We start from the raw sequence: 57,671 nt of genomic DNA, 5'->3' as shown, positions 1-57,671 counted from the left end.
CTCCTGCAGCATACGCTTCTCGTTTCGGAGAATTACCTCAGGAGCCTTAATCTCCATCAGACGCTTCAGACGGTTGTTACGGATGATGACACGACGATAGAGGTCGTTCAAGTCAGATGTAGCGAAACGTCCACCATCCAGTGGTACCAGAGGACGGAGCTCAGGAGGTGTAACAGGGATAATCTTCATAATCATCCACTCGGGGCGGTTGATGCCCTTCTCAACTGATGTACGGAAAGCCTCTACTACCTGCAGACGCTTCAGAGCCTCGTTCTTACGCTGAACTGAAGAGTCGCTGTTAGCACGGTCGCGCAGCTCGTACGACAGTGAGTCGAGGTCGATACGTGTCAGGAGGTCGTAGATAGCCTCGGCACCCATCTTAGCGATGAACTTGTTAGGATCGCTATCGTCGAGATACTCGTTATCGGGTGAAAGCTGATTCTCTACAATCTCTGAGTACTCATCCTCTGAGAGCAGGTCGAACTTGTTAGAACCCAGGGCATCGTTACCCTCGGCATCCTTACGGCCTGCCATTACACCTGGCTGGATAACCACGTAGCGCTCGTAGTAGATAACTGCATCGAGCTTCTTGGTGGGCAGACCCAGCAGGTAACCTATCTTATTAGGAAGACTACGGAAGTACCAGATGTGTGCTACGGGCACAACGAGCTCGATGTGACCAGAACGCTCACGACGGACCTTCTTCTCTGTTACCTCTACACCACAACGGTCGCAGACAATACCCTTATAACGGATGCGCTTGTACTTACCGCAGGCACACTCATAGTCCTTGGTAGGACCGAAGATGCGCTCGCAGAACAAACCATCGCGCTCAGGCTTATAGGTACGATAGTTGATGGTCTCTGGCTTGGTAACCTCACCGAAGCTGCTCTCCAGAATCTCTTCAGGAGAAGCAAGTCCGATGGTAATCTTCGTAAAATTATTCTTTATTTTTGAATCCTTCTTGAAAGCCATATATATTATCTTTCTCTTAATTCTTAACTCTTAATACTTAACTCACTTAGTCGAGGGTAATACTCAAACCAAGACCACGCAACTCGTGCAGCAGCACATTGAGAGACTCGGGGATACCTGGTGTAGGCATTGGCTCACCCTTAACGATAGCCTCGTAAGCCTTAGAGCGACCTACGGTATCATCCGACTTGATTGTCAGGATCTCCTGAAGAACATGGCTGGCGCCGAAGGCCTCAAGGGCCCAAACCTCCATCTCTCCGAATCGCTGACCACCGAACTGGGCCTTACCACCAAGAGGCTGCTGAGTAATCAAGCTGTACGGACCGATTGAACGGGCGTGCATCTTATCCTCAACCATGTGACCGAGCTTAAGGAAGTAGGTGATACCTACTGTAGCAGGCTGGTCGAAACGCTCACCGGTCTCACCATCATACAGGTGGGTAGAGCACAGGCGTGGCAGACCTGCCTTGTCAGTCCACTCAGCAAGGTCTTCGAGCTTAGCACCGTCGAAGATAGGTGTAGCGAACTTAACACCGAGCTTCTTACCGGCAGCACCGAGGATAGCCTCGAAAATCTGACCAAGGTTCATTCGAGAAGGCACACCCAGAGGGTTCAGTACCAGGTCGACTGGACGACCATCCTCGAGGAATGGCATATCCTCCTGACGTACGATCTTAGATACGATACCCTTGTTACCGTGACGTCCGGCCAGCTTATCACCTACGCCGATCTTACGCTTCTTAGCTACATATACCTTAGCCATCTGCAGGATGCCGTTTGGCAGCTCGTCACCGATAGTGATAGCGAACTTCTTACGCTTCATCTCAGCATCAAGCAGCTTATACTTCTTCATGAAGTTGATAATCAGCTTGGCAATCAGCTCGTTCTTATGCTCGTCTGTTGTCCAGTTGCTAATCTGTACATCGCCATACTCAAGGTTGCGCAGGGCTGTAGCAGTGAACTTGCTACCCTTGGTGATGATCTCGGCACCGGTGTAGTCCTTAACACCCTGTGAGGTCTTACCCTTAGTGAGCTCCATGAGCTTGTCGATCAGGATATCCTTCAGGTCCTCTACCTTTGCCTCGTACTCCTCGTCAATCTTAGCAAGCACGATCTTATCCTGCTGCTTAGACTTACGGTCCTTGATGGCACGCTGGAACATCTTCTTATCAATAATAACACCACTCAGTGATGGGTTAGCCTTGAGTGAAGAATCCTTCACATCACCAGCCTTGTCACCGAAGATGGCACGGAGCAGCTTCTCCTCAGGTGAAGGATCGCTCTCACCCTTAGGTGAAATCTTACCAATCAGGATATCGCCTGGCTCAACACGTGCACCAACACGGATTACACCGTTGTCGTCCAAATCCTTTGTGGCCTCCTCACTTACGTTAGGAATATCAGCTGTGAACTCCTCAACACCACGCTTGGTCTCACGTACATCAAGTGAGTACTCATCAACGTGTACAGAGGTAAGTACGTCGTCGCGAACAATGCGCTCGTTAAGCACGATAGCATCCTCATAGTTGTAACCCTTCCAAGGCATGTAAGCTACCAGCAGGTTACGGCCCAGAGCCAGCTCACCATCCTCGGTAGCGTAACCCTCAGTCAGGATATCACCGGCCTTTACGCGCTGTCCCTTCTCACAGATAGGACGCAGGTCGATGGTCATATTCTGGTTGGTACGACGGAACTTAGCGATACGGTACTCCTTCAGGGCGGGCTCGAAGCTTACGAACTCCTCGTCCTCGGTGCGATCGTACAGAATACGGATGGTTGTAGCATCCACGTATTCGATCACACCATCACCCTCGGCAGTAACCATGGTACGTGAATCCTCACATACCTGCTTCTCGATACCGGTACCTACGATAGGTGCCTCGTTGTGCAGCAGAGGTACGGCCTGGCGCATCATGTTAGATCCCATCAGCGCACGGTGAGCATCGTCGTGCTCCAGGAATGGGATAAGAGATGCAGCGATAGAGGCAATCTGCTGTGGCGATACATCCATCAGGTCAACGTCTGTAGGTGGAACTACAGGGAAGTCGGCATCCTGACGACACTTAACAACCGAGCGGATAAATGTACCATCGTCGTTCAGAGGTGCATTACCCTGACCGATGATGTGCTCAGCCTCCTCCTCAGCGGTGAGGTAAACGATACCATTGTCGCTCAGGTCGGCAACACCATTCTCTACCTTACGGTAAGGAGTCTGGATAAATCCGAGCTCGTTGATCTTAGCATATACACAGAGAGATGAGATCAGACCGATGTTTGGTCCCTCAGGGCTCTCGATAGGACACAGACGACCATAGTGTGTATAGTGTACGTCACGAACCTCAAATCCGGCGCGCTCACGGCTCAGACCACCAGGACCCAGGGCAGAGAGACGACGCTTGTGAGTAACCTCGGCCAGAGGGTTGGTCTGGTCCATGAACTGCGACAGAGGGTTGGTACCGAAGAACGAGTTGATAACGCTAGAGATAGTCTTGGCGTTGATCAGATCGGTTGGTGTGAACACCTCGTTATCGCGAACGTTCATGCGCTCACGGATGGTACGGCTCATACGAGCCAGACCTATAGAGAACTGATTAGCCAGCTGCTCGCCTACGGTACGTACGCGACGGTTCGACAGGTGGTCGATATCGTCGACAGTAGCCTTAGAGTTAACCAACTGAATCAGATACTTGATAATCTCGATAATATCTTCCTTGGTCAGAACGCGAACATCCATATCGGTGTTCAAACCAAGCTTCTTGTTGATACGGTAACGACCAACATCACCCAGATCGTAACGCTTGTCAGAGAAGAACAGGTTCTGGATAACCTCACGTGCGCTGGCATCATCGGCAGGATCGGCATTACGCAGCTGACGGTAGATGTAAAGCACAGCCTCCTTCTCAGAGTTAGATGGGTCTTTGGCCAGTGTGTTGAAGATGATGCTGTAATCCGAAGCAACAGATGCGTCCTTGTGCACCAGGATAGTCTGTGCGCCACTCTCAAGGATGTCCATCATGTTCTCCTCGGTAATCTCAGTCTCACGCTCCATAATCATCTGGTTACGCTCGATTGATACTACCTCACCAGTATCCTCATCAACGAAGTCCTCGTTCCAGCTCTTCAGTACGCGGGCAGCCAGCTTGCAGCCAATCACAGCCTTCAGGCTCTTCTTGTTAACCTTAACCTCCTCGGCCAGGTTGAAGATCTGCAGGATGTCCTTATCGGCCTCGAAACCGATAGCACGCAGCAGAGTTGTTACGGGCAACTTCTTCTTACGGTCGATGTATGCGTACATCACATTGTTGATGTCGGTAGCAAACTCGATCCATGAACCCTTGAATGGGATAACACGAGCCGAATACAGCAGGGTACCGTTAGCGTGTACGCTCTGGCCGAAGAATACGCCAGGTGAACGGTGCAACTGTGAAACGACTACGCGCTCGGCTCCATTGATAACGAATGTACCATTGGCGGTCATGTAAGGGATAGGACCCAGGAATACATCCTGAATCACAGTTCCGAAATCCTCATGATCCGGATCAGTACAATACAGTTTCAGCTTAGCCTTCAGGGGCACGCTATAAGTCAAACCACGCTCCAAGCACTCATCGATGCTGTAACGAGGTGGGTCGATATAGTAATCCAAGAACTCAAGAACGAAATTATTACGTGTATCGGTGATAGGGAAGTTCTCAGCGAACACCTTATACAAGCCGTCATTCTTGCGTTCCTCAGGCGGAGTATCCAACTGCAGGAAGTCTTTGAACGACTTTAATTGCACATCAAGGAAATCCGGGAATGGCATCGGATTTTTGACGCTGCCAAAGTTTACTCTGTTATCTATTATTTTTGAAGCCATAAATTATAATTTAAATAAAAAGGCTAGGAACCCCCGACTGGGGAGTCCCTAACCGATTGCTATTTGTATGTAACTGATTACTTCAGCTCAACCTCGGCACCAGCGGCCTCGATGGTCTTCTTCAGGTTCTCAGCCTCTTCCTTGCTCAGACCCTCCTTAACGGTAGCAGGAGCACCGTCTACGAGATCCTTAGCCTCTTTCAGACCAAGACCACAAGCCTCCTTAACGGCCTTTACAACCTGCAGCTTAGCAGCACCGGCTGACTTCAGAACTACGTCGAATGAAGTCTTCTCCTCAGCTGCATCAGCAGCACCAGCTGCAGCAGGACCAGCGGCAACAGCAACAGCTGCAGCGGCGGGCTCAATTCCATACTCGTCCTTCAGGACAGTTGCCAACTCATTAACTTCTTTTACAGTAAGGTTTACCAACTCTTCTGCAATAGCTTTAATATCTGCCATTTTATTTAAAATTTTAATTGTTTTTAATTTGAATGTTACTTATTTCGCTTATTTGTTACGCTCAGCGATAGCGTCAAGCAGACCGTGAACCTTGCCACCAGCGTTCAAGCCAGAAACAACATTCTTGATTGGAGACTGCAGCAGAGCTACAACCTCGGCGATCAGTTCGTTCTTGCTCTTGATTGCTACGAGCTCATCAAGCTTGTCAGCACCTACGAAGAAGCTCTCCTCAGCATATGCACCCTTCAGGGCAGGGATACCTTCCTTCTTGTACTCCTTGATCAGCTTAGCAGGAACGTTAGCTGTCTGTGCGAACATAACAGCTGTGTTACCCTTCAAGCACTCATAAAGTGGAGTGAAATCGATTTCTGAAGCCTCAAATGCCTTCTGGAGAAGAGTGTTCTTCACCACCAGCAACTTAATCTCATTCTTGAAGCACTTCTCACGGAGCTCTGATGTCTTAGCGGCATCGAGACCGGTCAGGTCAACAAGATAGAAATGAGGATATGCCTTCAGTTTCTCTCCAAGTTCTACAATGATAGTATCTTTTACTTCCTTTTTCATTTGTCTAATCTTTTAACGAGTTATTCAACTGATTTAGGATCTACCTTGATACCCATGCTCATAGTGCTTGAGAGGAAGATACTCTTAATGTATGTACCCTTAGCAGCGGCGGGCTTCAGCTTGATAATGGTAGAGATAAACTCCTTAGCATTCTCAAAGATCTGATCACCAGTGAAGTTGATCTTACCAATTGATGTGTGCACGATACCTGCCTTATCAACCTTAAAGTCAATCTTACCCTGCTTAACTTCCTTAACTGCCTTAGCAACATCCATAGTAACAGTACCACTCTTGGGGTTTGGCATCAGTCCGCGGGGACCGAGCACACGGCCCAAAGGACCGAGCTTACCCATGCAAGAAGGCATTGTGATGATAACATCAACATCTGTCCAACCACCCTTGATCTTCTCGATATACTCGTCAAGACCAACATAGTCGGCACCTGCTTCCTTAGCAGCAGCCTCCTGATCAGGAGTACAGAGAGCGAGCACACGTGTAACCTTACCAGTTCCGTTTGGCAGCGATACAACGCCACGAACCATCTGGTTAGCCTTACGTGGATCAACGCCCAAGCGTACATCGATATCAACTGAAGCGTCGAACTTAGTGGTGGTAATTTCCTTCACCAGTGCGGCGGCTTCCTTCAAAGAGTATGCTTTCCCTGCTTCAACCTTATCAGCGACCAACTTTTGATTTTTTGTCAGTTTACTCATTGTCTCTAATTGAAGTTATTAATTATTTACCAGGGAACTCCCCTTCTACAGTGATACCCATACTACGCGCTGTACCAGCGATCAGCTTCATAGCTGACTCAACGGTAAAGCAGTTCAAGTCCTTCAGCTTATCCTCAGCAATAACGCGAACCTGATCCCAAGTTACCTTGGCTACCTTCTTACGGTTTGGCTCAGCACTACCGCTCTTCAGCTTAGCAGCTTCCTTCAGCTGTACAGCTGCGGGAGGAGTCTTCAGCTCGAAAGAGAATGACTTGTCAGTGTAGTAGGTGATAACAACAGGAATAATCTTTCCTGCCTTATCCTGGGTTCTGGCGTTGAACTCTTTGCAGAATCCCATAATGTTAATTCCCTTAGAACCCAGTGCAGGTCCTACTGGAGGTGAGGGATTCGCAGCGCCACCTTTAATCTGTAATTTGATTAATCCAGCAACTTCTTTAGCCATTTCTGTTTGTTATTAATTGAATTTTGTTATATAAGCATCAGGAGTGGAAGCCTCCCTCTACCGATATAGAGAACAGGCGAACCGTAACATTCACCCTATTCCTTTTCTACCTGATTATATCCAAGCTCCAGAGGAGTCTTGCGACCGAAAATCTTAACCATAACTTTCAGCTTGTGTTTCTCGGCATTCACCTCTTCGATAATTCCGCTGAATCCGCTGAAAGGTCCATCTGTTACCTTAACTGCTTCATCCACAGCATAAGGTACACCAATCTCTTCACTCTTTATCTCCGTCTCCTCGGCAGTACCAAGGATTCTGTTAATATCACTCTGCTTTACAGGGGTTGGATTATCCAAACCGCCCAAGAAGCCTAACACATTAGGCATAAAGCGCAGTGTGTGAGCCATCTCACCCTGAAGGTTGGCCTCTACCAACACATAACCTGGCAAGAACAGCTTCTCCTTAACCACACGCTTACCATTACGCAGCTGAGCATATTTCTCGGTAGGCAGTAACACCTGACCAACGTTTGCTTGGAGGAAAGAGTCACGCTTCATCAAGGCCTCAAGGTATTCCTTTACCTTGGCCTCTTTACCGCTAACAGCGCGAAGTACGTACCATTTCATTCCTGACTGAGCCATCTCTCAAACAACGTTTATTAACCGGGATAAACCATACTCATTACCGACTTGAACACAAAGTCCATGGCCCATACTACCAAAGCAATAATAAGCGATGCTGAAAGCACCACTACTGCACTATGAGTCAACTCTTTGCGAGAAGGCCAAGTTGTCTTATGTGCCAACTCGTCGTAACAAGCTTTGCAATAATCGATAAACTTCTTAAACATATTATTTCTTATTTAGCACGGGAAGGAGGACTCGAACCCACGACCCTCGGTTTTGGAGACCGATGCTCTACCAACTGAGCTATTCCCGTAAGTAAGCCCCCGCCCATTAAAAACGGGGGCTTGGTTTTATCTAGTGCTTACTAGAATTTCTAGATTCCTAGAGCTTACTGAGGATTAGTCCTCGTAAACCTCTGTGATCTGACCAGAACCTACTGTGCGACCACCCTCACGGATAGCGAAGCGCAGACCTGGGTTCAGAGCTACAGCGTAGATAAGCTCAACAGTGATCTCTACGTTATCACCAGGCATTACCATCTCAACACCTGCGGGCAGTGAAATCTCACCTGTGCAGTCCATTGTGCGGAGATAGAACTGAGGACGATACTTGTTTCCGAATGGAGTGTGACGACCACCCTCTTCCTTCTTCAGAACGTAGATAGAAGCCTTGAACTTCTTGAATGGCTTGATCTGACCTGGGTGGCAGAGTACCATACCACGCTTGATCTCGTTCTTGTCGATACCGCGGAGCAGCAGACCTACGTTATCACCAGCCTGACCCTCATCAAGAATCTTGCGGAACATCTCAACGCCAGTTACAACTGACTTCTTGTCCTCACCAAGACCGAGCAGCTCAACCTCATCACCTACGTGGATAACACCAGTCTCGATACGACCAGTAGCAACTGTACCACGACCTGTGATTGAGAATACGTCCTCAACAGGCATCAAGAATGGCTTGTCAGTTGCACGAGGAGGCTCCTGGATCCATTCATCACAAGTGTTCATGAGCTCCATTACCTTCTCCTCCCACTTAGCAACACCGTTCAGTGCACCAAGGGCAGAACCGCGGATAATAGGAGTATCCTCTTCAAACTCATACTGCTCCAGAATCTCGCGGACCTCCATCTCAACGAGCTCCAGCATCTCCTCATCCTCAACCATATCGCACTTGTTCAGGAATACAACCAGACGGGGAACGTTCACCTGACGAGCGAGCAGAACGTGCTCACGAGTCTGAGGCATAGGACCGTCAGTAGCAGCTACAACGAGAATAGCACCGTCCATCTGAGCAGCACCAGTTACCATGTTCTTTACATAGTCAGCGTGTCCTGGGCAGTCAACGTGAGCGTAGTGACGCTTTGCAGTCTCATACTCAACGTGAGCGGTGTTAATAGTGATACCACGCTCCTTCTCCTCAGGAGCGTTATCAATCTGATCGAATGACTTAACCTCAGAGAGACCAGCCTTTGCCAGCACAGTTGTGATAGCAGCTGTCAGAGTTGTCTTACCGTGGTCAACGTGACCGATAGTACCGATGTTTACGTGCGGTTTGGTGCGCACAAAATTCTCTTTTGCCATTTTACTTGTTATTAATTCTGTTAATTATTACGAATTTTCAGTTTCCTCCTTCTAATCGCAAGAGAGCTGTAACTGAGAGTTGAACTCAGGACCTCTTCCTTACCAAGGAAGTGCTCTACCACTGAGCTATTACAGCATGTTCTTGGAGCGGAAAACGGGGCTCAAACCCGCGACCCCCAGCTTGGAAGGCTAGTGCTCTATCAACTGAGCTATTTCCGCAAACATCTCTTGTAGTGGGTGCTGATGGATTCGAACCACCGAAGTCGAAAGACAGCAGATTTACAGTCTGCCCCATTTGGCCACTCTGGAAAACACCCATGTCATTTTCGCTTATTAAGCGAGGGACGACCTTCCCTTTTGTTCTTTCGAACCAAGCGGATTGGCTTTCACCTATCCTCCTCCTTCCTTCTTGAGCCTCTTGTCGGATTCGAACCAACGACCCCGAGATTACAAATCACGTGCTCTGGCCAACTGAGCTAAAGAGGCTTTTCTAAGCAGCCGTTCTCTGTTTCAGATTTACGACCTGTCGGAAAACGGCTGCAAAGTTACGACTTATTTTTGAATTACCAAAACTTTTTCGAGTTTTTTTTATCTATTTCTCAATTTTTCCTTGAATTTCGTCAATTGAGCCCTCATAGAATCCACGCAAAGGTCAATTCCTTCCTCAAAAGTGTCACATGTCTTGTCTACGAAGAGAGTGGTTCCTGGAACGAAAACCTCAAGACTTGCTTCCTTATTTTGAGCCGTGGCTGGCTTGACTACTTTAAGTTGCACCTCTACTTTCTGTATATCCTCAAACGATTTTTCTAACTTGGCGACCTTCTTTTCGATGAACGCCTCTAACTTCTCGGTAGCGTCGAAGTGAATCGACTTAATCTTAATCTCCATAGTTACCTCCTATTTTAAAATAGTTATTAATAAAAAAGGTTCAGGCTCTTGGATGAGCCTCTTTGTAAATTCGCTTCAGCTGCTCAAACGTGGTGTGGGTATAAATCTCGGTTGTGCTCACACTGGCGTGCCCTAACAAGCTCTTGATTGTTTCCAACCCTGCACCGTTGTTCAGCATGGCAGTGGCAAAGGTGTGCCTAAGCACGTGTGGCGAACGTTTTTTCAGCGAGGTAACCATCGAAAGATACTTCTTTACGATCTGATAAACCTGACTGTCGGATATCCGTTGCCCTTTGTCACTCAGAAAAAGCGCGTCGCCGGTTTCGCCGAATTGTTCGTTGCGAGCAGTCTGATACTGCTTGAGCGCCTCGGCCAGCTCAGCCCCAAAGGGCACGATACGCTGCTTGTTTCTTTTACCCGTTACTTTCAGTTGTGCCGCTTCAAAGTCTACATCCTTGTCGTTCAGACTTACAAGTTCCGCACGTCGTAAACCGGCCTCATAGAATAGTAATAATATGGTACGCGCACGTACATTATTAAATGAACTATTCCACTCTGTGCCGTCTATCAGGCGGTCCATTTCTCCTTCGCGAAGGAACTGCGGCAGTGGTTTTGATTTCTTTGGACCTATCACAGCATGTGCCGGATCGGCCTTAACCAGTTGTCTCTTTAGGGCAAAGCGGTAAAAGGAACGCAATGCACTCAACTTTTTATTAATAGTCGACGCAGAGTTTCCTTTATCCATCAGACTCTCCATCCAGTCACGGATCAGATCGGTATCTACCGAACTTATAGAGAGCTCTTTATCCCTAAAAGTCACATACGACTCAAAATCCCTAAGACTTTCCTCGTATGTCTGCACTGTTAGCGGAGATGTATTCCGCTCGTAGCGCAGGTAGTCCAGAAACTGGTTAATCATCATAAAATCGCAACCTTTAGTATTTGGGTACGAATTTACGGAAATTTCTCGAAACTACCAAATTTTCGGGGAACTTTTTTATTCCTCGTTAGCGCGAAGCTGCTGAACATATACAGCGTGCTCCATCTTAAGGCGCTTCAGTACAGATGGCTTGTCAAACTGCTGACGACGACGCAGCTCCTTTACAACACCTGTCTTCTCGAACTTTCTCTTGAACTTCTTGAGAGCCTTCTCAATGTTCTCGCCTTCCTTTACTGGTACAATAATCATTTGTTTTGCTTTTAATTATTTATGTTAAACTTAATGCTTTCGGGCCCAGTGCCTCGCAAAGCGGGTGCAAAGTTACTGATTTTTTACAAAACAACCAAGTTTTTACACGATTTTTATCAAATAAAACGTAATTTCTTGCGTTTTCGTACCCTCCTGATAGTCAAAAACATATATTTTAAGAGTTCATCAACTATTTGATAGGCGCACAAGCGTTTTTAAGCCAAGCGGTCTCTTCGGCATCGAGATGAGGAGCAAGCGTATCGTAAACATGCTGGTGATATTGGTTGAGCCAAGCGATTTCTTCGTCTAACATCATCTCCTTTACAATCGGCGTGGTGTCGATGGGGCATAGGGTGAGACTCTCGAACTGCAGGAACTGACCGAACTGGGTTTCCTTATAAGGAGTAATCAAGAGGGTATTCTCTACGCGAACGCCGAACTTACCCTCGAGATAGATGCCTGGCTCGTCGGTAATGGTCATACCAGCTACAAGGGGTGCTGGTTTCCACTCCATACGGAACTGGTGAGGACCCTCGTGTACATTCAAATAGGTGCCCACACCATGACCTGTGCCATGCAGATAGTTCAATCCCTCGCGCCACATCGCCTCTCGGGCCAGAATATCTATCTGGGTACCAGTGGCTCCACTGGGGAACTTACATAATTCTATCTGGATATGACCCTTAAGCACCAGTGTATAGATTCGCTTCTGCTCCTCGGTGAGCGGACCAAGGGCGATGGTACGGGTGATGTCGGTAGTACCATCAAGATACTGCGCACCACTATCCAACAGCAGGAAGCCTTCGGGCTTCAAGGGGATATCGGTATCAGGCGTAGCCTCGTAATGCACAATGGCTCCATGTGCCTGATAGCCAGCGATGGTATCGAACGAGATATCACGATAGAGCGGTTGTTCGGCACGGAGCGAGGTGAGCTTCTGGTCAATAGATATCTCCGTCTGTCCTCCAGCCTCAACGGCAGGTTTCAACCAGCACAAGAATTTTGCCATCGCAATTCCGTCTTTCAGCATCGCAGATCTAAAACCTGCAATCTCTGTAGGATTCTTGACAGTTTTCATGCGCTTGACGGGTGATTCCACCTCAACAATCTCACGAGTAACCTGCTTGTAAAGCGTATAGTTTACCTCATTGGGATCGAGCAGGATGTTATACTCGAAATACGCCTTCAAGCCTTTGGCCACATCCTCGTAAGGTGCCACCCCTACCCCTTCGGCTTTAAGATAAGCCTCAACCTCGGGGGTAAGCTTCACCTTATTTATATATAAGGTAACAGCTTTGGATGAAATAAGCAGATAAGCGACAAACACGGGATTGCAATGCACATCAGTGCCTCGCAGATTCAGCGTCCAGGCAATATCATCGAGAGCCGACATCAGCATACCATCGGCATGTTTTTCGCGCAAGGCCTTGCGGATACGGGCAATCTTTTCACGACAGCTCTCACCTGCATACTGCAATGGAAAAATCTCCACAGCATGCTCAGGGATAGCAGGGCGATCGGTCCAGATCTGTGCCAACGGATCGAGATTAGTACGCAGCGTGATGCCACCCTGCTGACGCAGATCGGCTATCAGCTCCTTCACAGCATTCACCGACGAGCACCAGCCGTCGAGTGCCACTTCGGCCCCAGCTGCACACTCCTTGCCTATCCACTCAGCGATGGTAGGCGTTCCGGGCATCTTCAGTTTCATCAGCTGGAACTCGGTGCCACGCAACTGCTCCTCGGCAGCAATAAAATAGCGCGAGTCGGTCCACAAGGCTGCCGAAGTCATCGTCACCACAGCCGTACCAGCCGAGCCGTTAAAACCACTGATAAACTCGCGCCCTTTCCAATGATCGGGCACGTATTCGCCCTGATGAGGATCGGTACTTGGAAAGATAAACGCAGCGAGATGTTCACGTTTCATCACCTCGCGAAGAGCTTCAATTCGTTGATTTACTGTCATCATCATCGTGTTTTGTAATTTCGAGATTACAAAGGTACAAAATAACTAGCAGAAAATCACATGATTAACACAGATTAATAATAAAAAAACGCTTTATATGAGTCTTTTTTCGTAACTTTGCAGCACTTTAAAAATAACAATAATAAAAATACAATTATGGCTTTTTTAACTAACGAGAAATTGGTGATTGTTGGTGCCGGTGGTATGATTGGCTCTAACATGGTACAGAGTGTGTTGATGCTGGGCTTGACTCCCAACATTTGTTTGTATGATATCTATGAGCCAGGTGTTCATGGTGTATATGATGAGATGTGCCACTGCGCTTTCCCAGGTGCAAACATTTCTTACACTGTAGATCCTAAGGAGGCTTTCACTGGTGCTAAGTACATCATCTCTTCAGGTGGTGCTCCACGTAAGGAGGGTATGACCCGTGAGGACCTGCTGAAGGGCAACTGCCAGATCGCAGCCGACTTCGGTGAGAACATCAAGAAGTACTGCCCAGACGTTAAGCACGTGGTAGTTATCTTCAACCCAGCTGACGTAACAGCTCTTACAGCTCTGATTCACTCAGGTTTGAAGCCCAACCAGCTGACATCACTGGCCGCTCTCGACTCTACCCGTCTGCAGCAGCAGCTGGCTCAGGAGTTCGGCGTACAGCAGGACAAGGTTACTAACGCTTACACTTACGGTGGTCACGGTGAGCAGATGGCAGTATTTGCCAGCAAGGCTCTCATCGATGGCAAGCCTCTCTCTGAGCTTCCTCTCTCTGACGAGCGTTGGGCTGAGATCAAGCACATGACAACTCAGGGTGGTAGCAACATCATTAAGCTCCGTGGCCGTTCTTCATTCCAGAGCCCTGCATATCAGGCTGTTAAGATGATTGAGGGTGCTATGGGTGGTGAGCCTTTCAAGTGGCCTGCTGGTTGCTATGTAAACGCATTCGGTTTCAAGAATGTAATGATGGCTATGCCTACCGTTATCGACAAGGACGGTGTACACTTCACTGAGCCCGAGGGCACAGCTGAGGAGATGGCTTCACTCCAGGCTTCGTACGAGCACCTGCAGAAGATGCGCGACGAGATCATCAGCCTTGGTATCATCCCCGCTGTTGAGGATTGGGCTAAGGACAACGCCAACCTGTAATTAATTCAGGATTTTGAATTAAGTATTTAGAGACTATGGCTCTAATAAAAACATATCGCGGTCTCGCTCCCAAATGGGGGCGAGACTGTTATTTTAGCGAGAACGCTACGATTGTGGGTGATGTAACAATGGGCGATGAGTGCTCCGTGTGGTTTAATGCAGTAGTACGCGGCGATGTGGCGCCTATCACCATCGGCAACTGCACCAATATTCAGGATGGCAGTTGTGTGCATGTGACCCATGAGACTGGTCCTACGCATATAGGTAACTACGTTACTATCGGGCACAACGTAACCGTTCATGCCTGCACCATTCATGATAACGCCTTGATTGGTATGGGTAGCACCCTACTGGATGGTTGTGAGATAGGCGAAGGTGCCATCGTGGCTGCAGGTGCCCTGGTGCTGCAGAACACCAAGATTCCTGCTGGCGAGATCTGGGGCGGCGTACCTGCCAAATATATCAAGCCCGTACGTCCAGGCCAGACCGATAATGCCAAGCACTATGTGGCCTACTCCAAATTCTATCTGGAGGAGGGTGAAACAGAACCTACAAAATTCTAAGTATTTACTTTAGCGTAGCTACTACATACTCGCTCTGGGTACCAATGCGGAACTTTCCACCCCAGATTCCTATGCCCGACGAGACATAGAACTGGGTTTTGCCACGCTGGTGGCTACCCCAAGAGCATTCGTAGATACGATCCGTAATCCAAGAAATTGGCCATACCTGTCCACGATGGGTGTGGCCACTTAATTGAAAGTCAACACCTGCTGCCTCGGCACGATCCAAATTATAAGGCTGATGATCGAGCACAAGGATGTATGGACTTTTAACATGGAACTTTGAACTTTGAACTTTAACCAAATCCTTGATAGGTTTGCGGCGCATGTTGGTACGATCGTCGCGACCAATAATCACGATACTGCTATCGATAACGGCTGCCTCATCTACCAACAAGTGGATACCGGCATCCTTATAAAACTGCTGTGCATCGGGCACACCAGCATAAAACTCATGATTACCTAAGCAGGCATACACGGGGGCTTTCAAGCGACGAAACTCCTGAGCCATCTGCTCCTCCTGCACAGGGCGCATGCTACCATCGATGATATCACCAGCAATCAGGATAAAGTCTGGATTCTCAGCATTCATCATATCCACCCAGCGCGCCAGCTCCTTGCGGGGATTGTGATAGCCAATATGGAGATCGCTCGCCATCACTATCTTATATTCCTTCGCAAGTGGCTTTGCCGACTTCAAGTCGAGGGCAACACGCTCCTTATGATGATAATGCAGATTACCATACACAAACACGCCCACCATCAGCACCAAGATGCCAAGGGCAGTATATCCGTTTTGGTAAAGAATTGACTTGGGCACCAGACGAACCAACCGGCCCAGATCGAGTACCAGGAAAATCATCACCAGATAAAGCAAAACAAACAATGAGGATGTACCTATCTCGTAAGCCCAACGAGCCGTAAACAATGGCATGCTATCAAAGGCGCGACGGAAATTCAGGAACAGCATCACAAAACTCAGTACGCCTATAGCGATAATAAGCGACTTGAGACAAGCCTGCACAGGCAGCATCACCCAGATGTGCCAAGCCAGATAGCCGATAGCCAAGAATGGTAATAACAGGAATAGTATCATCCACATAGTTTTCATGCTTTACAAAAAAATTACAGAGCGACAGACGAGAGCACCTTCTGCGTGGCACCCGACTGGCCTTTTACAAAATGTCCAGCCTTCTGGCCCTGCTCCTGCAGGTAAGCGTCATCGGCAGCAAAGCGATCCATCTGTGCAGCAAAGTCCTCGTAGCTGCTAATCTCAAAGCCACCGCTGGTCTTCAGTCCCTGAGCCTCCTGGAACTTCTGGTTGTTTGGTCCGAAGAATACGGGCACATCCCAAACAGCAGCCTCCAACAGGTTGTGGATACCAACACCAAAGCCTCCACCGACATAAGCCACATTGCCATAGTGATAGATGCTCGACAGCAAGCCGAAGCAGTTGATGATAAGAACTTCGTAGTCATTGACCATTGACAATTGACCATTGACCATTTTCTCTGCCTCGGTGTAACGGATTACCTTGCGACCTTCGAGCAGTTTCTCAATCTGCTTGAGATGATCCTCGCCAATCACATGAGGAGCGATAATCAGTTTCCAGTTCTTATGCTCATTACGCTCGGCTTTGCCGCTTAGCTTGTCTAAGAAGTATTTAATGAAAATCTCCTCATCGGGAGGCCATGACGAACCAGCCACGAATACCTGAGGAGCATCTTTCACAAACGACTCAACGATAGGCAGTTGCTTGGCAGCCTCTTTAATCTGCAGCACACGGTCGAAGCGGGTATCGCCCACCACGGTAGTATCGGTGATACCAATCTTGGCCAAGAGTTCCTTGCTGATCTCGTTCTGCACAAAGAAATGAGTGAAGCAATTAAGCACACGACCGTACTGACGACCGTACCACTTAAAGAACACCTGCTCAGGACGGAAGATACTCGACACACTATAAACAGGCACACCACGATGCTTCAGAATATGCAGGTAGTTGTACCAGAACTCGTACTTGATGAAGAAAGCCATCACAGGACGTACGGTACGCAGGAAACGACGTGCGTTGGTGATGGTGTCGAGTGGCAGATAGGTGATGATATCAGCACCCTCGTAGTTCTTACGCACCTCATAACCTGAGGGCGAGAAGAATGTGAGCAGAATCTTGTATTCAGGATGATCCTTGCGCAGCTGCTCCATCAAGGGGCGTCCCTGCTCAAACTCACCCAGCGAGGCAGCATGGAACCACACGTACTTGGCATTCGGATCTACCTTTTCGCGTAGAATCTTGAATGCCTCGCGCTCGCCACGCCACATTTTACGTACCTTCTCATTGAAGCGGCTATAAATAGCCACTCCAAGAAGATACAGATATATTACAAGGTTGTAAATCATTAGCCCAGTACTTCAATCGCACGTTTCATTCTGGCGATGGTCTCCTCCTTACCCAGGAAGGCAGAGATATCAAACATGCCAGGACCCTTACCCTCGCCAACGAGCGTGAGTCGCCATGCGTTCATTACATTACCCAGCTTATACTCCTTCTGCTCAACCCAAGCATGTACAATCTGCTCCTGGTTCTCGAGCGAGAAGTCGTCGATACCCTCAAGCACACCAATCAGTTCGGTCATCACCTGAGCACTATCTTCCTTCCAACGCTTCTTGGCTGTCTTCTCATCATAGGCCGTAGGAGCCACGAAGAAGAACGAACAAAGTGGCCACATCTCGTGAACAAACGATACACGATCCTTCATCATCTCGGTAACCTTGAGGATGCGCTCTGAGGTCTCGTTAGGACAGTGCTCCTTAACGATAGGCTCGAAGAGAGCAGCAATCTCCTCGTTGCTCTTCTTCAGAATATACTCGTGGTTGAACCAAACAGCCTTCTCGAAGGCGAACTTGGCACCAGCCTTAGAGCACTTAGAGATATCGAACAGAGGAACCAGCTCATCGAGTGAGAAGATTTCCTGCTCGGTTCCAGGATTCCATCCCAGCAGAGCCAGGAAGTTGATAACAGCCTCGGGGAAGTAACCATCCTCACGATAACCGCGAGAAGTCTCACCACTCTTAGGATCCTTCCACAGCAGTGGGAATACAGGGAATCCCAGACGGTCGCCATCACGCTTCGACAGTTTACCCTTACCATCGGGCTTGAGCAGCAATGGCAGGTGAGCAAACTGAGGCATGGTGTCCTCCCAACCGAAAGCACGATACAACATGACGTGCAATGGAGCAGATGGCAACCACTCCTCACCACGGATAACATGCGAGATTTCCATCAGATGGTCGTCAACGATGTTAGCCAGGTGATAGGTTGGCAGCTGGTCGGCACTCTTATAAAGCACCTTATCATCACAGATATCGCTCTTAACACGTACCTCGCCACGAATCAGGTCGTTGACCAGGATCTCCTGACCAGCCTCAACCTTGAAGCGAACCACATACTGTTTACCCTCGGCAATCAGCTTCTCAACCTCTTCCTTAGGCATGGTCAGCGAGTTACGCATCTGACTGCGGGTATGACAATCGTACTGGAAGTTCTGAATCTCAGCACGCTTAGCCTCCAACTCCTCTGGCGTATCGAAAGCAATATAAGCCTTATCGGCATCCAGCAACTGCTGAACATATTTCTTGTAAATATCACGACGTTCGCTCTGGCGATAAGGACCCTTGTCGCCACCAAAGCTAACACCTTCATCAAACTTGATACCGAGCCACTTGAACGACTCAATGATATACTCCTCGGCACCAGGTACGAAACGGTTACTATCGGTATCCTCGATACGGAAAACCAGATCGCCACCATGCTGCTTAGCAAACAGGTAGTTATACAATGCTGTGCGCACACCACCAATGTGCAAAGCACCCGTTGGACTGGGTGCAAAACGTACTCTTACTCTTCTTTCTGACATAATCAATTAAAATTTGTGTGCAAAGTTACAAAAAAATTGAGAGTTTTTTCGTATTTTTGCACCATAATTGCATAAAATACGTAGAAATGAGTAGTTTTAACATTAAAAACGACCTAACTTGGCGTGATTTTCTCATTCGTTTGGGTCTGATCATCATAACTGTTGCCATCATCGTATGGATGATGCCACGCAGCAGTCAGCACAATTTCAAGATCGAAAAAGGCCGACCTTGGATATATACCGACCTGAAAGCGCCATTCGACTTCCCCATCTACAAGAGTGACGAAGCCGTGAGGGCCGAGCGCGACAGCATCATGAAGCAATATGAGCCGTATTACATCATGAACAGCGAGATTGTGGGCAAGCAGGTACGCCAATTCTCAAAAGACTACTCAAATGGTATTCCTGGCTTGCACAACGATTACATCAGCATCATTGCCAATCGCCTGCACCGTCTGTATGAGCAGGGTATCATGAGCAATTCCGAGTATGCCAAAATCAGTAAGGACACCTCTCGTTTTGTACGTATCGTCAGCGGTAAGAACGCCACCAGCTCACAAATCAGCCATGTGTACTCGGTGGTATCAGCCTACGAACAACTATTTCAGGATCAGACACTTGCCAAGCATCGCGAGGTGCTGCAGAAATGCAACCTGAATGATTATATCACACCTAACCTTACCTACGACAAGGAACGCAGTGAGGCCAGTTTGAACGACCTGCAGAACAGTATTCCACTGGCCAGCGGACTGGTACAGCGAGGTGAGAAGATTATCGACCGTGGCGATATTGTAGATGGTAAGACCTACAACAAACTGTTGTCGTTCCAGAAAGAGATGGAGCGACAGAATGTGGATCAGGAGAAAATTCGCCTGAACATCATGGGACAGCTGCTATATACAGCCATCCTGATTACTTGCTTTACCATCTTCCTTACCCTGTTCAGAAAAGATTACTTTGAGAAAGTACGTTCAACCACCATGCTGTATGCCCTCATTGTGCTGTTTACAATTATTGCCTCGGCGATGGTAGAGCATAGCGTACTGCATGTATATATCGTACCATTTGCCATGGTGCCCATCTTTATCCGAGTGTTCATGGATTCGCGAACAGCCTTCATGGCTCATGCCACCATGGTGCTCACCTGCGCCTGCTTCCTGCAGTACCCGCTGGAGTTCGTGGCCGTTGAACTGGTGTCCGGACTCGTAGCCATCTTCTCGCTGCGCGAACTGTCCAGTCGCTCGCAGCTGTTCTGGACTGCCGTATCGGTTACGGTTGCAGGCATCCTGACCAACCTGGCACTCGACTGGATTCGCATCAACGACATATCAAAAATCAGTTATAGCGAATACAACTACCTGATTATCAACGGTGTACTACTATTCTGCTCATACCCCTTGCTCTATGTTATCGAGAAAGCATTCGGTTTTACATCCAACATTACGCTGATTGAGCTATCGGATATGAACAAGGCCGTACTGCGCAAGATGAGCGAGGTGGCCCCTGGCACCTTCCAGCACTCTATTCAGGTAGGTAATCTGGCTGCCGAGATTGCTAACAAAATCGGCGCCAAGAGTCAACTGGTACGTACTGGTGCACTGTATCATGATATCGGTAAGATTGTTAATCCTATCTATTTTACCGAAAACCAGTCGGGTGTAAATCCACACGAGAAGATGAATCCGATAGACAGCGCCCAGATGATTATCAGTCATGTTACCGAGGGAACCAAACTGGCCGACAAGTACAACCTGCCCGACGTGATCAAGGAATTTATTACCACCCACCACGGACAGGGAAAAACCAAGTACTTCTACGTACAATATAAGAATGCTCACCCCAACGACGATGTCGACGACCTGCTGTTTACCTACCCTGGTCCAAATCCGTTTACTAAGGAGCAGGCCATTCTGATGATGGCCGACACCGTAGAAGCTGCCTCGCGTTCGCTGCCCGACTACACCGAGAAGTCGATTCGCGAGCTGGTAAACAGACTGATTGATGCTCAGGTGGCCGAGGGTTACTTTAAGGAGTGCCCCATCACCTTCCGTGATATTGCCTATGCCAAAACCGTGCTGATAGAGAAGCTGAAGACCATCTATCACACCCGTTTGAGCTATCCTGAGCTGAAAAAGTAAATCCATTTATGCACAAAACCACCCAAAAGTGTGCAAAAACCTGCACACTTTTGCACATTTGTGCAGGTTTGTGTGCAATTTTCGTTAAACAACGTTAACTTTGTGTGCGTAAACATAAGATTTTGAAACATTCACTATACCTTTGCAGCCGATTTTGAAAAAAAGTGTTTAAATTATGAAAAAGATGAATGTCTTGCTGGCCAGCCTGATGCTGACAGCAGCTACAACAACAGCCACAGCTGGTGGCATCTTAACCAACACCAATCAGAGTATCGACTTTTTGCGCAATCCTGCGCGAGATGCAGCCATCGGTCTTGATGGAGTATACAGTAACCCCGCCGGTGTAGCCTTCATGCCCGAAGGTTTCTACTTAGGTATCAACTGGCAGTATGCCCACCAGACCCGTACTATCGAGTGCAACAATCCGTTGTTTGCCTTAGGTAAGAAGAACAACGGTCAGAGCACCAAGACTTTCGAGGGTATTGCCGATGCACCATTTCTCCCCTCAATCCAGGCCGCTTACAACAAGGGCAACTGGAGTTTGCAGTTCAACTTCTCAGTTCCTGGTGGTGGTGGAGCCTGTGAGTTCCAGGACGGACTGGGTTCGTTCGAGAGCGTAGTTGGTGGTATTGCCAACCAGCTGAAGCCTCTGGGCGCTACCGGTTACGATATGGATGGCTACATGCAGGGCCGCCAGTATTACTTTGGTTTCCAGCTTGGTGCAGCCTACAAGGTTACAAAGGATCTGTCGGTTTATGGTGGTCTGCGTGTGCTTTACGGCACAGCTACCTACAAGGCTAAGATCAGCAACATCATGGTAAACACCGCTAATGGTTATCTGGACTTCGGTAGCTTCCTGCAGGGAGCAACAACCACCATTGATGCTGGTATCAGCAAGGTTAACGCTGGTATTGCCCAGTATCAGGCAGCAGGCGTTGACGTTCCTGCCGAGCTTACAACCCAGCTGGCCCAGTTAGAGGGAACCAAGCAGAGCCTGAACTCACTGCAGAAGTACTCACAGGGTGTGAACCTGCTGTGTAACCAGTCGAGCGTAGGTGTAGCTCCTGTTATTGGTATCGACTGGCGCGTAGGTAAGTTCAACTTCGCTGCTAAGTACGAGGCTAAGACCGAGATTCACATGAAGAACGAGTCGACCGTTAACGAGGCCAGCGAGATTCCCGCTGTTAATAAGTTCCGCGATGGCGAGAAGATTGACGAGGACTCACCTGCACAGCTGGCAGTTGGTGCTATGTGGAATATCAGCGACGATTTCCGTTTGAACGTAGGTTATCATCACTTCTTTGATAAGGACGTAAAGTGGTATAACAATACTCAGGATCTGCTGGGTGGCGGTACCAACGAGTACCTGGCTGGTGCAGAGTGGGATTTGACCAACAAGCTCACCATCAGTGGTGGTGGCCAGATTACCCGTTATCAGCTTACCGACGAGTATATGAACGATATGTCGTTCGTAGTAAACAGCTACAGCTTAGGTTTCGGCTTTAACTACAAGGCTGCCGATAACATCACCCTGAAGGCTGCTTACTTCCAGACCAATTACGGTCACTACGATCGTGTTACTTCAACCGAGCCACTGATCAGCGACTCATTTACACGTACCAACCGCGTACTGGGTATTGGTTGCGAACTGAATTTCTAAGAATGATTACAGCGGATCTACATCAAAGTAGATCTGGAGCGACGAATAGCGCTTGTCTTGTAGCATCTGCTGCTGGGCAAGCGCTAAATATTTACGAACGTCGGCCATACCGATGCCTGGTTCAAGCTTAAGCACCAACTTACGAATAGAGAGCGACTTAACTTTAGCGATGGCAGGCTTGTCGGGACCTAACACACGGGCCGAGAACCACTGGCGCAATCTGCTACCCATCTCAATACCTGCCGACTCAACCACTGCATCCGAGCGGTGTTTCAGGTAAACATAGATTAAGCGATAATAAGGCGGATAATGGAAATGCTGGCGCTCGGCAATCAGCGAACGGTATAATCCGGCATAATCGTTCTGCACTACCTGTTGGATAACTGGCAGCGTAGGCGATTTGGTTTGTAGGATTACCAAACCCTGCTTGCCCTTGCGACCGGCACGACCAGCCACCTGAGCCATCATCATATAAGCCTGCTCGTAAGCACGGAAATCGGGATAGTTCAGCATGTTGTCGGCATTCAGAATGCCTACTACCGACACCTTATCAAAATCCAAGCCCTTGGATATCATCTGGGTACCTATCAACAGATTGGTACGCCCTGCCGAGAAATCGCTGATGATACGTTCGTAGGCATTACGGGTACGGGTGGTATCAAGGTCCATACGGGCAATACGGGCCTCAGGGAAGATATCACGCAACTGGTCTTCAATCTTCTCGGTGCCATATCCCTTGGTTATCAAATCATGTCCACCACAGGCAGGGCACTCGGTGGGTACCTGGTAGGTGTAGCCGCAATAGTGACAGGTAAGCTGATTCATGTTGCGATGCAACGTCAGCGACACATCACAATGCTGACAATGGGGCACCCAGCCGCATTGCTTACACTCTATCATGGGTGCATAGCCACGACGGTTCTGAAAGTAAATCACCTGCTCGCCTCGCTCCAATGCCTCGCGGGTCTTCGCCAACAACAAAGGTGAGAACGCACCGTTCATCATCTTACGATGCTGCAGGTCCTTGATATCCACCACCTGGATATCAGGCAACTGAATACCTTTATAACGTTGGAAAAGCTCTACCAAACCATACTTACCCGTTTTGGCATTATGGTAGGTCTCGAGCGATGGTGTGGCAGTACCCAATAACGTTTTGGCGCCATACATCTGTGCCAGCATGATAGCTGCCGAACGGGCATGATAACGCGGTGCAGGGTCCTGCTGTTTATACGAGGTTACATGCTCCTCATCCACAATAATCAGTCCTAAGTTCTGGAAAGGCAGCAGCACGGCACTACGCGCACCCAGAATCACATCATAGGGATGCTTCGAAAGCTGTTTCTGCCATATTTCCACACGCTCGGCATCCGAGTATTTACTGTGATAAATGCCCAGGCGATTACCAAACACTCGCTGCAGGCGTTGCATCATCTGCACGGTAAGCGCTATTTCGGGCAACAGATAGAGCACCTGCTGATGCTTATCCAATGCCTGCTGTATCAGGTGGATATAAATCTCGGTTTTACCGCTCGAGGTAACACCATGCAGCAGCGTCACGTTTTTCTGCAGAAACGAGAATTGTATCTGGTTAAACGCTTCCTGCTGTACATCGCTCAGCGGTTTGATATGTTCAGGATGCGGATCGCCACCAAAATTCAATCGCCCCACCTCTTTATCATAGGTTTCCAACACACCTCGCTGCACCAAGGCGTTTACCGACTGCAAGGTGTGTCCCTGGTTAATCAACTCGTCGCGGGTTATCTCGAACTGTTCTTCGGTCTGTCCCAACTGGTCCCAACCCGAGAGTTCCAGATAATCCAGGAAAGCCTTGAGCTGCTTGGGAGCACGCTGCAGCATATCAATAGCCACGTGCAGGGCCTGCTCGCTGCGGAACTTAGGCGACAGCTGGATGTAGAGTTCGGTACGTGGACGATAACCATCCTCGGCTTTCAGTCCTGATGGGAGTGCTGCCTTATACACCTCGCCAATGGGCGACATGTAGTAATCGGCAATCCACTGCCACAGCTTCAGCTGGTTATCGGTAATGATAGGTGTGGCATCCATCACCTGGCTGATGGGCTTTACCTGATAGTCCTTAGGTTTCTCATTGTGCAATCGGGCCACAATACCCAAGTAGGTTTTGCTACGCCCGAAAGTTACCAGTACGCGCATACCAATACCTACGCTCATGCCATCAGGCACGGCGTAGGTAAAAAGTCCTGTTAACGGAACAGGTAATATGATATCCGCGTAACTCACCCCTTAGAAGAAGTAAGCAACCGAAAGCTGCCAAGCATTAGCCTTAGTTTTTCCCGTAACCTGCTTCCAGGCAGCATCGGGTACATCTTTTAGTATATCAAACTCACCTGTTGTACCCATAGCAATGTTGTAGTTAGCAGATACCTGAAGATGATTAAGGAGCATCAAACCTAAACCCACATTTGCGCTCAAGCTTGAGTCCTTCATGCGCCAATCAAGTGCCTCATTCAGCAGATTTGTCTTTTTATCACCCACATTAAAGCCAAATTGAGGACCAGCAAAGATGTAAATGCTTGCAGTATTACCCAAGCCAAAACCATAACGAAGGTTTATGGGAATCTGAATTGACTGCTGCTTAAGTTTCTCATCATTAACCTCAGCCGAACGCTGATCGTACAAGGCTGATGCATCAATGCCAAGGCCTATCACTGGGAGCGTAAAATTAAGAGTCGGACCGATAAAGAAACCAGTCTGATTCGACTTATCAAATGCCGAATTGTCGAACTTCATATTAGTCAGGTTAAGACCACCCTTAACACCAAACTTCACCTGTGCCTGAGCAGCAACAGTCATTGTTGCCAGCAGCACTACTAAAGTAAAAAATTTCTTCATAACTTATACCAATTATTAATGTTATTGAATCATTCCACGGCGCAAAGTTACGAAAAAAGTTGGAATCGAAAAGGGAATAACCGTTTTTTTTCGATTATTCCCTTGTATTTTGACTAGTTAGTGACGCTGTCGACGTACCGACACGCGAGCACCACTGTTGCTACTGCCACTCGATTTCTCGGTCTTGGCACTCTTCTGCTTAGCCACCTTTACGCCCTTGGTTGCGGCGGGTTTGTTCTTGGCAGCCTTCACCTTCTTATCGGCCTTGGTATCCTTCAAAGCAGCTATGCTATCCAATGAGTCGCGCTTGGCAGGATCGCCAAAAATCGTTTTCTTAAAACCTTCCAGTTCAGCTTCGATACGCTTCTGCTCGGCAGTCATCTTAGCCTCATCGCCACCACACAACTGCAGCAACGTTTTACCCTGTGCATTGTTGGTTTTATAGATTTTTCCACGATACATATTGAGCGTAAAGAAATCGTCCATCGATACAGTAGCCGCATTGTTCATACTGCTGGCCATCACTGTCTGACGATTCAGGTAGGGTTCCAGGTCGCTGTATTTCACCCAGAACAAGGGGTACTGCGTTGCCTCGCCACCAAACTCGTCCATCATAATGGGACACAAGGCCTGCACCTTGATATGGAACGAAGAGTTGGCCTGATCGTAATAGGCACTCTCCTTCAGATAGTACTTCTTCACCATCGCCGAAGGGATATCGCTGTTATCCACACGTATCTTACCATCCTTTTCCTCGTAATAAATGTGGTAGTTATCCAGTAGGGCCTTCATATCGGCCTTGGTGACATCGGTAAACACATCACTGCCATCGGTAGGATACTCGTACACGGGGATATAGCCGTTAAGCGCCAGCTTAAAAATATAGGTAAACAGGTTCAGCTGTTTGCCCTGTGGCTCTACGGGATAATAGAGTCCGCCATTGGCATCATCCTCCAACGATATCTCACGATAGATATCGCGACGCCACACCACCTCTTCGGGCATCTCTACAGCTGTGGGGAATGATATCTGTGCGCGCATCGACATAGCCGAAGATGCTACATTCTGCTTGGTTTGCTGCTGAGCCTGCTGCTCGGCACGGCGCTGTGGTGGCTGAGCCACTGCTGCACTCACCATCAGCACGAGGGTTGATATGAACAATAATCTCTTCATACTATCTTATACCTTATTTATTTTACAATCACTTCCATGGGGTTAGTCAGGGTGCGGGTTAATCCATCGGGACCGGTTACCGTTACCCTCGAAATATAGAATCGGCGATTACGAGCCAGCTTGCGGAAGGTATCCTTCTGACGAGCCGAAAACTGTGCACCATCCGATGCCATCGGCACGGCGTTACCCATATTGTCGAAGAACACCGTTTCGAAGCTCTGCACACGGAATGCAATATCCAGTATGCCATCGTCGATAGCAGCACCCAGATGTTCTACAGCCACCAGCTGTCCCTTGCTCAAGGCTCCACCCTTGTATCGGGCGGGATTGCCATGCTCATCCTTCATCGATATATAAGGTGTAGGATCGGGCAATTTCCTGACACGGAAGGTGTACTGCCCCATCTGCTGGGCATGACCGGTATTGGTGCTGGTAACAGTAATCACAGCATTCTGTCCTATCTTTGCTGGACGTGCGATGTACTTGCCAGGCCCCACGCTCTGCAACGTACCATTGGTCATCGAGGCCTGAATCTTATTCAGCGGCACACCTGGCACACTGATGCTGATGGGGTTGGCATAACCTGCATAAAGCATGTTCATCAGGTCGGCCGATACAGTAGCGCTGGGCTCAACTACGGTGTAGTCCTGTGTAAACTCACGGCGTATGCGGTCGCCATTGCCATTCACCATCTCCATATAGCCCTTCAGCGTAAAGTCACCAGTCTTGCCACACACGGTTTCGTACAGTCCGTTCTGAAGGTTTACCTTCTGTCCGCCGATAAAGATATCGGGTACCTGGGTGGTATCAACAGCAGCCATCACGATACGGGCCGAGAAGCGGTCGCCACGAACAATCGTTTTTGAGTTGGGAATCACAAAGGCATCCAACAGGTTTACACGAACATCCTTCACGTCGATGTTCTGTACCAGAGTATGCAGAACCTCGCCCTCGGCATAGCGCACATCACTCTGCAGTTTCGACAGCAGCGTAACGGCAGCCGCAGCGGGCATCGACTCAAACATATATTCGGCCCAGTTCTTACCCATAGCACGCTTGGGCACCTGGGTAGTAAGATTGCTGGCTATAATCTGTCGCTGTTTCTCATCAGTTACCATCGTCAGCATACGCTCACGGAAACTGTTGATAGCCTTGTACAGTTTCTGTCCCTGTCCGTTGGTAGGCGAGAGCATCACGTAGTTAGCAGGCTCCTGATCCTCCTTATTGCGGATATTAGTGACATCGCCATCCTTGCCATCGGCCTCAACCACGATGGCCTGCTTCAGACTGGCAGCAAAGTTATACAGCGAGTCGCTCATCTGGCGCACCTGCTGGGCTTTGTCGTACCACTCGCGGGTTTTCTGCGGGTTAGCCTTCAGCTGCTGCTCAAAGGTTTTGTAGATGGCCAGGTTCTCCTTGGCGGAGTTACCTGTAGTGCGGTTCAGACTTTCCTCCACAATCGAAAAACCGTTGAGCACCTCGTTCGAAACGTTAAGTGCCAACATCGCCATCAGGACAACGTACATCAGGTTAATCATCCTCTGACGTGGAGAAACGGGTCTTTTCTTGATTGCCATAGTCGTTATGCGTTCATCTTAGCCGTCATTGCCTCAATCATACGGCTATAAATCTTATTCAGTTCTGCTATCTGGGCGGCCATCTTCTTGGTTTGTTCGTTAATATCATCGATCGTACCAATCTGGGCGCTGGCACTCTTCAACTGCATCTCGTAAACCTTGCAGATGCCAGTTAGCGTGCGGTTCAGGTTCTCCATCTCCTCAGAGTCGTGAGCCAGCTTCTCGTTCTGGGCCGATACCTTCGAGAGGGTCTCAGTCAGATGCTTCAGTTCCTCTACGTAGGTAGATGTAGCAGCATCCAGCTCGGGATGAGCCGAAACAGATGTCGGCTGGACTGCAACTGCCGACTGAACAGCTGCAGGCTGGGCGCTGGGTGTCGACGGTGAATTGGTCGATGAGCCAGTATAGGTACCACCGTTGCCATTAATGATGATGGTTCCACCATTACCACCTACTACAGTTGCGCTGCCGCCTTTACTTGCAACGGGCGCTTCACCATTCACGTTCACGTGGGTATCCAGCACCATACCATCGGTAGTCTTGTCGAACGGACGATCGAAGGCCGAAAGGAAAAAAACCAGCACCTCGGTACCCATACCAAGGAACAAGAAGAAATCGGCGCCCTTCAGGTGGGTAAGCTTAAACAGCGTACCTAAGATAACGATTGCTGCGCCCCACGAGTAGGCGTAGTTCAGGAACGTCTGTCCTGGCACACTGTCCATCCACTTCTGCAAGCGGTAAATTACATTATATTTGCTGTATATCGTCATAACTATTGCGTATTTAGTGTTTACTTTCTCTTACCTTTTGTGCTTTTGGCGCGCTCGCTGGTTGAATTGGCCAGACTGCGCACACAGCGGAATCCAATATACGAACGGGGCTGGTTCTGATACTCAGCTGTACGCCAGGCCGAACGGATATACGACTCGGGATCCTTCCACGAACCACCACGCACACTCTTACGCTTCAGGCGATAGGGATCCTCCTGAGCAGCGTTGTACTTCAGTGTGGGGTTGATATCGTTCATTGCCTCAACACCTGCCTCGGTATAGATGGTGCTGGTCCACTCGGCCACATTACCTGCCATATCGTAAAGTCCATTCGAGTTGGCCGAATAGATGCCCACCCTACTGGTAATCAGATTGCCATCCTTGGTATAGTTGCCATTATCGGGTTTAAAGTTGGCATAAAAACACCCCTTGCCACTGGCCACATCCTCGTTATCCCATGGGAACTCGTTCTGATCCTTGCCACGGGCGGCATACTCCCACTCTGCCTCGGTTGGCAGGCGGTAACGCTGCACATAACGGGCTGCGGGACCTAAGCCTTTCAGCAGATACTCAGTACGCCAGGCACAGTAAGCATTGGCCTGCTCCCAGGTTACACCTACCACGGGATAATCGTTGTAAGCGGGATTCGAGAAATAGTAACGCAGATACATCTCGTTATCAGCATTGGGGAAATCGTTTACCCAGCACGTGGTGTCGGGGAATACGTTTACGATATAGGTATTCAGGAAATCCCACGGTCCCGAAAGCGGACGATTGATACTCTCGCGAACAATACGCCCCTCGTCATCCACATAGGCCGTATCTTTCGATATCCACACCTGCTCGTCGGGATCAACTGTCAGGTCGGTATTCAGGTTGCGTTCCTGTGGGTTCAGTCGGTTACGACGCAGGGCTGCGGCGGTATAGTCGTACACCTCGTAGCGGTAGTTAAGCTGTCGGGAATCCAGCATTTTATCGCCTGTTACGGGATTGGTTACGTACATCGCATCAATAATCTCCTGCTCATCTTCGCTTGGGCGGCGGGGCAGCGGTTTCTTCCAGTTCAGCACGGTCGATATCTCGTTACCCTCGCGGTCGGTCTTTACCGTCTTGTAGGTTTCGTCAATCTCTGAAAGACGCTCGCGCAGGATAGAGTCGCGTACATAATTCACAAACTGGCGATACTTCGAGTTGGTAACCTCGGTCTCGTCCATCCAGAATCCATCTACCGAGATATCGCGTACGGGTGTTTTCTTACCCCACAGCGAATCCTGGTTCTCAATACCCATTTTCACATGGCCACGCTTAACCAGCACCATACCGTAGGGCGTAGGTTCGGTAAAAGCCCTGCCACTGGTACCTGTCACCTCACCGCCATTGGCTGTCATCAGCTTACCGCCAAAACAGCTAGTAAGCATCAGTGCCGCAACGGTGCATAGTCCTATCAGTTTCTTCATATTTATCTTATTTACTATAGTAATCTTACGCTCTTATGCAGATTTCTGCCCTTTTTATACAGATTCAACTCTGTCTCGTAGCCCACAAACAGTTCATGACTGCCGTTACCCACGTTAATGGCGCTGGTATAGCACTCGTAGCTGTAGCCCAGATGTATGCCGTGCCATCGGCCACCTACCAGCACCGTTACTGAGTTGGTAGGACTATACGAAAGGCCTGCGTACAACATCTTTTTATCGTGTTCGTACCTTACGCGCCCTGTTACATCGGCCCGCCAGGCCACCCCATCGGTGCGCCCTAACACAGAGGTCTGTATTTTAAAAAACGGATGATTTAGCTGAATATTGTATCCAGCGGTAAAATAATATGTTGCATCAATGCTCAGTTCGCTGGTTTCGCCCAGTGTTACCACGGGGTTGTTAAGGTGCAGAACCGATGCTCCCATGAACCATTTTCGGGTCTGATAGTAGATGCCTGCCGATATATCAAGTCCCGATCCGTTAATCGACGAGCTCGACAATACGGGGTCGCTGCCATCCTCGGGCATTTCGGCCTTACTACCATCAAACGTCTCGCCCAGCATACCCAACTGCACACCTACGCTCAGCTTGCCCTTCAGAACCCGTCGCTGGTAGGCATACTGCACAGCCAAGCGCTTGTGCGAGAACAGTCCGATATCATCGTTCAGCAGCTGCACACCCACACCATGATAGGTACCCAAGCCATACAGTTGCATGTCGGCCGCCGCGTACATGGTTTTTGGGTTGTGCTCAAAGCCTGCCAGCTGCAGCCCATAGGCCCCAGTCACATTCAACTTAGCCTTCTTACCCACAGTCGCGGGGTTAAATGATGGCTCCATTGCCCAGTAATGAGCAAAGGAAACATCGTATTGCGCCCGCACCGTTGCAGCCACAATCCACAGCCCTACTATTGCGATAATGAAACGTTTCACATATTATAAAACGTATTTCCGCGCTGTTTATTGTGTTTGGAGGCGTTTAACATTTTTAAGTGATAAATAACCGATAATTAACCTCGCAATTGGGCGAAAAGCAGTATTTTTGCAACCGACTTATTTTATTTAACACAAAAATTAAAAACTTAGTATGCAAAAGAAACTTACTACCTTATTAGGTATGGCATTAGCCGTTACCTGTGCCTTTGCACAAACAGAACTGTTTAAACCCTACAAACAAACAGCGCTCCGACTCCCTGCAGTACCCATTGTGGTTAACGATCCCTATTTTTCAATCTGGTCGCCCTACGACAAGTTAACCGAAGGCAACACACGTCTTTGGACAGGCGACGAGAAACCTTTGGAAGGATTGTTGCGCGTGGATGGCACTACCTACCGCTTTATGGGCGACAAAGAGCACAAGGTGCTGAAAGCCATCGCCCCGATGAGCGACGAGGCAGCTTGGGAGGGTCAGTACACAGAGACTAAACAGACTGATGGTTGGCACAAGCCAGATTTCAAAGCCGATGGCTGGCAGAAAGGTCGCGCTGCGTTTGGTAATGCTGGCGACAACATCCGCACGGGGTGGAGCAAGGAACATAGTGATATCTATATCCGTCGTGAGATTAACCTGACAGCCGAGGATTTGAAAGGCGACCTCTATGCCTTGTACTCACACGATGATGCCTGCGAGCTGTATATCAACGGCACACAGGTGGCAACAGGTCGTATGGATGCCGTATTCAATGAGTCGGTACACCTGAATGCCCAGCAGAAGCAGCTGCTGCACGAGGGACGCAACGTGATGGCTCTGCACGTATACAATAATGCGGGCGGTGCCTATGCCGACTTTGGATTGTATGCCAACATCGGTATCGAGGCAACCTCGGTTAAGACGGCTGTACAGAAGAGCGTCGACGTGATGGCCACTTCAACCTACTACACATTTACCTGCGGTCCGGTAGCATTGAATGTGGTGTTCACATCGCCTATGCTGATTGATGATCTCGACCTGCTCTCTACCCCCGTTTCGTATGTTTCGTATCAGGTAAAGAGCTTAGACCGCAAGAAGCACGACGTGCAGTTTGCATTGTTGGCAAGTCCACAGATTGCAACCAACAAGCCTCATCAGCCCACAGAGTCGACAGTGGTTTCAGTGAATGGTGTGAAGTATCTTAAGACAGGTACTATCGATCAGCCCATCCTGGCCAAGAAAGGCGATGGCATCGGCATAGATTGGGGTTATCTGTATGTAGCCGACTTCAACGGCAAGGTATCACTCGACAGCTACAACAACATTATCAACGGCTTTATGGCCAAGGGCGACCTGAACTGCGGTCAGCAGCTGGTGCGTGCTTACAAGCAAAACGACACCCCAGTACTGGCCTATGTTCATAACTTTGGTAAGGTTGACCAGCAGCCACAGGCATCGTTCTCGCTGATTGGCTACGACGAGGTTGAGGATATCGAGTATATGTACCAGCGCTACAAGGCCTACTGGGCACATGGTGGCAAGGTGGATATCTTCGACGCTTTCAATAAGCTGAACCGTAATTACAAGAGCATTATGGAGCGTTGCCGCGCCATGGATAAGCAGATTTACGACGATGCCCTGAAGGTAGGTAATGCGCACTATGCCGAGATTCTCTCTGGCTCTTATCGCCACGTGCTGGCAGCACATAAGCTGTTCGAGGACAACGAGGGACATCTGCTGTACTTCTCGAAGGAGAACAACTCTAACGGTTGCGTAAACACCGTGGATCTTACCTATCCATCGGCACCACTCTTCCTGGCTTACAACCCTGAGTTGCAGAAAGCCATGATGACCAGTATTTTTGAGTATAGTCGCTCTGGTCGCTGGACCAAGCCCTTTGCTGCTCACGACCTGGGCACCTACCCCATTGCCAACGGACAGGTATATGGTGGCGACATGCCTATCGAAGAGGCAGGTAACATGCTGACTCTGGCTGCACAGCTCTGCATCCAGGATGGTAACATCGATTACGTAAAGCCTTACTGGGACATTCTTACCCAGTGGACCGACTATCTGGTAGAGAACGGACAGGACCCATCGAACCAGTTGTGTACCGACGACTTTGCTGGCCACTGGCCACACAACTGTAACCTTTCGGTTAAAGCTATCATGGGCGTAGCAGGCTATGCGCTGATGGCCCGCATGAAAGGCGATGCCGCTACAGCCGAGCGCTATATGAACCGTGCCCGCCAGATGGCCAAGAAATGGGAGGCCGATGCTCGTGAGGGCGATCACTACAAGTTGGCATTCGACCGCCAGAACACTTGGAGTCAGAAATATAATATGATCTGGGACAAACTGTGGAACACCAACCTGTTTGGCGATGAGGTGATGCAGCGCGAGGTAAGCTACTACCTGAAGCAGCAGAACACCTACGGTCTGCCACTCGACATCCGTAAGGACTATACTAAGACCGACTGGATTATGTGGAGTGCAGCGATGGCCAACGATAAGGATACCTTCCTGAAGTTTGTGGAACCTATCTACAAATATATAGACGAGACGCAGTCGCGCGTGCCTATCAGCGACTGGCACGAGACAAAGACCGGAATGATGGTTGGATTCAAAGCTCGCTCGGTTATTGGTGGTTATTGGATGAGATTGTTAGTTAAGTAATATTGTTGTTATGAAAAAGAATCTGAGAAAGAGTCTTTTGGCTGTGGCACTGCTCCTTGGGGGCAGTGCTGTGGCAGCCACCGCACCTGTTGATTATGTCAACACGCTGGTAGGCACACAATCAAACCACGCACTCTCAACTGGCAATACCTACCCAGCTATCGCACTCCCCTGGGGCATGAATTTCTGGATGCCTCAGACTGGAAAGATGGGCGACGGATGGGCTTATACCTACGACGCAAGTAAGATTCGCGGATTGAAGCAGACCCATCAGCCTTCGCCCTGGATAAACGACTACGGACAGTTTGCCATCCTTCCCACTGTTGGCACCGTGTTCGATGAGGACAAGCGTGCCTCCTGGTTCTCGCATAAGGCCGAAACGGCCCGTCCGTATTACTATAAGGTGTATCTGGCTGATTACGACATCACAGCCGAGGTAACACCCACTGAACGTGCCGCTGTGATGCGATTCACTTACCCCGACTCCAAAGAGTCACGCATCGTAGTGGATGCTTTTGATAAGGGTTCGATGGTACGCATTATCGACGATTGCCACATTGAGGGTTATACCACCAAGAATAGTGGCGGCGTACCTGAGAACTTTAAGAACTATTTTGTGATTGAGAGCGACAAGCCGTTCACATTCCTCTCTACAGTAGCAGATGGCAAGATACAGGCCGACAAACGCGATTTTGAAGGTAATCATGCCGGTGCAGTAGTAGGATTCCAAACGGTTCGTGGCGAGACTGTAACCTTGCGTATAGCCTCATCGTTCATCAGCGCCGAGCAGGCCCGACAGAACCTGAAAGAGGTTAGCAATCGCTCGTTCGACACCGTATGCAATGACGGTCGCCAGCGTTGGAACACCATCCTTAGTAGACTGGAGGTTGAAGACAACAATGTTGATCACTTGCGCACCTTCTATTCTTGTTTGTATCGTTCGGTTCTATTCCCCCGTATGTTCCACGAGGTAAACAAGGCTGGCGAGATTGTACACTACAGTCCTTTCGACGGACAGGTGCACAGCGGACGTCTGTTCACCGATACTGGTTTCTGGGATACCTTCCGTTCGCTCTTTCCACTGCTCAACCTGGTATATCCTGAGATGAGCCAGCAGATGCAGGAGGGATTGGTGAACACCAATAAGGAGAGTGGATTCCTACCAGAGTGGGCCAGTCCTGGTCATCGCGGCTGCATGGTGGGCAACAACTCAGCCGCGGTGGTGGCCGATGCCTATCTGAAAGGCATGCGCGGCTACGATGTGGAGACACTCTGGCAGGCTGTAAAGCACGGTGCCAATGCTGTTCATCCTCAGGTATCAAGCACAGGCCGACTGGGATTTGAATATTATAACCGTCTGGGCTATGTGCCTTATAATGTTGGTATCAAAGAAAATGTGGCACGCACCTTAGAATATGCATACGACGACTGGTGTATCTATCGTTTAGGACAGGCACTCGGCAAATCTAAGAAAGAACTGAAACCTTATAAGGAGCGTGCCTTGAACTACCAGAACGTGTTCGACAAGGAAACCCGATTGATGCGTGGCAGAAATGAGGATGGTACCTTCCAGAGTCCGTTTAATCCACTGAAGTGGGGCGACGCCTTTACCGAGGGTAACTCATGGCACTACACCTGGTCGGTTTTCCACGATCCTGCAGGATTGATTCGTCTGATGGGAGGTAAGGAGAACTTTGTAGCTATGCTCGACTCCGTATTTAACCTGCCACCTGTTTTCGACGAGAGCTATTATCGTGCAGTGATTCACGAGATTCGCGAGATGCAGATCATGAATATGGGTAACTATGCCCATGGTAACCAGCCCATCCAGCACATGATTTATCTGTACGACTGGGCAGGACAGCCTTGGAAGGCTCAGTACTGGGTGCGTCAGGTGATGGACCGCATGTATCAGGCAGCACCTGATGGCTACTGCGGCGATGAGGACAACGGACAGACTTCGGCCTGGTATGTGTTCTCAGCTCTCGGTTTCTATCCCGTTTGTCCGGGTTCAGGGCAGTATGCACTGGGCACACCTTACTTTAATAAGATAACCCTGCATCTGGCCAACGGCAAAACACTGGTTATCAATGCCGACAGTAACAGCACAGAAAACTGCTACGTAAGCGAGATGAGCGTGAATGGTGCTGCTTATGATAAGAACTATCTGGAGCACACCGACCTGCTGAAGGGTGGCCGTATCGATTATCGTATGTCGTCAAAGCCCAATCAGCAACGAGGCACTAACGAGAACAGCCTCCCCTACTCGTTCTCAAATAACAGCCTAATTGTTAAATAGATATAATTCCTTGCAAAAACTTGGTACTTTGTTATACAAGGTACTAAGTTTTTGCTTATCTTTGCCGCAGAAATCTTTTAAAACGGTAAAGATATGAACATTGAAAATGCAAAGTCGCAAATGCGTAAAGGCATGCTCGAGTATTGTGTACTGCTACTCTTGAAGCATCGCCCATCGTATGCCAGCGACATTATCCAACAACTAAAAAACGCCGAGCTACTGGTGGTTGAGGGCACACTCTACCCACTATTAACCCGACTTAAGAACGATGGTTTGCTGCAGTACGAATGGCAGGAGTCAACCCAAGGACCGCCTCGTAAGTATTACGCCCTGAGCAAAGAGGGTGAAAAGTTTCTCGAAGGGTTGGATGCAGCCTGGCAGGAACTCTCTAACACCATTAATTATCTAAAGAATGTAACCCCCAAGTTATTGGAAGTAAAGGATTGAAGAATTGAAAGATTAAAGTTATGAAAAAGAATATTACCATCAACCTGTGTGGGCGTCTGTTTCAGATAGACGAGGATGCCTACGAGCTGCTGCAGCAGTACATTAACTCGCTCCGTTCATCGTTTGGGAAACAGGAGGGCGGCGACGAGATTGTGGACGACATCGAGACCCGCATCGCCGAACTCTTCGACGAACTGCGCCTGCAAGGCATCGAGGCCATCACCATCGAGCATGTTAAGGAAATCATCACCCGTATCGGCAAGCCCGAAGAGCTTACTGGCGAGGATGGCGAGAAGCAACAAGAAGGCAACGGCACCAACTGGGAAGAGCAGGCCCGTTCGGCGGGTCAGAAGATTTATGAGAATGTACGTGCACGTACAGCTGGCAAAAAACTGTATCGCAACCCCAAGGATAAGATGCTGGCAGGCGTACTGTCTGGTATTGCTGTATATACCAATACCGACCCTGTTATCTGGCGATTCCTGATGATATTGTTTACCTTCTGCTATGGTGTGGGTATCTTTATCTATCTGGTGTTGGCACTCGTTATTCCCGAAGCCAGAACACCCGAGCAGTTGTTGCAGATGGAAGGCAAGGATATAACGCCGCAGAACCTGGCCGATGTAGTGGTTGAGGGCGAAAAGCAGCACGTACAGCGCCCCGGTTTTATGCGTCTGTTGTTCATCATCCTCATGAAGATGGTTATAGCCTTTGTCGTTATCATTTCAATCGTCGTGTGCATTGCCCTATCGCTCGGATTCTTCGGCGTGCTCATTGCCACGGTTAGTGCAATGGTGCTGCCACTAAACAGTACCCTACCGTTCAGCCTCGGAGCTATGGGACTGGAAGGCGCATGGGTTAGCAACCCCAAACTGCTCATCATCTTTGTAATCGCCCTGTTCCTGGTATTGCTTCTGCCCATCTATGCCATTATCCACATGGTGCTCTCACTCACAGGCAAGATCCGCCCTATGGGTGTTATTCAGCGCATCGTAAACATCGTGCTTTGGGTTATCGCCGTATGCATCGCAGTGCCCTTAGGTATCACCATAGCCAATTATCATTACGACTATTACCAGGAGCGTTACCAAATCGATTCTACTACCACCTATCAGGGTGTAAAAATGGATGAGAATGATGCCGATTTCCTGCGACGTGGCAGCTGGAATCTGGTAAAGGCCAAGAACTGCGATCATTATACGTATTATGCTATGGATAGCCAGGGGTATAATAACGCGCGTTTTTTGGATGTGTTTAACGATCGTTGCGAGGAGATATTCCAAGCCGAGCGTAAGGAAAAGGTTGAACCAGGCATTTACCAGCTTACATGCTACGCCCGCGCCGAGGGGCCTGGCACCTTTATCTATGCCATGGGTAAAGAGAAACATCTACAAACCATCCCTGTAAACAATAACCCAGAAGACGAAATGGGTTGGAAGCCCATCACCATCGATAGCATAGAAGTAGCTGGCGATTCGATAGCCTACGGCATGTCGTCTGATGCGGTATTCACAGGCGAAACCTGCCGCGCCAAATGGTTCTCGGCCATGGACTTTGTACTTACCCGCACAGCCGACCTGCCAAATACAAAGAAATAATCGTGGTCACAAACAAAAAAAGAGAGCTGATGTTTGTCAGCTCTCTTTTTTGTATTTAATAAACCTCTAACTCGTAGATACGAGCGGCAGAATCCTGCCCCTGTGTAGGAGCTATCACAAAAAGTCGCAGGTAACGCACGCTGGTTGCAGTGAAGCTGCGATCGGTGTAGTTGTTGCGATTGCCTTCGAACATATCCAGCGTTTGCCACTCTTCGGTATCGCTATTACGGCCCTGCAGCAGACAGGTACGGGTGATATAAGCCAACTGCTCACAAGCAGCACTCAGCACACGCCAACGGGTGATAGTGGTAGGCTTGCCAAAATCGAATACAACATAGTTTGGGGCAGCCTGGGCATCGCACCACTTGGTATCAGGGTCGCCATCCATCAGCATGGCTGCGCTTTCGCTATTATTCACCTCGCCTGAGGTGGCGATAACCTTAGCATCGCGCAACAAGTTCACCTGGGGCTGGGTAGCAGCAGCTGTGGTTTGTGCATTGGGCAGGATAGATGTTTGGAACAATGGGGCTGCAGCAGTGCCATCGTTGGCATCATTAGCCACAGTAGCAGCAAACACTACCACATGCTCGTCAGCAGGCAACTGAACCTCGCGAACGCCCTTAGGCAGATCGATGCGTACACGGAACAAATAGGTGAACTCATAAGGCTCGTCGCCGGCTCCTGAGTGGCGGTGACTGCCCACCCATGCCACCTCGGCATCCTTGAGATAACCAACGGTCTGACCATCGTGTCCCCACTGGCCAATAAAGCCTGTGTAGTAGGGCACACCTACGGTTTGCTGTTTGCCAGCAACGGTGAAGGTGGCCTGACGGTCGTCGTTGTCCGAAGCTACCAGCAGATACAAGTGACGGTAGTCCTTATCAGTGGGAAGCTGCAAGGTCTGACCCTTACAGGTCAAGCCATTGGCAGCATCTTTCTCGCCAAAGGTGAAGGGGATATCGCCCACGGTGATACCTTCGTCGGGCAGCAGTTCGGCTGCATAGCTGTTACCACCCTCGAAGTTGCCCGAGGTGCGGAACTCGTTGAAGCTGAAACAGTGGCGGTCGAAATCGAGTGCCACCGACTGGGCATCGACAGCGGCAGACTTCTGACCTGCCAGCTGAACCTTATAGGTCTTGACGCTGTAAGGCTTGATATCTACCAGCAGCTGGGTGCCATCGGTCTTGGCATCGGTCAAGGTGCGTTCTGTACCATCGGCCTCAACAGCCTTCACAATAGCAGCAGGGAAGCTGATGCGAGCCTGCTGCGCTCCCTTACCACTCATCTCATACACACGAATCACATACTCATTGCTCACCTCGGCACGCTTCAGGGCACGAACAACAACATTTTTATTATCAGAATTTACAAACGAGAACTGACGGCCTAACTGACCTGCATGGCGATCGGCATGGAACGAACGCAGCGGACTGTTGAGACGGTCGGCCTGGCGAACAGCCTCAACAGCATCAAGCTCACCCTGATGACCTACCAGACTATAAGTGAACACATGATGACCGAAGTCCTGACGGGCCTGATAAGCATAGCTACGACCGGGCTTTGGCGAATAGAGCAGCGACAGGCGCAGGGTGTTGTCGGCGGGTTTATCCCAACCGTAGCGCGAATCGTTGAGCAATGTCACACCATAGTCGCCCTTGCGGTCGGTCAGGTCAGTCCACTCGTGGGCATACACCTCGAAGCTGTTATCGCGGTTGTTTCCACGGCGCACACTACCCAGACCGATATCGTAGGTAGCCTCGGCATTAGCCACGCTGAGTGGGAACTCGGCCTTGAGCAAGGCATTAAGCGAACGCCAATCCACCTCGTTCTCGAAATCGATACGATCGGCCTGTGCACCCTCGTACAGATGGATGCGCTGAATGATGTCGCTCTCGCCATATTTCTTCTTGATAACCAAAGTCTGTCGCAGGCTGCCAGGCTGGATGGTAATCTCTACAGCATCGTGAACAGGCAACGGAGTCTTATCGAGTGTGCGCTTCAGGATTTCCCAAGCAGGCCATCTCTCTGAACGACAGTCGTCGAACACCACCAGGCGCAGACTTTTTCCGTTAGCCACCAGCTGGCGGTTATTCTTTTTATCGATGAGGGATACTACATCACCAAAATCATCTACGGTGAGCTGATAACGCGACGACTGGATGGTTCGACCTGTGGTGGCGGCAGCCATCTTCTTATTGCCAGCAGCCTTAACACCATATACAGCCATACCAGTAGCAGGCACATCGGCATCGAACAGCAGTACACGCTTACCATCGCGCTCTACTACCTGCGAAGCCACACTATGACCATTAGCATCGGTTACACGGTAGTCGCGGTTATCATTCAGTTCCACCTGTGCGATGGCACGGACGGGTGTCGTCTCATTGTTATAAACCACAACAGGCTGACCAGAAACACGTGTATCCATCTGACGGGCGATGCCAGAAACGCTGTGTGTCAGCACATCAGAGAATTTCTTGAGTGCCAGCAGCTCGTCGTTCCACGAGAACTCATAGGCACGGGGAATGCTGGTACCAGTCAGGTCATCGTGGAACTGATGCCAGATGACACGCTTCCACGTATCGGTCATCACATCAGCTGGATAGCTGGCAGCGCCCAGCCAGTCGGCCATCACTGCTGTACGTTCAGCCGCATCACCCAGGTGTTCGTTCTGACGGTTATACAGTTTCATGGCAGCCTGCGAAGTATAGCAGCCGTTGCCATGAACGTCCATAGGCAACTCACCGTTGAATACTGGCAGTTCAGGGTGCTTGTCGTAAGGCAAATAATCTTTGTAGATCTGATCGCTGGTAGCACTCACAATCTTAATCGGACCGCTACCTTTGATACCTTTCTCGATAGCACGCACTGAGGCGATGGTGGGCGAACCACCGATATCGCCAGTACCATAGTAATGATAGGCCTGACCAAGCGGACTCTCACCTATCTCACGCAGCAACTGTTGGTTCTGCGACAGGTCTTCGTCGTTGTAACGCTGACTGTAGTTGAAACCGTGGGTCATCATGATACGACTGCCATCGATACCCTGCCACAGGCCAATGGTGTAAGGATAACGCTTGCCACCCTCGTAGAAGGGGTTGGTACGCCACACCAGTTTCTGCGACGAGAAACCAATCAAGCCGCAGTGAGCTGCCAGTGTGGGCAGCGTGTAACCAAAGCCAAAGCAGTCGGGCAAGAACACATCGGTGCTCTCTGTATTGAACTCCTGACGGTAGAACGTCTGCCCCAGCAAGATGTTACGCAACCACGATTCGGGCGAGCAGATAATCACCTCGTTGGCATCCCAGCCGCTACCGGTCAGGTGCCAGCGGCCATTGGCCACATAGTGTTTCAACTCGGCAAACTGCATCGGATAGTACTCCTTCATCCAGCTGTACTTCACAGCACCCTCAAAATTAAAGATGTAACTTGGATACTTTTTCAAAAGCATCAAGTTCTGGTCGATGGTACTCTTTACGTAATCGCGAATAGTGGTTTGCACGTCCCAGTTCCACTGGGTGTCAAGATGGGCATCGGCTACCATGTAGGCTTTCTTCTCGGCCTGCGCCATAGCTCCCGACGAGAGCAGCGCAGCCACAGCCACCGATAAAATTTTTTTAGAATTTTTCTTAATCATAGAATGTTTATTAATGGGTTGGTGCCGCAAAAGTAGCCAATTATACCTAAACCGGAGTTCTCATTTCTGCCTTTTTTGTAGTTATTTGATGGAAACGGTAATTTCTGAGCCTGTTTTCCAGGCACTGTACTTTACTCTGCCACCATTTACGTAGCCGATACGCAACTGACGCTGAACGGGAGCCAGTTGTCCATCTTTCTGAGTGAGGGTTACCTTGAGCTGGTTCTTCAGCTTAACGGCCTTCATTTCAGTTAGGCGATACTGTCCCTTCTGATAGTCGAAGCCATCACCTGCATCCTCATACAGCTGTCCTTCGGCCTGTCCGTTGGCATCCACGCATACCAGCAAGGTGAGCGAGTCGGTACGCATCTCGGCTGTGCTCTGAGCCAGATTAGCCAGAGGGATAATCGAACCAGGGCGCTGGCGCAACTCGGCCTGATAGCTATCGGTATGGTCTTCGAGCGTGAAAGGCTGCCAACTGCCACCATCGGGCTGAGCCACCTCGGCTGCCCACTGGGGGCGAACCATCAGGTCGGGTCCCAACAGGAAGGCACGATCCTCGCTACGCAGACTCAGATCCTTAGGATTGCTCATAAACAGCGGACGCATCACGGGCATACCATCCACACTGGCCTCGCGGAAACAGGTGTAGATATAAGGCATGAGCATATAGCGGCGGTTGATGGCAGTACGACACACATCGAGCACCTTTTCGTCGAAAGCCCATGGCTCCTGATCGATAGTACCCTTAGTATTGTGGTTGCGCACAAAGGGAAAGTAAACACCCAGTGCCGTCCACTGAGCCACCAACTCGGCATTGGAGTTCTCACAGAATCCACCGATATCAGGCCCATTGAATGGCTGACCACTCAAGCCCAAGGTAAGCGTCATGGGCACGCTGAGTTTCATCTGCTCGGGCGATGAGAGGTTATCGCCTGTCCAGGTAGCCGCATAGCGATGACCACCTAAGAAGTTTGAGCGCGACAAGATGAACGGACGCTTCTGCGGGTTAGCCAACAGCAGACCCTGACGACTGGCACGCACCATGTTCAGGCCGAACACATTGTGGAAACGCAGATGTGGACCTGCAGCGCCACCATCGCCATTCAGGTGTTGGTTATCGCGCGGCATGGTGCTCTCTTTCTGTCCAAACACGGCGGGTTCGTTCATATCATTCCAAACACCATCCACACCCTTGGCCATAAAGTCCTTATAGAGGGTAGCCCACCAGGTACGCACCTCGGGACGGGTAAAATCGGGGAAGTGACAAGCGCCTGGCCACACATCGCCCTCGAAAGGCTTTCCATCACGTGTTTTCACCCAGTAGTCGCCAGCGGTACCCTGATCATCAACAAAGTAACCTTTCTCTACCTTCACACCTGGATCGATCATATACACCGACTTAAAGTTATTCTGATGCAGATAATCGTTCAGACGATTAGGATTGCTGAAGCCCTTTGGATCGAAAGTAAAAATACGATAGCCGTCCATATAGTCGATATCCATCCAGATTACATCTGATGGGATACGATGCTTGCGCAGCTTGTCGGCCACCTCCATCACCTTACTATCTGGATAGTAGGTAAACTTACATTGGTGGTAACCTAACGACCACAAGGGTGGCAGCGACATAGTACCGGTGAGACCAACCAATGCCTGCATAAGAGCTTGAGGACTCTGGCGCTCGATAATGAACACACGGAAGGCAGGCCCCTCGCTATCAAAGGTTACCTCGTGGTCGGCGGTGGTAATCTTTTGTCGCCAGGTGTTATCGGCAATGATACCAAAGGCTGTACCATCCTTGCGTAATCCCATCACCCATGGGTGACTCTGGTAAAGGTGGGTACCGCCATCAACACCATAGGCAGGGGTATCAACATTCCACAACTCGATGGTTCGACCATTACGTCGCAGCGGACCTGTTACCTCGCCTGTGCCATAGAAATCCACATCGTCGACCACGCGGATAGTAGCAATACTATGACCATTCTGCTGACTGAAAGCCACGCGCAGAGGCCACTTGGCATCCAACGGATTAACAGCTGCAGGCTCCTGTTCAAAAATGGGCGAAGGCTGATGCTGCTTAGCATCGTAATGGGCAGGATAAAACACAGCCACACTATCGTTGGTGATAAATGCAGACTGAGCCATCGCAACAGATGCGATGGCCAGACTACTAAGGATAAAACTGATTCTTACAGTCATGATTACTAACTATTAATTAACCCAATTGTTTTTTCATTTCACTAACTCTGCCTGAATGGTTTCGTTAAACAAATCTACTTTGATGCGATAACGCCCATCGACCGACAACGTCCACTTAGTATCATCGCCACCAGTATGAAAACGCTGATCCTTAAGAATATCCGTATCGGCAGCATAAGGATGGATGGATTTGGGATGCCAACGATCCTGGCCCTGGAACTTAAAGCTGCCAGGTTCCTCAACCTCGGGATGACGTTTCAGCTCGCCCTCCCAAGTCCAGATACAAGGATTATTCAGGTCCTGTTTCATCAGAAGCATATGGCCCTCTGACTTCCAGCCTACCTCGGTGGCACCGCCAGCCAGGAACAGTTCGCCCCAAGGCTGGAACAGTTCGCCTCGCAGTTGTTTCTTCTCGGTATCGATATGAAAACGGTAGCGATCTTCGGTCACCACCACCTGCCAGGCTGCCTGCTTGGCATCAGTTGTAACAGTGTAGCCGATTCCCTTGTTCACGATATTGGCATCGGGGGCGTCGGCCACCAGATAGGTCGTACGCTTACCTGCCTTCTTGGCTGTGGCAACGCGCAGTTCGCCTGCCTTCAAGCGGCCAGCATACTTAAAATCGTTATCACTTACCTTGGTAAGTTTCTGGGCACCACCAGGCACAGCGGTTCCGATAATCCACAGTTCCTGATACTGCTGGGCACACAAGGTGATACACACCACCAGTGCAGCCATCATCATATATAATCTTTTCATCACGCTTACATTATTTAATAGTTACCACTGTTTTCTTATCACACGCTGTACGAGCCACATTTACGGTGAGCAAACGGCGCTGCGCATCATACTTCCATTCGCTTTCTGCCACCAGACTACCGTTGATAACCACAGCGTTAGGACGATTAACAGCCAGGAACTCTACGGTGTACGAACGGCTCTCAGGCATGCCCGCAAATTTTCCCTCACGGGGAAGAATGGTGAGCGTGTTACCTTCGTGACTGATGGTTGTCGTGGTATAAGCACCCTGCTTATAGCCCTCGGTATCGCCCTCGTCCTCGTAAAGCTTGGTCTGTCCATTGCCACCAGGCACCACCTTCAGTATCAGACGGTCAGGACGTGTGTTGAGATTCATCATCGGTGGGTTGTTCACTATCACACTACCGGCACGGAAGAAGTAAGGAATCTCCTCCATGGCATAACGGTCGGTAAAGGTGCGGTTGCCCTCAACCACCTTATTGCGGCACACATCAAACCAACGGCCCTCGGGCAGCCAAGTACGACGGGCTGTCATACCATCGCTCTCGGGCTTGGTAACAACAGGTGCCACCAGGATATCATCGCCAAACATATACTCGTCCTCAAACAGATAAGCATTATTAACCTCTGGCCACTCGTAGTAGAGCGGACGGCACAGACTAACACCTGTATCGTAGGCCTGACGCGCAGCGGTATAGATGTAAGGCATCAGCGCATAGCGCAACTTAACCGTCTCAAGCAGCGAGGGGAAGTTAGAATACTTCCAGATGCGACGCTCGATACCCTCCCAGTTAGTGGCATGGGTACGGAAGATGGGGGTAAACACTCCGAACTGCATCCAGCGCAGATAAATCTCAGGATCGTTGCCACCTGTCTGCTGGTGTCCGCCTAAATCGTGGCCCCAGTAGCCAAAGCCTACATTCGAGGCAGTAGCAGTAAAGTAAGGCTGCCAGGCCAGGGTGCCATAGGTTGTGAACGAGTCGCCAGAGAAACCAATCGGGTAACGGTGGCTGCCCAGTCCGCCCCAACGATGGAAAATCAGCGGACGATGGTTGGGACGATTCAGTCGCATATCGTTATAGAACACATGGTTGCACCAGAAGGTCTCGCCCAGTCCGTCAACATACTTACTGGTGAGGTTCTGCTGCCAGTCGAGCCACCAGAAATCTACGCCCTGGCGCTCGCGAGCACGGATAATGTGCTTAAACATATTATGGTAGAAACGACCATCGCTCAAGTTCCAGGGCACACGCTTGGTTTGCTTATCCAATCCCATGTCCTCGCGCAGATCGTTGAAGAAGTCCTCATCATCATCCACGCCATCGGCTGGGTGAAGATTCAGTGACACCTTCAAACCATGCTGGTGCATCCAGTCGATCAGTCCCTCAGGATCGGGAATAGCTGTGCGGTCCCAAGTCCAACCAGTCCATCCCTGTGTGTGCCAGTCCATATCAAAAATCATCACATCCATGGGGATGTTGAAGCGCTTCACATCGTTCACAATCTCCATAAACTCATCCGAGGTGTAACGCTGGTATTTGCTGTACCAGTAACCCAGCACGTAGAGTGGCGGCATGGGCTGGCGACCAGCCACCTTGATGAAATCGCCTAAAGCTTTCTTATACTGATGGCCATAACCCAGGAAGTACCAATCGATGGCCTGCTTATCCACAGGCTCGGCCACCCAGTCGATACCATCCACCTGCTTGTCGAATGCGAATGTGGTTGAGCCATCGCCACGACGGGCCAATGGCGACTCGTCGATAATGCTCCAACCGGCACGCGACAACAAACCATTCTCCAGTTCCTGGCGCTTGTTATCACCAATCTGTCCGTCGAGGGTGCGAGTTGTACCCTTCAGGTTCATCGCATCGTCCTTACCAGGATACCACAACACGGGGCGACCGTTAAGCTGCATCGAGATGTTGAGCACCTCGGCCGATGGCTTGCGACCATCAATCACGCCACCTATCTTATATTTAAGTGTCAGGGCCGATGTCTTGATTTCAAGATAACCATCCTTCTCTACAGCCGTAAAGGCAGGAACGGGTAAACGACGGTTTACGATAGCAAACGTTGCACGATCTTCGAACAACGAGCGATCGCTGTACTGAATACGGATCATTTCGGGCGTTAATACAGTAAAACGCGCCTTTCCTGAGCGTACAACAGCATCGGGATGAGCCACGGGATTCAACTCCTGTGCCCACGCTGTATTGATACTCAGACAAATGAATAATAAAGTTAGAATTCGTTTCATTTTTATATATTACGTTTTTGTTATTTCATGCACAAAAGTACTGCAAATAGATCACATACAAAAGAAAGCAAGTAAATGTATAACGAATAATCAGTCGTATAACAAAGATGGCGCTGATAATCAGCAAGTTCACTTAAGTCAAGTTAGTTGTTTGTATAACAGAAATATTGAGCAGCGAGCCGCCTAGATTTCCATAATCAGGTGCTCAAACTGCTCGTTGTCAACCGTCGATCGGTTCTTTATTCGAGTTTTATACGTATTCACCGTATGTACCGAGTAGTCCAGGAACTTAGCGATGCGCTCGCTATCGTTGATACCTAATCGAATCAGGGCAAAGATACGCATCTCGGATGTCAGCGACTGATCGTTATCTGGCAGCTTACGATCTTTCTCCTCGAACAGCGCATTATAACGCTCCACAAAGTCGGGGAACAGTTTCAAGAATGTCTGGTCGAAAGCTTCGTACATACTCGCGCGCTCCGTATTCAGCGTCGAGAGTTTCATCATCGAGCGCAAGTCCTCATACTGGCGCGCAGCTATCTTACGATCGATAGCCAGATAAAGTTTCTCCAACTTGGCAATAAACTCGGCATTGGTATAGAATGAGCGACCGATATAGGCATTCTTGATCTTATCATCCTCCTGCAACTGCAGATTGGTGAGCTTGAGCTGCTCCAACTGCCCGGCAATGGTTTCACGCGCCTCGGTAAGCTTTAGGTTCTTACGGCGGATAGTCCAGTAGCTCCATAGACATGCCAACAACAGGATAACGAACAGGGCCGTTGCCACAAACAGCCAGTTACGCTGACCACGCATACCATCGTAGCGATCTTGCTCGATAATAGGCAGGATATCATTGATTTCCACCTTACGGAGTCGGGTTCCGTAGAAGTTTACATCCTCTAAAGCCTGATGCACATACACGCTGGCACGTTCATGCTCACCCTCCTTAAAAATCAGACGAGCCAAATGATAAAGAGCGGTTATCTCACGTGTTGCCGTTTCGTTATCAGCCATAGCCGCTTGGGCGAAACATACTATAGCCTTATCCTCATGTTCCAACAAGATATGAGCCCATGCCATCTCTGCCATCGCTTTGGCACGCATGTGCAAGTCGTCACCACATCCATCAAGTACATGTTGCAGCGACTCGAGTGCTTTCTGATGCTCGTGCTCACGCAACTGGCGCGTACCAGTAACCGACCACCACATGCAGGAATTGGGCGGCACAATCTGCTTAAGCGAGTCGAGATACCCATTACTTCTGTTGATATATTTGGTATAAAAGGGTTCTTCCTTGATGTAATCGGCCATATTGCGCCACAGCAAGCTGTTAATCTCATAATAATCCTCGAGCAATTTTCCGCTCAAGGCACTACGATCCATCGACTGAAGGATATCATGCGCCTCACTCAGGATACCTGCCGAGATCAACGAGAAGGCGATGGCCTCTTGCGACTGGGCGATATACTGTGGATTCTGCAGACGAGTGGCTAATCCCAAACAAGCATAAGAGTAGTGACGGGCTGAGTCGTAACGGTAGCTTTTGTATTCGTTATACAAGGCGTACATCTGGGTAAATTCGCGACCTTCGGCCTTGGCTTTAGCCATACCCTCTTTCAGACTTTCAATACGGTCGATACGCTGTTTCTCATAATAGTCACGCTTGGCAAGACTGGCATCCAGTTTGTTTAACCAGTCGGCAGTATTCTTATCAATTGCAGCCTTAACAGGCACCATTAAAAATACCAATAAACATGTTAGTATAGGTTTCCTAATCTTCATTTTAGTTTGAGTCTTCGTTAATCGCAGCCAAAGTTAAAGATAAAAACCCAACCACGCACCATCTCAATTCAAAATATAACAATAATTAACGCCATAAAAACCAACAGGCAATTAATAGCTCACAGAGAGCTACTAACTGCCCATCGGCCGAAATATTACTTTACTACTTACTAATTAGCTGGTTCGAACTTAGTCCACATATCTGTGGCCAGCAAACAGAGTGTCAACGTGTAGCGACCGCTTACCGAGGGCACCCACTTCACGTCGCCACCATTGTCCTGATAACGGAAGGGTGACAGACGATGATCACTCACGGGGTCGGCATTATAGTCAGGCGCGAAGAAGAAGGGATCGCCCCAGCCATTACCAACACCAATCTTAAACTCACCACCAGCATTGAAATCGCCAGTCCAAGCATAATAATATGGTTCGCGTGCGCTACCTACCATCTCCAAACGACCATTAGAGGTGTTTGTATTCCAACCTACCGAACAGCCGTTTCCACAAATCCAGATCTGTCCTGGTGTGGGCAACTGAACGATATCAAGCACACGGCAATCGTTAAAGCCCGTGTTGGTATCAACAATCACTGTACGCTTGCCATCACCATCGAAACGGAAATCGCGAACTTCGCCTTCGGTATAGTATTCCAACTGCTCGCCATCGGCCATACCATAGGCAGGATAAGCCTCTGGTGTGGTGGTGAAGTGGAACTTGCAGGCACTCATGTTCAACGTAGCCTCGTAGATACCGGTACCCAACTGGCGCTGATCCAGACGCTGGGTACTCTTCTTACCATCATCGGTGGTAATCTGCATGTACAGGTAGGGTGAGTATTTCTCGTAGCCTGTAGCAGTGAACTCTACTATCGAAATCTCTGGTTTGATATAATGCTGCTCGTTTTTGAACATTCCCAGCAGCTGTGCCGTAACCTTGACAGCCTGACCTGGCAACGCCCACTGACTCAGCAGCGTGTTCAGTTCGTCGTGAGTCATCGAGTAAGACAGATTATTTCCTAACTCCATGTAGGCCGAGTGACTATCCTTCTGACCTGTGGGATATAGGCATAGCTTGTAGCTGATGCCTTCGGTTGATGGGTCGACACTTGTGGCCGCATCCCAGGTAAAGGTCACGGCCGTCTGGTCGGCCGAGCTCTTGCTAAGGGTAATCTCCTCAACCGAGCTCTTCACGTGCATCTCGTCGGGTTGCTCCTCCAGCGTGAAATACTCTGGGTCCTTGTTGCACGATGTGAACAGTAGTCCTGTGCACAAGGCACTGAATATCATTGCATATTTCTTCATAATCGTATTCATTTATAGCTTAATTACCATTTTCGTTTACCCAGAATGGGGCCTCGCGCAAGTTGGGGTTCTTCTCGTACTCGTCGATATAGATAGGCATCCAGTAGTACTGGCGCTTCCAGATACGGGTCTGGAACACGGTGCGCTTGAAGAATTCCTCAGGAGTGCTACCCTGGAAGTTCATACCATAGTCGTCGCCACACATCTCGGGCAGGTTCTCTGCCTCCTTCCAGCGACGGATATCATACCAGCGGTTGTTCTCGCAGCACAGCTCCACACGGCGCTCGGCACGAATCACACGGCGCAGCTCGGCCTGGGTGTCATCCACATGGATGAACTTCTCGTCCATCGGGCTCACATCGGCAGTAGTGTATTGGCGCACACCGGCACGCTCACGGATACGGTTCAGATACTTCAGAGCCTCCTGGCGCGAAGAGCTGTTGTCGTAGCACTCGTTCACAGCCTCGGCATAGTCGAGATAGGTGAAGGCCAGACGATAGGTGAAGCCCTGACGTGGGGTAATTGATCCTGTAAGGTTATTATCGAGCACGTTCAAGCCCTTACGAGCCAGGTAACCATTCTGTGGGGCATCGTGGGGTGATGATGTCTGGATATTATCACGACCGTTATAGAAGAAATCGTATTTACGATTGCCTACTGCCAACCAAGCACCGTGGAACGATACGGCATTGTAGAAACGGGGCTCGCGGTTGCAGTACATATTATAGGTACCACGGTCGGTAACCTGTCCGGGCTTACCTGTACCATACTCCCAGTTGGTGATATCCGAACGGTCGTCGATAGTGGTTGACATGCCGTTCTCTACATAACCTGAGTTAGGATCGGTGATGGGCAGACCGTTCTTGGTGAAGAAGGCATCAACCAAACCCTGGTAAACACCCAGACCACAACCACCACCATACTCACGTACACTCACCTTAACCAGGAAGAAATTATAACTGTTATTCTTAGTTACAGGGAAGGTAATCTCGTGGTTACCCTCGCTCCAACGCTTGATGTGCACGTTATAGGTACTCATGAAGGGGTCGATCTCACCATTAGGTCCTTGCTCGGTATAAAGGGCATAGCCGGCTTTCTCAGCCTCGTCGATACAGAGTTTCAAAGCTTCTACAGCACGCACCCATTTCTGTGGATCGTAGGTAGGATTAAAAATCTGCTCACCCTCGTTGTTCACATAATCCTTGTACCAAGGGTTACCGTTCACCAGCGGACTGGCGGCAAAGAGCAACATGCGCGAACGAACGGTGAGCGCCATGATGCGGTTGATACGACCATATTTCGAAGGATCGTCATATACAGCAGGCAGTGCCATAGCAGCCTCCAGCATCTGCTTATCGCAGTAGTCAACCACATCGTCGAACTTAGACTGACCTACCATCAAATCTGCCAAATCAAAATCGGTGGGTGCAATATAATCGGGCTTGAAGGGGATACCACCATGGTTTTCGGCCAACTGCCACCAGCCATAGGCAGTGAGGAACTTCACCTCGTTCTTCATGTTGTCAACCTCCGATTGTGGCAGGTCGTGATCAGGCATCGCCTTTACCATATTATTAAAGATGTAGCCATGACGGATATAACGGGGCATCATCATCCAGTAATTACCTTCCCACTGTGAGTTAATGGTCCACTGGCCAAAAATCTTTGGGATAACTTTGCTCCAATCCCACTGCTGCCAACGCTTAGAAGGAGTCATATCATCGGCGAACACCTCATAACCATCGGTCTTCAGCTCCCACTTATCAGGCGTATGAATCACATTATATACATAGGCCAACCATTGATAGACCTTTTCACGGTTCTCGAACACCATATCGGTGGTCAGCTCGGTATCAGGCTCCTTGTCGAGATAGTCGGAGCACGACACTAACGAGCCGCTGATGGCGCTAAGCGCACAGAAAATATATAGAAGTTTCTTCTTCATAACAATAATACGATAAACTAAAAGTTAATGTCGATACCGAACATCACAGAACGGTTCATTGGATATTTCAAACCATCGTTGGTACCCAATTCAGGATCCCACAGCTTGAACGACGAGAGGCAGAACAGGTTATTGCCACTGACATACACACGACAACTCTTCACATAGAAACTCTGCAACCAAGACTTGGGCAAGGTATAACCAACCTCAAGAGTCTTACAACGCAGGAAGCTCATATCTTTCTTCCACCAGGTAGAACGACGGTAGTTGTTCACGTTAGGACCATAGGTCAGACGGGGCCAGAAGGCATATGGATCCTGATTGGTCTCTGTCCAGCGATCGTCGAGATTATAACTGTAGGCGTTACCCTCCGTAGTAGTACCACCACCAGGCAGGAAGTAAGGCTGATTACCAATCACACGATACATATCACCTGTGCCTTGGAAGAAGAAATTGAAATCGAAGTTCTTGTAGCTAATCACACCACCGAAACCATACACGATGCGTGGGTCTTCAGTACCACCAATGTAACCTTCGTCGGCCTCGGTAATAGCACCATCACCATCCACATCTACATACTTAATGTCGCCAGGATGCAGAATGGCAGCACCCACACCATCCTGTGTAGGAATACCATCCTTTAAGGTTCCGTCGGCATTAAAGTCGTCGTAGGTGAATAAGCGCTCAGCAACCAATCCCCACAACTCGTTCATTGAACGACCTGTAGCCGAACGATGGGTTCCCTTCAATGCTTCGGGCTCGTCTTTCTCATCCACACGGTTCTTGGCATAAGTAAAGTTACCATAGGCCGAAGTGAACAGGTCCTTGTTCCACTGCTTGTGGAAATTGAGCGTCACCTCAAAACCTTTGTTAGATACCTGACCGAAGTTAGCCCAAGGAGCCTTCACAAAACCAGTCTGAGTGGGGATGATGCTACGCTCCATAAAGATATTCTTACGCTTCTCACTGAAGATATCCACATTCAGGTCGAGCATATTCCACAAACCAACCTCGACACCAAGGTTCTTCTTGGTAACAGTCTCCCAAGTCAGGTTCTCAACACCAATCTCACCTTCCGAGATACCCATCGGACCTTCCTCTGGTTTGTTATGACCATAATTACGCTGTCCGTTGGTTCCCCAGATGTAACCCTCTGCATCAGTCTTAAGAGTACCAAGATAAGCAAAACGACGACCACCAATATTATCATCACCGGCCTGACCAATGCTGGCACGGAACTTGATCTTATGGAAGATGGGCTTCAGCTTTTCCATAAATGGCTCCTCGCTGAGCAACCATCCTACAGCCACAGAGGGGAAGAAACCAAAACGCTTACCCTTAGCAAAGTTCTCAGATCCGTTGTAACCGAAGTTGAACTCAGCCACATAGCGGTTGTCATAGGTGGCCGACAAGCGACCGGCGATACCCTGCTTACGGTAGTCCTGAATACTACCATCATCATAGGCCTGCTGATTGTAGAGCAACATGGCATCTACATCAGTCTTACCGAAACGACGGTTGTACATCAGGTCGGTCTCGAAATACACGCGGGTATTACCATATTCATTGCCCTGCTCGTTGCCCAGCGATTCATCGCCAGCTTCATGCTGCGAGTAAATCAGGTTACCCTCTTCATCACGTCCAGTAGCGGGGAATACGGTACTTGGTTTAGCCGTACGACTACGACGGCTACGGTTCCAGCGGTCGAAACTAAACAGACCCTTAGCCTTCAATCCTGGCAGAATCATCTTCAAATCCTGCTCAACACTGAACAGAGTCTGAATTTTACTTGAAGTAATGAAGTCGTAACCTTGCTGAGTGACCGTACGCCAAGGGTTAGCACGATACGAAATCACAGGGATAGCACCATCACTATAACGGGCTGGATGCACGAAAGGCAAGGTACGGAAAGCCTCACCAAACGCATCATTGGTATTGCAACGCTGCTTCTTGAATCGGTTCAGATAACCACCAATGTTTACACGGAGCATGGTGGTCTTGGTCACGTCCATATCAATGTTGGTGCGCAGGTTATACTGCTGGTTGTTAGTTGCATTATCGAAAACCAAACTCTTATCCTGCTCCAGCAGACCTGTCTCCTTGAAATATGAAGTGACAATCGAGTAGCGCAGGAAGTCGGAACCACCGCTCACCTCCAGATTACCACGAGTAGTATAGGCATAATCCTTTGTAATGGCATCCACCCAGTTCACATCAGGATAAAGATCGGGATCATAACCCGAACGGGTACGGTCAATCTGCTGCTGAGTGAACGGCAGAGCCACCTTATCCTGAGTAGCCAGCTCGTTGAGCAGCGACATATAGTCGGGGGCATTCAGAAACTTGGGCAACTGAGTGGGCTGATTGATAGCGTGCTCTACATGGAAGCTCACCTGAGGTGCACCAATCTTACCACGCTTGGTGGTAATCACAATCACGCCGTTAGCACCTCGGACACCATACATGGCCGACGCCGAAGCATCTTTCAATATAGAAAACGACTCGATTTCAGCAACATCTACGTTATCCAAGTCGCGCTCCACACCATCAACCAAAATCAATGGGTTGTTGCTACCAGAGAAGGTAGAGATACCACGAATCCAGAAGTTTGAGTCATCATAACCAGGCTCACCAGAGCGCTGGATACCAATAACACCACTCAGCTTACCAGCCAGATTATTAGATAAGGTACGCGTAGAACCGAACTGCAGCTCAGCAGGCTTGATGGTCTCGATAGCACCTATGATAGATGCTTTCTTCTGACTGGAATAACCAGTTACTACCACTTCGGTAAACTCATTGGTTTCTTCCTCCAGCATCACATTCAGCAGGCGCGAACCATTTACCTTTACCTGCTTGCTGGCAAAACCAATGTAATTAAACTCTAACGTAGTACCACTCTTAGCGGGCACGTTAATTCGGAACATACCATCAGCATCGGTAATGGCACGAGTTTCAGTACCCACCAAAGTTACGGTAACACCAATAAGCGGTTCTTTCTGCTTATCGGTTACAAGACCTGTTACCTGGTTGGTCTGTACGCTTTGCGCCACAGCCGCAGGAGCCTGAGGCAACAACGGAGCAGCCATCAGCATAGTCAGGCTGCAAAGCATCACAGAACTGGCAGGTAACCAGAAGTGACAAATTTTGGTTAGTTGTTTCTTCATTTTTTGTTAAATTGTTAATTTGTTAGCTTTGGATTGATTTGCGGTGCAAAGTTAACCTCTTATATCCATTATTCGCCAATAAAAAAGATTTGTATAAGGCAATATAAGCCTTTACAAACAAAATACATACTGATTATCAAGTAGTTAACAATTCAACAAACAACACGTGTGTATAACAGAAATATAAAATAAGCAACATGACAAATCACGCAGATTTTGTCATGTTGCTCATTAAAAGACGTCTAAGGTTAGAGCTCGTTTGTTTTCAGCAATTAGTACTCATCCTCGTTGAACAAGAAATCTTCTTTAGTAGGATAGTCGGGCCAGATGTCTTCGATGCTCTCATACACCTCACCTTCATCCTCAATCTCTTGCAGATTCTCCAATACTTCGAGTGGAGCTCCCGAACGGATGGCATAATCTATGAGTTCATCCTTGGTAGCGGGCCAAGGTGCGTCTTCTAATTTCGAAGCTAATTCAAGTGTCCAATACATAATACAAGTTTGTTAGTTTAACTAATTCATTTTTTATTCGGCCGCAAAAGTAATGAATTAATTTCTATCTACCAACATTTTGCCATACTATTTCACTCTGATTTGCGTTAAAATTTATTTTTTTTGCCAAAACAAACAGATAATCGCTCAATCTGTTCACATATTGCAATATTTCGGGACTAATTTTAGCCACTTCCGACAAAGCGACAATGCGGCGTTCGGCCCTACGACACACCGTACGACACACATGGGCCTGTGCAGCTTCACGAGTACCTCCTGGCAATACAAACCCTTGTTTCTCGGGCAGCAACTTCATAATATCGTCTATCTGATGTTCTACCATCTCTATTTCGCCCTCAGGCAAATATGCAGAGGGAGATAAGACTGTTTGATCCTGATTGGTAGCTAAATTGGTACATACATTAAACAAACAATTCTGAATACGCATAATCATCGCCTTGTCATCACCATCAGGTAAAAGCGAGACCAGCAGTCCTAAATGACTGCTCAGTTCATCTACCGTGCCATATGCCTCAAGACGCTCACTGGCCTTCGATACACGCTGACCGCCTACAAGCGATGTTTTACCCATATCGCCACCTCGGGTATAGACTTTAGTTATTTTCATAAATTGATTGGTTAGAAGTTAATCTTATAGTTATGTTTAAATCTCGTTTTATCAAAGCATACGATACCGCAATAGTAAAGGTCGTAGGTAATCACTGTTCTATCGTCAGACTCTATCTCATGCCAACGTTCCCAATCACGCCAGATACCTTCGACTACTATAACAGATTGATTATCGCATTTTGGCATTAAGGCTTCCCAGGAGGCTTTATCCTCAATGGTAACTCTTGCCAGCTCTACTTTATTAATAATAGGTGTAAAAGCTGTTTGATGGCATCCTGCCTGCCAGTAGCGTTGATATTCATCTGGAATCATCATAGCTGGCTGGCGCCAATTGGCTAATCGAAAGTATAACCGTCCCAGTTTGGTAGTGAGCCAATCATCGCCTTTCAACTGTTCGTAGGCATAATAAGGCCAATGCTCGTTTATCACATAACGTACAAACGAGTAATCGGTAGGCGACTGGATGCCAAAACCTCGGCATTGATGGATACGCCCTAACCAAACCAAACTGCCTTTCAATAGATTCATCACTGCAAAGATAGTGCAAATCGAGTGAAATACCAAAGGAAAACTCGTTTTTCTTTGTAATACCAAATAATAAATACAAAAAAATAGGAACCACTCGAAAGTGATTCCTACTTCGTTTTAAAAAGACGGCGGCTTCCTACTCTCCCGCATTGCATTGCAGTACCATCGGCGCAGGTGGGCTTAACTTCTCTGTTCGGAATGGGAAGAGGTGGGACCCCACTGCAATAACCACCTAATAGTTCGTTCATTGAACATTGAATATTGACCATTGAACATTATCAACAACCAAATCAATGACAACGTATAAGGTTGACAATTGCACACAAGAAAACTGTGTAGAAGCTCATTTCAGAAACAACTACATCTGATAATATCAGCATGAAGCGAAAGAGTTCGGGCAATTAGTAGTGCTCGGCTTTGACGTCACCGTCTTTACACCTGCACCCTATCAACGTCA

42 protein-coding genes, 5 tRNA genes and 1 rRNA gene (1 of these 48 running past the window's edge) are annotated in these 57,671 nt (G+C 49.0%); 8 read left to right on the top strand and 40 right to left on the bottom strand.

Annotated features, from left to right (window positions below):
- The 18 genes from rpoC to T499_RS0101350 form a co-directional block, all read right to left on the bottom strand.
- Positions 1–975: the 5' portion of a DNA-directed RNA polymerase subunit beta' gene (gene rpoC / locus T499_RS0101435; RefSeq protein ID WP_033149485.1), read on the bottom strand. 3,357 nt of this gene lie to the left of the window's left edge; 975 of the gene's 4,332 nt are visible here — the first part of the coding sequence; it begins with the start codon at positions 973–975; its stop codon lies beyond the left edge, outside the window.
- 46 nt (positions 976–1,021) lie between these two features.
- Entirely contained in the window at positions 1,022–4,834 is a 3,813-nt protein-coding gene (rpoB, locus tag T499_RS0101430) for a DNA-directed RNA polymerase subunit beta (RefSeq protein ID WP_013065193.1), read from the bottom strand.
- 77 nt (positions 4,835–4,911) lie between these two features.
- The gene (rplL, locus tag T499_RS0101425) at positions 4,912–5,292 is read right to left on the bottom strand and encodes a 50S ribosomal protein L7/L12 (RefSeq protein ID WP_013063286.1); all 381 of its coding nucleotides are present in this window, start codon (positions 5,290–5,292) and stop codon (positions 4,912–4,914) included.
- Between the two features lie 48 nt (positions 5,293–5,340).
- Positions 5,341–5,856 carry a 50S ribosomal protein L10 gene (rplJ, locus tag T499_RS0101420; protein WP_013064077.1) on the bottom strand — a complete coding sequence of 172 codons (516 nt, stop codon included), beginning with the start codon at positions 5,854–5,856 and terminating at the stop codon, positions 5,341–5,343.
- A 20-nt stretch (positions 5,857–5,876) separates the two neighbouring features.
- Positions 5,877–6,569, bottom strand: a complete 693-nt coding sequence (gene rplA / locus T499_RS0101415) for a 50S ribosomal protein L1 (protein ID WP_013065728.1) — start codon at positions 6,567–6,569, stop codon at positions 5,877–5,879.
- 22 nt (positions 6,570–6,591) lie between these two features.
- Positions 6,592–7,032 (bottom strand): 50S ribosomal protein L11, encoded by a 441-nt coding sequence (rplK, locus tag T499_RS0101410; protein ID WP_013064963.1) that lies wholly within the window; start codon positions 7,030–7,032, stop codon positions 6,592–6,594.
- Between the two features lie 95 nt (positions 7,033–7,127).
- Positions 7,128–7,673 (bottom strand): transcription termination/antitermination protein NusG, encoded by a 546-nt coding sequence (gene nusG, locus T499_RS0101405; RefSeq protein ID WP_013064805.1) that lies wholly within the window; start codon positions 7,671–7,673, stop codon positions 7,128–7,130.
- 17 nt (positions 7,674–7,690) lie between these two features.
- Entirely contained in the window at positions 7,691–7,882 is a 192-nt protein-coding gene (gene secE / locus T499_RS0101400; protein WP_013063860.1) for a preprotein translocase subunit SecE, read from the bottom strand.
- 16 nt (positions 7,883–7,898) lie between these two features.
- A tRNA-Trp gene (locus T499_RS0101395) sits at positions 7,899–7,971 on the bottom strand.
- 85 nt (positions 7,972–8,056) lie between these two features.
- Complete coding sequence (gene tuf, locus T499_RS0101390; RefSeq protein ID WP_013063031.1) at positions 8,057–9,241, bottom strand: elongation factor Tu; 1,185 nt, start codon at positions 9,239–9,241, stop codon at positions 8,057–8,059.
- 64 nt (positions 9,242–9,305) lie between these two features.
- Positions 9,306–9,377, bottom strand: a tRNA-Thr gene (locus T499_RS0101385).
- Between the two features lie 7 nt (positions 9,378–9,384).
- Positions 9,385–9,460 (bottom strand) — tRNA-Gly (locus T499_RS0101380).
- Between the two features lie 15 nt (positions 9,461–9,475).
- Positions 9,476–9,558: transfer RNA gene (locus tag T499_RS0101375), tRNA-Tyr, on the bottom strand.
- Positions 9,559–9,653: 95 nt separating this feature from the next.
- Positions 9,654–9,727 (bottom strand) — tRNA-Thr (locus T499_RS0101370).
- 102 nt (positions 9,728–9,829) lie between these two features.
- Positions 9,830–10,129 (bottom strand): ribosome hibernation-promoting factor, HPF/YfiA family, encoded by a 300-nt coding sequence (hpf, locus tag T499_RS0101365; RefSeq protein WP_013063088.1) that lies wholly within the window; start codon positions 10,127–10,129, stop codon positions 9,830–9,832.
- A gap of 40 nt (positions 10,130–10,169) precedes the next feature.
- Positions 10,170–11,051, bottom strand: coding sequence for a site-specific tyrosine recombinase/integron integrase (gene xerA / locus T499_RS0101360; RefSeq protein ID WP_033149484.1), 882 nt, complete (start codon positions 11,049–11,051; stop codon positions 10,170–10,172).
- 75 nt (positions 11,052–11,126) lie between these two features.
- Positions 11,127–11,318, bottom strand: a complete 192-nt coding sequence (rpsU, locus tag T499_RS0101355) for a 30S ribosomal protein S21 (RefSeq protein WP_013065274.1) — start codon at positions 11,316–11,318, stop codon at positions 11,127–11,129.
- Positions 11,319–11,508: 190 nt separating this feature from the next.
- Positions 11,509–13,287 carry an aminopeptidase P family protein gene (locus T499_RS0101350; RefSeq protein WP_033150109.1) on the bottom strand — a complete coding sequence of 593 codons (1,779 nt, stop codon included), beginning with the start codon at positions 13,285–13,287 and terminating at the stop codon, positions 11,509–11,511.
- Positions 13,288–13,440: 153 nt separating this feature from the next.
- On the opposite strand from T499_RS0101350, the gene T499_RS0101345 reads away from it, so the two are divergent.
- Together T499_RS0101345 and T499_RS0101340 are read left to right on the top strand one after the other, a co-directional pair.
- Positions 13,441–14,427, top strand: a complete 987-nt coding sequence (locus T499_RS0101345) for a malate dehydrogenase (protein ID WP_033148358.1) — start codon at positions 13,441–13,443, stop codon at positions 14,425–14,427.
- Between the two features lie 35 nt (positions 14,428–14,462).
- Positions 14,463–14,990 carry a gamma carbonic anhydrase family protein gene (locus tag T499_RS0101340; protein ID WP_033149483.1) on the top strand — a complete coding sequence of 176 codons (528 nt, stop codon included), beginning with the start codon at positions 14,463–14,465 and terminating at the stop codon, positions 14,988–14,990.
- A gap of 4 nt (positions 14,991–14,994) precedes the next feature.
- On the opposite strand, the gene T499_RS0101335 is transcribed toward T499_RS0101340, so the two are convergent.
- The 3 genes from T499_RS0101335 to gltX are packed head-to-tail and all read right to left on the bottom strand — an operon-like array spanning position 14,995 to position 18,904.
- A complete protein-coding gene (locus tag T499_RS0101335) occupies positions 14,995–16,101 on the bottom strand; it encodes a metallophosphoesterase (RefSeq protein WP_033149482.1) in 1,107 nt (368 codons plus the stop codon).
- 14 nt (positions 16,102–16,115) lie between these two features.
- Entirely contained in the window at positions 16,116–17,384 is a 1,269-nt protein-coding gene (locus tag T499_RS0101330; protein WP_033150108.1) for a 3-deoxy-D-manno-octulosonic acid transferase, read from the bottom strand.
- Between the two features lie 2 nt (positions 17,385–17,386).
- On the bottom strand, positions 17,387–18,904 hold the full coding sequence (gltX, locus tag T499_RS0101325; protein WP_033149481.1) for a glutamate--tRNA ligase: 1,518 nt from the start codon (positions 18,902–18,904) through the stop codon (positions 17,387–17,389).
- Positions 18,905–18,990: 86 nt separating this feature from the next.
- On the opposite strand from gltX, the gene T499_RS0101320 reads away from it, so the two are divergent.
- Complete coding sequence (locus T499_RS0101320; RefSeq protein ID WP_033149480.1) at positions 18,991–21,042, top strand: HD family phosphohydrolase; 2,052 nt, start codon at positions 18,991–18,993, stop codon at positions 21,040–21,042.
- A gap of 175 nt (positions 21,043–21,217) precedes the next feature.
- On the top strand, positions 21,218–22,702 hold the full coding sequence (locus T499_RS0101315; protein ID WP_033149479.1) for an OmpP1/FadL family transporter: 1,485 nt from the start codon (positions 21,218–21,220) through the stop codon (positions 22,700–22,702).
- Between the two features lie 6 nt (positions 22,703–22,708).
- On the opposite strand, the gene priA is transcribed toward T499_RS0101315, so the two are convergent.
- The 7 genes from priA to T499_RS0101280 form a co-directional block, all read right to left on the bottom strand.
- The gene (gene priA / locus T499_RS0101310) at positions 22,709–24,964 is read right to left on the bottom strand and encodes a replication restart helicase PriA (RefSeq protein WP_033149478.1); all 2,256 of its coding nucleotides are present in this window, start codon (positions 24,962–24,964) and stop codon (positions 22,709–22,711) included.
- Positions 24,965–24,967: 3 nt separating this feature from the next.
- Positions 24,968–25,576 (bottom strand): porin family protein, encoded by a 609-nt coding sequence (locus tag T499_RS0101305; protein WP_033149477.1) that lies wholly within the window; start codon positions 25,574–25,576, stop codon positions 24,968–24,970.
- A gap of 117 nt (positions 25,577–25,693) precedes the next feature.
- Positions 25,694–26,749, bottom strand: coding sequence for a type IX secretion system ring subunit PorN/GldN (gene gldN, locus T499_RS0101300; protein ID WP_033149476.1), 1,056 nt, complete (start codon positions 26,747–26,749; stop codon positions 25,694–25,696).
- 17 nt (positions 26,750–26,766) lie between these two features.
- Positions 26,767–28,326: a type IX secretion system motor protein PorM/GldM gene (gene gldM / locus T499_RS0101295; protein WP_033149475.1), complete on the bottom strand. Its 1,560-nt coding sequence runs from the start codon at positions 28,324–28,326 to the stop codon at positions 26,767–26,769.
- A gap of 5 nt (positions 28,327–28,331) precedes the next feature.
- A complete protein-coding gene (gldL, locus tag T499_RS0101290; protein WP_033149474.1) occupies positions 28,332–29,096 on the bottom strand; it encodes a type IX secretion system motor protein PorL/GldL in 765 nt (254 codons plus the stop codon).
- Between the two features lie 20 nt (positions 29,097–29,116).
- Positions 29,117–30,553, bottom strand: coding sequence for a T9SS ring complex lipoprotein PorK/GldK (locus T499_RS0101285; RefSeq protein ID WP_052173271.1), 1,437 nt, complete (start codon positions 30,551–30,553; stop codon positions 29,117–29,119).
- A 14-nt stretch (positions 30,554–30,567) separates the two neighbouring features.
- Complete coding sequence (locus tag T499_RS0101280; protein WP_033149472.1) at positions 30,568–31,506, bottom strand: PorP/SprF family type IX secretion system membrane protein; 939 nt, start codon at positions 31,504–31,506, stop codon at positions 30,568–30,570.
- Between the two features lie 154 nt (positions 31,507–31,660).
- Here T499_RS0101280 and T499_RS0101275 point away from each other — a divergent pair, with 154 nt between their 5' ends.
- The 4 genes from T499_RS0101275 (at position 31,661) to T499_RS0101260 (ending at position 38,503) form a co-directional block, all read left to right on the top strand.
- Entirely contained in the window at positions 31,661–34,159 is a 2,499-nt protein-coding gene (locus T499_RS0101275; protein ID WP_033149471.1) for a glutaminase family protein, read from the top strand.
- A gap of 22 nt (positions 34,160–34,181) precedes the next feature.
- Positions 34,182–36,458: a GH92 family glycosyl hydrolase gene (locus T499_RS0101270; RefSeq protein WP_369793362.1), complete on the top strand. Its 2,277-nt coding sequence runs from the start codon at positions 34,182–34,184 to the stop codon at positions 36,456–36,458.
- Positions 36,459–36,551: 93 nt separating this feature from the next.
- Complete coding sequence (locus T499_RS0101265; RefSeq protein WP_013063228.1) at positions 36,552–36,905, top strand: PadR family transcriptional regulator; 354 nt, start codon at positions 36,552–36,554, stop codon at positions 36,903–36,905.
- A gap of 20 nt (positions 36,906–36,925) precedes the next feature.
- Positions 36,926–38,503, top strand: a complete 1,578-nt coding sequence (locus T499_RS0101260) for a PspC domain-containing protein (RefSeq protein WP_013063819.1) — start codon at positions 36,926–36,928, stop codon at positions 38,501–38,503.
- A 55-nt stretch (positions 38,504–38,558) separates the two neighbouring features.
- Here the strand turns inward: T499_RS0101260 and T499_RS0101255 are convergent, their stop codons facing one another.
- The 12 genes from T499_RS0101255 to rrf form a co-directional block, all read right to left on the bottom strand.
- Positions 38,559–42,140 carry a glycoside hydrolase family 38 N-terminal domain-containing protein gene (locus T499_RS0101255; protein WP_033149469.1) on the bottom strand — a complete coding sequence of 1,194 codons (3,582 nt, stop codon included), beginning with the start codon at positions 42,138–42,140 and terminating at the stop codon, positions 38,559–38,561.
- Between the two features lie 81 nt (positions 42,141–42,221).
- Positions 42,222–44,345 (bottom strand): TIM-barrel domain-containing protein, encoded by a 2,124-nt coding sequence (locus T499_RS0101250; RefSeq protein ID WP_033149468.1) that lies wholly within the window; start codon positions 44,343–44,345, stop codon positions 42,222–42,224.
- A gap of 33 nt (positions 44,346–44,378) precedes the next feature.
- The gene (locus T499_RS0101245) at positions 44,379–45,104 is read right to left on the bottom strand and encodes a SusF/SusE family outer membrane protein (RefSeq protein WP_084162845.1); all 726 of its coding nucleotides are present in this window, start codon (positions 45,102–45,104) and stop codon (positions 44,379–44,381) included.
- Positions 45,105–45,114: 10 nt separating this feature from the next.
- Positions 45,115–47,364 (bottom strand): glycoside hydrolase family 31 protein, encoded by a 2,250-nt coding sequence (locus T499_RS0101240; protein WP_033149466.1) that lies wholly within the window; start codon positions 47,362–47,364, stop codon positions 45,115–45,117.
- Between the two features lie 183 nt (positions 47,365–47,547).
- Positions 47,548–49,149 (bottom strand): DUF6377 domain-containing protein, encoded by a 1,602-nt coding sequence (locus T499_RS0101235; RefSeq protein ID WP_033149465.1) that lies wholly within the window; start codon positions 49,147–49,149, stop codon positions 47,548–47,550.
- A 170-nt stretch (positions 49,150–49,319) separates the two neighbouring features.
- Entirely contained in the window at positions 49,320–50,450 is a 1,131-nt protein-coding gene (locus T499_RS0101230) for a SusE domain-containing protein (protein WP_033150107.1), read from the bottom strand.
- A 19-nt stretch (positions 50,451–50,469) separates the two neighbouring features.
- Positions 50,470–52,395: a RagB/SusD family nutrient uptake outer membrane protein gene (locus T499_RS0101225; protein ID WP_033149464.1), complete on the bottom strand. Its 1,926-nt coding sequence runs from the start codon at positions 52,393–52,395 to the stop codon at positions 50,470–50,472.
- Between the two features lie 17 nt (positions 52,396–52,412).
- Complete coding sequence (locus T499_RS0101220; protein WP_369793361.1) at positions 52,413–55,484, bottom strand: SusC/RagA family TonB-linked outer membrane protein; 3,072 nt, start codon at positions 55,482–55,484, stop codon at positions 52,413–52,415.
- A gap of 350 nt (positions 55,485–55,834) precedes the next feature.
- Positions 55,835–56,056, bottom strand: coding sequence for a DUF2795 domain-containing protein (locus tag T499_RS0101215; RefSeq protein ID WP_013063838.1), 222 nt, complete (start codon positions 56,054–56,056; stop codon positions 55,835–55,837).
- A gap of 64 nt (positions 56,057–56,120) precedes the next feature.
- On the bottom strand, positions 56,121–56,684 hold the full coding sequence (locus T499_RS0101210) for a cob(I)yrinic acid a,c-diamide adenosyltransferase (protein WP_013063829.1): 564 nt from the start codon (positions 56,682–56,684) through the stop codon (positions 56,121–56,123).
- 11 nt (positions 56,685–56,695) lie between these two features.
- Entirely contained in the window at positions 56,696–57,214 is a 519-nt protein-coding gene (locus T499_RS0101205; protein ID WP_033149462.1) for a hypothetical protein, read from the bottom strand.
- Positions 57,215–57,337: 123 nt separating this feature from the next.
- Positions 57,338–57,450 (bottom strand): 5S ribosomal RNA (gene rrf, locus T499_RS0101200).
- Positions 57,451–57,671: the final 221 nt, after the last annotated feature.

It is taken from the genome of Prevotella sp. RM4, assembly GCF_000701965.1.
GTDB lineage: Bacteria > Bacteroidota > Bacteroidia > Bacteroidales > Bacteroidaceae > Prevotella > Prevotella ruminicola.
The sequence above is the reverse complement of the archived record's forward strand: the minus strand, read 5'-3'. Positions and strand labels throughout refer to the sequence as shown.

Coding starts and splice junctions, on each gene's coding strand:
- T499_RS0101340 (WP_033149483.1), top strand. CDS start 14,463: ATGGCTCTAATAAAAACATATCGCGGTCTCGCTCCCAAATGGGGGCGA.
- T499_RS0101350 (WP_033150109.1), bottom strand. CDS start 13,287: ATGATGACAGTAAATCAACGAATTGAAGCTCTTCGCGAGGTGATGAAA.
- T499_RS0101260 (WP_013063819.1), top strand. CDS start 36,926: ATGAAAAAGAATATTACCATCAACCTGTGTGGGCGTCTGTTTCAGATA.
- T499_RS0101220 (WP_369793361.1), bottom strand. CDS start 55,484: ATGGCTGCTCCGTTGTTGCCTCAGGCTCCTGCGGCTGTGGCGCAAAGC.
- T499_RS0101265 (WP_013063228.1), top strand. CDS start 36,552: ATGAACATTGAAAATGCAAAGTCGCAAATGCGTAAAGGCATGCTCGAG.
- secE (WP_013063860.1), bottom strand. CDS start 7,882: ATGTTTAAGAAGTTTATCGATTATTGCAAAGCTTGTTACGACGAGTTG.
- tuf (WP_013063031.1), bottom strand. CDS start 9,241: ATGGCAAAAGAGAATTTTGTGCGCACCAAACCGCACGTAAACATCGGT.
- T499_RS0101255 (WP_033149469.1), bottom strand. CDS start 42,140: ATGATTAAGAAAAATTCTAAAAAAATTTTATCGGTGGCTGTGGCTGCG.
- T499_RS0101285 (WP_052173271.1), bottom strand. CDS start 30,553: ATGAAGAAACTGATAGGACTATGCACCGTTGCGGCACTGATGCTTACT.
- rpoB (WP_013065193.1), bottom strand. CDS start 4,834: ATGGCTTCAAAAATAATAGATAACAGAGTAAACTTTGGCAGCGTCAAA.
- T499_RS0101205 (WP_033149462.1), bottom strand. CDS start 57,214: ATGAATCTATTGAAAGGCAGTTTGGTTTGGTTAGGGCGTATCCATCAA.
- T499_RS0101315 (WP_033149479.1), top strand. CDS start 21,218: ATGAAAAAGATGAATGTCTTGCTGGCCAGCCTGATGCTGACAGCAGCT.
- gltX (WP_033149481.1), bottom strand. CDS start 18,904: ATGTCAGAAAGAAGAGTAAGAGTACGTTTTGCACCCAGTCCAACGGGT.
- T499_RS0101235 (WP_033149465.1), bottom strand. CDS start 49,149: ATGAAGATTAGGAAACCTATACTAACATGTTTATTGGTATTTTTAATG.
- T499_RS0101275 (WP_033149471.1), top strand. CDS start 31,661: ATGCAAAAGAAACTTACTACCTTATTAGGTATGGCATTAGCCGTTACC.
- T499_RS0101345 (WP_033148358.1), top strand. CDS start 13,441: ATGGCTTTTTTAACTAACGAGAAATTGGTGATTGTTGGTGCCGGTGGT.
- xerA (WP_033149484.1), bottom strand. CDS start 11,051: ATGATGATTAACCAGTTTCTGGACTACCTGCGCTACGAGCGGAATACA.
- T499_RS0101215 (WP_013063838.1), bottom strand. CDS start 56,056: ATGTATTGGACACTTGAATTAGCTTCGAAATTAGAAGACGCACCTTGG.
- rpsU (WP_013065274.1), bottom strand. CDS start 11,318: ATGATTATTGTACCAGTAAAGGAAGGCGAGAACATTGAGAAGGCTCTC.
- T499_RS0101225 (WP_033149464.1), bottom strand. CDS start 52,395: ATGAAGAAGAAACTTCTATATATTTTCTGTGCGCTTAGCGCCATCAGC.
- T499_RS0101335 (WP_033149482.1), bottom strand. CDS start 16,101: ATGAAAACTATGTGGATGATACTATTCCTGTTATTACCATTCTTGGCT.
- gldN (WP_033149476.1), bottom strand. CDS start 26,749: ATGAAGAGATTATTGTTCATATCAACCCTCGTGCTGATGGTGAGTGCA.
- T499_RS0101245 (WP_084162845.1), bottom strand. CDS start 45,104: ATGAAAAGATTATATATGATGATGGCTGCACTGGTGGTGTGTATCACC.
- hpf (WP_013063088.1), bottom strand. CDS start 10,129: ATGGAGATTAAGATTAAGTCGATTCACTTCGACGCTACCGAGAAGTTA.
- gldM (WP_033149475.1), bottom strand. CDS start 28,326: ATGGCAATCAAGAAAAGACCCGTTTCTCCACGTCAGAGGATGATTAAC.
- rplK (WP_013064963.1), bottom strand. CDS start 7,032: ATGGCTAAAGAAGTTGCTGGATTAATCAAATTACAGATTAAAGGTGGC.
- T499_RS0101240 (WP_033149466.1), bottom strand. CDS start 47,364: ATGAAACGAATTCTAACTTTATTATTCATTTGTCTGAGTATCAATACA.
- T499_RS0101210 (WP_013063829.1), bottom strand. CDS start 56,684: ATGAAAATAACTAAAGTCTATACCCGAGGTGGCGATATGGGTAAAACA.
- T499_RS0101320 (WP_033149480.1), top strand. CDS start 18,991: ATGAGTAGTTTTAACATTAAAAACGACCTAACTTGGCGTGATTTTCTC.
- rplJ (WP_013064077.1), bottom strand. CDS start 5,856: ATGAAAAAGGAAGTAAAAGATACTATCATTGTAGAACTTGGAGAGAAA.
- nusG (WP_013064805.1), bottom strand. CDS start 7,673: ATGGCTCAGTCAGGAATGAAATGGTACGTACTTCGCGCTGTTAGCGGT.
- gldL (WP_033149474.1), bottom strand. CDS start 29,096: ATGACGATATACAGCAAATATAATGTAATTTACCGCTTGCAGAAGTGG.
- T499_RS0101305 (WP_033149477.1), bottom strand. CDS start 25,576: ATGAAGAAATTTTTTACTTTAGTAGTGCTGCTGGCAACAATGACTGTT.
- T499_RS0101250 (WP_033149468.1), bottom strand. CDS start 44,345: ATGACTGTAAGAATCAGTTTTATCCTTAGTAGTCTGGCCATCGCATCT.
- rplA (WP_013065728.1), bottom strand. CDS start 6,569: ATGAGTAAACTGACAAAAAATCAAAAGTTGGTCGCTGATAAGGTTGAA.
- rplL (WP_013063286.1), bottom strand. CDS start 5,292: ATGGCAGATATTAAAGCTATTGCAGAAGAGTTGGTAAACCTTACTGTA.
- T499_RS0101230 (WP_033150107.1), bottom strand. CDS start 50,450: ATGAAGAAATATGCAATGATATTCAGTGCCTTGTGCACAGGACTACTG.